This window comes from Luteimonas sp. Soil_N_1, from assembly GCF_057656255.1.
Genome location: NZ_JBDGKS010000001.1, coordinates 110,816 through 166,615 on the forward strand (window position 1 = coordinate 110,816; position 55,800 = coordinate 166,615).

At 69.0% G+C, this 55,800-nt stretch carries 55 protein-coding genes and 1 pseudogene (2 of these 56 only partly in view); 28 read left to right on the forward strand and 28 right to left on the reverse strand.

Going from position 1 to position 55,800, the window contains the following annotated elements:
• The 5 genes from AC3A4E_RS00575 to AC3A4E_RS00595 form a co-directional block, all read left to right on the forward strand.
• Positions 1-238 carry the end of a peptidoglycan-binding protein gene (locus tag AC3A4E_RS00575; protein WP_487629641.1) on the forward strand. 827 nt of this gene lie to the left of the window's left edge, so the window shows 238 of its 1,065 coding nt (coding positions 828-1,065); its start codon lies beyond the left edge, outside the window; the stop codon is at positions 236-238.
• Positions 239-441: 203 nt separating this feature from the next.
• Complete coding sequence (locus tag AC3A4E_RS00580; RefSeq protein WP_487629642.1) at positions 442-1,383, forward strand: Tle-like phospholipase domain-containing protein; 942 nt, start codon at positions 442-444, stop codon at positions 1,381-1,383.
• Between the two features lie 52 nt (positions 1,384-1,435).
• The gene (locus AC3A4E_RS00585) at positions 1,436-2,158 is read left to right on the forward strand and encodes an ankyrin repeat domain-containing protein (protein WP_487629643.1); all 723 of its coding nucleotides are present in this window, start codon (positions 1,436-1,438) and stop codon (positions 2,156-2,158) included.
• A 212-nt stretch (positions 2,159-2,370) separates the two neighbouring features.
• Entirely contained in the window at positions 2,371-3,927 is a 1,557-nt protein-coding gene (locus AC3A4E_RS00590; protein ID WP_487629644.1) for a Tle-like phospholipase domain-containing protein, read from the forward strand.
• A 114-nt stretch (positions 3,928-4,041) separates the two neighbouring features.
• On the forward strand, positions 4,042-4,704 hold the full coding sequence (locus AC3A4E_RS00595; RefSeq protein WP_487629645.1) for an ankyrin repeat domain-containing protein: 663 nt from the start codon (positions 4,042-4,044) through the stop codon (positions 4,702-4,704).
• 48 nt (positions 4,705-4,752) lie between these two features.
• On the opposite strand, the gene AC3A4E_RS00600 is transcribed toward AC3A4E_RS00595, so the two are convergent.
• From AC3A4E_RS00600 to egtB, 5 genes are all read right to left on the reverse strand, one after another.
• Positions 4,753-5,388: a tetratricopeptide repeat protein gene (locus AC3A4E_RS00600; protein ID WP_487629646.1), complete on the reverse strand. Its 636-nt coding sequence runs from the start codon at positions 5,386-5,388 to the stop codon at positions 4,753-4,755.
• Positions 5,389-5,554: 166 nt separating this feature from the next.
• Positions 5,555-6,169: a DUF938 domain-containing protein gene (locus tag AC3A4E_RS00605; protein ID WP_487629647.1), complete on the reverse strand. Its 615-nt coding sequence runs from the start codon at positions 6,167-6,169 to the stop codon at positions 5,555-5,557.
• A 36-nt stretch (positions 6,170-6,205) separates the two neighbouring features.
• Positions 6,206-6,490 carry a DUF3253 domain-containing protein gene (locus AC3A4E_RS00610; protein WP_487629648.1) on the reverse strand — a complete coding sequence of 95 codons (285 nt, stop codon included), beginning with the start codon at positions 6,488-6,490 and terminating at the stop codon, positions 6,206-6,208.
• A gap of 3 nt (positions 6,491-6,493) precedes the next feature.
• Entirely contained in the window at positions 6,494-7,477 is a 984-nt protein-coding gene (egtD, locus tag AC3A4E_RS00615) for an L-histidine N(alpha)-methyltransferase (protein ID WP_487629649.1), read from the reverse strand.
• A complete protein-coding gene (egtB, locus tag AC3A4E_RS00620) occupies positions 7,474-8,775 on the reverse strand; it encodes an ergothioneine biosynthesis protein EgtB (protein ID WP_487629650.1) in 1,302 nt (433 codons plus the stop codon). The genes egtD and egtB overlap by 4 nt, the downstream gene beginning before the upstream one ends.
• A 97-nt stretch (positions 8,776-8,872) precedes the next feature.
• On the opposite strand from egtB, the gene AC3A4E_RS00625 reads away from it, so the two are divergent.
• The gene (locus tag AC3A4E_RS00625; RefSeq protein ID WP_487629651.1) at positions 8,873-9,280 is read left to right on the forward strand and encodes a hypothetical protein; all 408 of its coding nucleotides are present in this window, start codon (positions 8,873-8,875) and stop codon (positions 9,278-9,280) included.
• 156 nt (positions 9,281-9,436) lie between these two features.
• Here AC3A4E_RS00625 and AC3A4E_RS00630 read toward each other — a convergent pair whose 3' ends face one another.
• From AC3A4E_RS00630 to AC3A4E_RS00640, 3 genes are all read right to left on the reverse strand, one after another.
• The gene (locus tag AC3A4E_RS00630; protein WP_487629652.1) at positions 9,437-10,069 is read right to left on the reverse strand and encodes an HAD-IB family hydrolase; all 633 of its coding nucleotides are present in this window, start codon (positions 10,067-10,069) and stop codon (positions 9,437-9,439) included.
• The gene (locus AC3A4E_RS00635; protein WP_487629653.1) at positions 10,066-10,461 is read right to left on the reverse strand and encodes an MAPEG family protein; all 396 of its coding nucleotides are present in this window, start codon (positions 10,459-10,461) and stop codon (positions 10,066-10,068) included. Before AC3A4E_RS00635 ends, AC3A4E_RS00630 begins: the two co-directional genes overlap by 4 nt.
• Before the next feature lie 172 nt (positions 10,462-10,633).
• Positions 10,634-12,328 (reverse strand): M28 family metallopeptidase, encoded by a 1,695-nt coding sequence (locus tag AC3A4E_RS00640; protein ID WP_487629654.1) that lies wholly within the window; start codon positions 12,326-12,328, stop codon positions 10,634-10,636.
• 150 nt (positions 12,329-12,478) lie between these two features.
• Here AC3A4E_RS00640 and AC3A4E_RS00645 point away from each other — a divergent pair, with 150 nt between their 5' ends.
• A complete protein-coding gene (locus AC3A4E_RS00645) occupies positions 12,479-13,291 on the forward strand; it encodes a metallopeptidase domain-containing protein (RefSeq protein ID WP_487629655.1) in 813 nt (270 codons plus the stop codon).
• A 2-nt stretch (positions 13,292-13,293) separates the two neighbouring features.
• A complete protein-coding gene (locus AC3A4E_RS00650; protein ID WP_487629656.1) occupies positions 13,294-13,689 on the forward strand; it encodes a hypothetical protein in 396 nt (131 codons plus the stop codon).
• A gap of 77 nt (positions 13,690-13,766) precedes the next feature.
• Here the strand turns inward: AC3A4E_RS00650 and AC3A4E_RS00655 are convergent, their stop codons facing one another.
• A complete protein-coding gene (locus AC3A4E_RS00655) occupies positions 13,767-14,510 on the reverse strand; it encodes a DUF4097 family beta strand repeat-containing protein (protein ID WP_487629657.1) in 744 nt (247 codons plus the stop codon).
• Between the two features lie 105 nt (positions 14,511-14,615).
• Between AC3A4E_RS00655 and gpmI the strand changes: the two genes are divergently transcribed.
• Together gpmI and AC3A4E_RS00665 are read left to right on the forward strand one after the other, a co-directional pair.
• Positions 14,616-16,166, forward strand: coding sequence for a 2,3-bisphosphoglycerate-independent phosphoglycerate mutase (gpmI, locus tag AC3A4E_RS00660; RefSeq protein ID WP_487629658.1), 1,551 nt, complete (start codon positions 14,616-14,618; stop codon positions 16,164-16,166).
• A 2-nt stretch (positions 16,167-16,168) separates the two neighbouring features.
• Entirely contained in the window at positions 16,169-17,416 is a 1,248-nt protein-coding gene (locus AC3A4E_RS00665; protein ID WP_487629659.1) for a murein hydrolase activator EnvC family protein, read from the forward strand.
• Between the two features lie 28 nt (positions 17,417-17,444).
• Here the strand turns inward: AC3A4E_RS00665 and AC3A4E_RS00670 are convergent, their stop codons facing one another.
• From AC3A4E_RS00670 to coaBC, 4 genes and pseudogenes are all read right to left on the reverse strand, one after another.
• Positions 17,445-18,323, reverse strand: coding sequence for a DNA ligase (locus AC3A4E_RS00670; protein WP_487629660.1), 879 nt, complete (start codon positions 18,321-18,323; stop codon positions 17,445-17,447).
• Between the two features lie 287 nt (positions 18,324-18,610).
• Positions 18,611-20,935, reverse strand: a complete 2,325-nt coding sequence (locus AC3A4E_RS00675) for a phosphomannomutase/phosphoglucomutase (RefSeq protein ID WP_487629661.1) — start codon at positions 20,933-20,935, stop codon at positions 18,611-18,613.
• Between the two features lie 13 nt (positions 20,936-20,948).
• Complete coding sequence (dut, locus tag AC3A4E_RS00680; RefSeq protein ID WP_487629662.1) at positions 20,949-21,407, reverse strand: dUTP diphosphatase; 459 nt, start codon at positions 21,405-21,407, stop codon at positions 20,949-20,951.
• Positions 21,407-22,620 (reverse strand): annotated as a pseudogene (coaBC, locus tag AC3A4E_RS00685) (bifunctional phosphopantothenoylcysteine decarboxylase/phosphopantothenate--cysteine ligase CoaBC). The gene dut and the pseudogene coaBC overlap by 1 nt, the downstream one beginning before the upstream one ends.
• Positions 22,621-22,792: 172 nt before the next feature.
• Between coaBC and radC the strand changes: the two are divergent.
• From radC to AC3A4E_RS00710, 5 genes are all read left to right on the forward strand, one after another.
• Positions 22,793-23,467: a RadC family protein gene (gene radC, locus AC3A4E_RS00690; protein ID WP_487629663.1), complete on the forward strand. Its 675-nt coding sequence runs from the start codon at positions 22,793-22,795 to the stop codon at positions 23,465-23,467.
• Between the two features lie 113 nt (positions 23,468-23,580).
• Positions 23,581-23,979, forward strand: coding sequence for a YchJ family protein (locus AC3A4E_RS00695; protein WP_487629664.1), 399 nt, complete (start codon positions 23,581-23,583; stop codon positions 23,977-23,979).
• A gap of 88 nt (positions 23,980-24,067) precedes the next feature.
• Entirely contained in the window at positions 24,068-25,333 is a 1,266-nt protein-coding gene (locus AC3A4E_RS00700) for a lytic murein transglycosylase (protein WP_487629665.1), read from the forward strand.
• A 255-nt stretch (positions 25,334-25,588) separates the two neighbouring features.
• A complete protein-coding gene (locus AC3A4E_RS00705; protein ID WP_487629666.1) occupies positions 25,589-26,395 on the forward strand; it encodes a hypothetical protein in 807 nt (268 codons plus the stop codon).
• A 64-nt stretch (positions 26,396-26,459) separates the two neighbouring features.
• Positions 26,460-26,687, forward strand: a complete 228-nt coding sequence (locus AC3A4E_RS00710; protein ID WP_487629667.1) for a hypothetical protein — start codon at positions 26,460-26,462, stop codon at positions 26,685-26,687.
• An 85-nt stretch (positions 26,688-26,772) separates the two neighbouring features.
• Here the strand turns inward: AC3A4E_RS00710 and AC3A4E_RS00715 are convergent, their stop codons facing one another.
• The gene (locus tag AC3A4E_RS00715; RefSeq protein WP_487629668.1) at positions 26,773-27,213 is read right to left on the reverse strand and encodes an I78 family peptidase inhibitor; all 441 of its coding nucleotides are present in this window, start codon (positions 27,211-27,213) and stop codon (positions 26,773-26,775) included.
• Between the two features lie 99 nt (positions 27,214-27,312).
• On the opposite strand from AC3A4E_RS00715, the gene AC3A4E_RS00720 reads away from it, so the two are divergent.
• On the forward strand, positions 27,313-29,031 hold the full coding sequence (locus tag AC3A4E_RS00720; protein ID WP_487629669.1) for a M28 family metallopeptidase: 1,719 nt from the start codon (positions 27,313-27,315) through the stop codon (positions 29,029-29,031).
• A gap of 18 nt (positions 29,032-29,049) precedes the next feature.
• Here the strand turns inward: AC3A4E_RS00720 and AC3A4E_RS00725 are convergent, their stop codons facing one another.
• Both AC3A4E_RS00725 and AC3A4E_RS00730 read right to left on the reverse strand, forming a co-directional pair.
• Positions 29,050-29,538 carry a tRNA (cytidine(34)-2'-O)-methyltransferase gene (locus AC3A4E_RS00725; RefSeq protein WP_487629670.1) on the reverse strand — a complete coding sequence of 163 codons (489 nt, stop codon included), beginning with the start codon at positions 29,536-29,538 and terminating at the stop codon, positions 29,050-29,052.
• A 34-nt stretch (positions 29,539-29,572) separates the two neighbouring features.
• Positions 29,573-30,277, reverse strand: a complete 705-nt coding sequence (locus AC3A4E_RS00730) for an SDR family oxidoreductase (protein ID WP_487629671.1) — start codon at positions 30,275-30,277, stop codon at positions 29,573-29,575.
• Positions 30,278-30,423: 146 nt separating this feature from the next.
• On the opposite strand from AC3A4E_RS00730, the gene AC3A4E_RS00735 reads away from it, so the two are divergent.
• From AC3A4E_RS00735 to AC3A4E_RS00765, 7 genes are all read left to right on the forward strand, one after another.
• The gene (locus AC3A4E_RS00735; protein WP_487629672.1) at positions 30,424-33,300 is read left to right on the forward strand and encodes a M16 family metallopeptidase; all 2,877 of its coding nucleotides are present in this window, start codon (positions 30,424-30,426) and stop codon (positions 33,298-33,300) included.
• Positions 33,301-33,443: 143 nt separating this feature from the next.
• A complete protein-coding gene (locus AC3A4E_RS00740; protein ID WP_310236724.1) occupies positions 33,444-33,755 on the forward strand; it encodes a DUF4156 domain-containing protein in 312 nt (103 codons plus the stop codon).
• 121 nt (positions 33,756-33,876) lie between these two features.
• Positions 33,877-35,190, forward strand: a complete 1,314-nt coding sequence (locus tag AC3A4E_RS00745) for a M20 family metallopeptidase (protein WP_487629673.1) — start codon at positions 33,877-33,879, stop codon at positions 35,188-35,190.
• 156 nt (positions 35,191-35,346) lie between these two features.
• Positions 35,347-36,180 carry an NADPH-dependent 7-cyano-7-deazaguanine reductase QueF gene (queF, locus tag AC3A4E_RS00750; protein ID WP_487629674.1) on the forward strand — a complete coding sequence of 278 codons (834 nt, stop codon included), beginning with the start codon at positions 35,347-35,349 and terminating at the stop codon, positions 36,178-36,180.
• Positions 36,181-36,263: 83 nt separating this feature from the next.
• The gene (locus AC3A4E_RS00755) at positions 36,264-36,461 is read left to right on the forward strand and encodes a LysM peptidoglycan-binding domain-containing protein (protein ID WP_487629675.1); all 198 of its coding nucleotides are present in this window, start codon (positions 36,264-36,266) and stop codon (positions 36,459-36,461) included.
• 25 nt (positions 36,462-36,486) lie between these two features.
• On the forward strand, positions 36,487-36,951 hold the full coding sequence (locus tag AC3A4E_RS00760) for a hypothetical protein (protein ID WP_487629676.1): 465 nt from the start codon (positions 36,487-36,489) through the stop codon (positions 36,949-36,951).
• 275 nt (positions 36,952-37,226) lie between these two features.
• The gene (locus tag AC3A4E_RS00765) at positions 37,227-39,458 is read left to right on the forward strand and encodes an NADP-dependent isocitrate dehydrogenase (protein WP_487629677.1); all 2,232 of its coding nucleotides are present in this window, start codon (positions 37,227-37,229) and stop codon (positions 39,456-39,458) included.
• A gap of 589 nt (positions 39,459-40,047) precedes the next feature.
• Here the strand turns inward: AC3A4E_RS00765 and AC3A4E_RS00770 are convergent.
• The 6 genes from AC3A4E_RS00770 to AC3A4E_RS00795 form a co-directional block, all read right to left on the reverse strand.
• Positions 40,048-40,803: an N-acetylmuramoyl-L-alanine amidase gene (locus AC3A4E_RS00770; protein WP_487629678.1), complete on the reverse strand. Its 756-nt coding sequence runs from the start codon at positions 40,801-40,803 to the stop codon at positions 40,048-40,050.
• 138 nt (positions 40,804-40,941) lie between these two features.
• Complete coding sequence (locus AC3A4E_RS00775; RefSeq protein ID WP_487629679.1) at positions 40,942-42,318, reverse strand: ammonium transporter; 1,377 nt, start codon at positions 42,316-42,318, stop codon at positions 40,942-40,944.
• 19 nt (positions 42,319-42,337) lie between these two features.
• Positions 42,338-42,676, reverse strand: a complete 339-nt coding sequence (locus tag AC3A4E_RS00780) for a P-II family nitrogen regulator (RefSeq protein ID WP_159681228.1) — start codon at positions 42,674-42,676, stop codon at positions 42,338-42,340.
• Positions 42,677-42,704: 28 nt separating this feature from the next.
• Entirely contained in the window at positions 42,705-43,409 is a 705-nt protein-coding gene (locus AC3A4E_RS00785; protein WP_487629680.1) for a TorF family putative porin, read from the reverse strand.
• A 279-nt stretch (positions 43,410-43,688) separates the two neighbouring features.
• Positions 43,689-45,098: a type I glutamate--ammonia ligase gene (gene glnA, locus AC3A4E_RS00790; RefSeq protein ID WP_487627284.1), complete on the reverse strand. Its 1,410-nt coding sequence runs from the start codon at positions 45,096-45,098 to the stop codon at positions 43,689-43,691.
• A gap of 165 nt (positions 45,099-45,263) precedes the next feature.
• Complete coding sequence (locus tag AC3A4E_RS00795) at positions 45,264-45,737, reverse strand: Lrp/AsnC family transcriptional regulator (RefSeq protein WP_487629681.1); 474 nt, start codon at positions 45,735-45,737, stop codon at positions 45,264-45,266.
• A gap of 130 nt (positions 45,738-45,867) precedes the next feature.
• On the opposite strand from AC3A4E_RS00795, the gene phhA reads away from it, so the two are divergent.
• On the forward strand, positions 45,868-46,770 hold the full coding sequence (gene phhA / locus AC3A4E_RS00800) for a phenylalanine 4-monooxygenase (protein ID WP_487629682.1): 903 nt from the start codon (positions 45,868-45,870) through the stop codon (positions 46,768-46,770).
• Between the two features lie 70 nt (positions 46,771-46,840).
• Here the strand turns inward: phhA and AC3A4E_RS00805 are convergent, their stop codons facing one another.
• From AC3A4E_RS00805 to AC3A4E_RS00820, 4 genes are all read right to left on the reverse strand, one after another.
• Positions 46,841-48,973 (reverse strand): TonB-dependent receptor family protein, encoded by a 2,133-nt coding sequence (locus AC3A4E_RS00805; protein ID WP_487629683.1) that lies wholly within the window; start codon positions 48,971-48,973, stop codon positions 46,841-46,843.
• The gene (gene azu / locus AC3A4E_RS00810; protein WP_487629684.1) at positions 48,973-49,428 is read right to left on the reverse strand and encodes an azurin; all 456 of its coding nucleotides are present in this window, start codon (positions 49,426-49,428) and stop codon (positions 48,973-48,975) included. The genes AC3A4E_RS00805 and azu overlap by 1 nt, the downstream gene beginning before the upstream one ends.
• Before the next feature lie 157 nt (positions 49,429-49,585).
• The gene (locus tag AC3A4E_RS00815) at positions 49,586-50,224 is read right to left on the reverse strand and encodes a response regulator (RefSeq protein WP_487629685.1); all 639 of its coding nucleotides are present in this window, start codon (positions 50,222-50,224) and stop codon (positions 49,586-49,588) included.
• A complete protein-coding gene (locus AC3A4E_RS00820; RefSeq protein ID WP_487631981.1) occupies positions 50,221-51,423 on the reverse strand; it encodes a sensor histidine kinase in 1,203 nt (400 codons plus the stop codon). Before AC3A4E_RS00820 ends, AC3A4E_RS00815 begins: the two co-directional genes overlap by 4 nt.
• A 49-nt stretch (positions 51,424-51,472) precedes the next feature.
• On the opposite strand from AC3A4E_RS00820, the gene AC3A4E_RS00825 reads away from it, so the two are divergent.
• The 4 genes from AC3A4E_RS00825 to AC3A4E_RS00840 are packed head-to-tail and all read left to right on the forward strand — an operon-like array spanning position 51,473 to position 54,426.
• Complete coding sequence (locus AC3A4E_RS00825) at positions 51,473-51,907, forward strand: DUF2141 domain-containing protein (protein ID WP_487629686.1); 435 nt, start codon at positions 51,473-51,475, stop codon at positions 51,905-51,907.
• A gap of 25 nt (positions 51,908-51,932) precedes the next feature.
• Positions 51,933-53,450, forward strand: coding sequence for a carotenoid oxygenase family protein (locus AC3A4E_RS00830; protein ID WP_487629687.1), 1,518 nt, complete (start codon positions 51,933-51,935; stop codon positions 53,448-53,450).
• Complete coding sequence (locus tag AC3A4E_RS00835; protein ID WP_487629688.1) at positions 53,447-53,680, forward strand: hypothetical protein; 234 nt, start codon at positions 53,447-53,449, stop codon at positions 53,678-53,680. The genes AC3A4E_RS00830 and AC3A4E_RS00835 overlap by 4 nt, the downstream gene beginning before the upstream one ends.
• Before the next feature lie 11 nt (positions 53,681-53,691).
• The gene (locus AC3A4E_RS00840) at positions 53,692-54,426 is read left to right on the forward strand and encodes a CPBP family glutamic-type intramembrane protease (RefSeq protein ID WP_487629689.1); all 735 of its coding nucleotides are present in this window, start codon (positions 53,692-53,694) and stop codon (positions 54,424-54,426) included.
• Between the two features lie 69 nt (positions 54,427-54,495).
• On the opposite strand, the gene AC3A4E_RS00845 is transcribed toward AC3A4E_RS00840, so the two are convergent.
• A complete protein-coding gene (locus tag AC3A4E_RS00845; RefSeq protein ID WP_487629690.1) occupies positions 54,496-55,512 on the reverse strand; it encodes a hypothetical protein in 1,017 nt (338 codons plus the stop codon).
• Between the two features lie 62 nt (positions 55,513-55,574).
• Positions 55,575-55,800, reverse strand: the final stretch of a protein-coding gene (locus tag AC3A4E_RS00850) for an amino acid aminotransferase (RefSeq protein ID WP_487629691.1). It continues 977 nt past the right edge of the window; 226 of the gene's 1,203 nt are visible here — the last part of the coding sequence; the start codon falls outside the window, past its right edge; the stop codon is at positions 55,575-55,577.

Genomic DNA, 55,800 nt, shown 5'->3' on the forward strand with positions numbered 1-55,800 from the left:
GCAGGCGTCTGCACGACCAACGTTCGAGAATGTGCAGCCCGCTGCAACGCCTCTCGACGCGCTGCTGGCGGTCGCGCGTCGGGACGATCCGGAAGCGCTTCAGGCAGCGTTGGAGGCATTCTCCCGAACGTCGGTCGGCAGGGACTTTCAGGCGGTGAGCGCACCAGCTGCGCAGACCACCTCCGGACAACCCGCTGTCGAGATTTCGACGCAGGACGCTTGCGGACCCGAGCGATGACCGCTCCGTTCGGGGGCGGCATCCGCAGGGATGCATTCGACTGCACCGCCCGGGGAGCGAATCAGGATGTATCGGCCGGCTCCGGGACAGCAACGCAGCCGGGTCTGAATGAATGCGCGGATGCGCCGAACTCGGGTCCACCCCAGCTGTCGGCGCGTGCCACGTGTGCCTAGGGTCGAGGTATCGGTCCTGTGGAGATGGTCATGAGCGTCAGCGTCCAGTCGTCGAGCGTCACGCCTTCGAGCCTGCAGGCATTTCCGCCGCCGGACGCGTTGCGTGCGCAGTCGCAGGGCGCGCCGCCGCTGCCGACCGGCCACTACCAGCTCGAGCCCGGCTATCACCCGCAGCTGGGTGCGCTGTTCGCGGCAGGTGGCAATGCTGCGAATGCGGCGTCGTTCGATACCCAGGTCCGGGGCCAGGACGCCAAGGCGATCGACATGGACCTGATGCAGATCTCGGCTGCGGTCTACGACCCGGCCGTGCAGCAGGTCGGCGACTGGAACCGTGTCAGCGATGCCGACCTGATGGCGGCCGGTATCGATCCTTCGCTGCTGGAGAATCCGCAGAGCGGGTTCCGCGCCGGCATCTACACCGACGGTGATGGCAACCATGTGCTGGCGTTCGCAGGCTCCAACGAACTGAAGGACTGGACGGGCGCGAACTTCCGTCAGGGCCTGGGCTGGGATTCGGAGCAGTACGACGAAGCCGTACAGCTCGCGCAGCTGGCCTCCGCCGCCTACGGCGACGACCTGGCGATCACCGGACATTCGTTGGGAGGTGGTCTCGCCGCGACCGCAGCCATGGCCGTCGACGGCGCTGCAGTGACGTTCAATGCGTCGGGTGTCCACGACCGCACGATCGAAAGTCTGGGCCTCGATCCCGCAACCGCCAGGGCCGATGCCGGCGACGGTCAGATCCGCCGCTACAACGTCGATGGCGAAGCATTGACCAAAGCCCAGCAGGACATCTGGCTGGTCAACAACCTTCCCGATGCGCCCGGCCACGAGATCGTGCTGGATGATCCCGCACCGCTGACCGGCTTCGACCGGTTCAACCCGATCGCCATCGTGTCCCACAGCATCGCCAAGCACATGCAGGACGCGGTGCTCGAGGCACTGGGCCAGCAGCAGCCCTGGGCGCGGTGACGGCTGATGCCGGTCGACGGGACGCCCGCGACCGCTGTGTGAGAATGCCGGCATGCGCGTCGCAGTCCTGAGCCTGTTGCTGATGCTGTCCGGCGCCGCCTGCAGTGGAGACGCGATGGACGCTCGAGCCGCTTTCCCCGATGCCAGCGCAGGTGCGCTGGCCGATGCCGTGGCGGCCGACGATGCCGCCGCAGTCCGCGCGCAGGTGCAGGCGGGCGCAGATCCCAACGCCCGCGGCGACCAGGGGGTGAACCTGCTGCAGATCGCCATGCTGTCGCAATCGAAAGATGCGCTGAAGACCCTGCTCGATGTCGGTGCCGATCCCAACGCGCCCGGCCTGGGCGGTGCGACAGCCGTGCATGGAGCCGCGATTGCCGACGATCCGGACTATCTGCGGATCGTGCTGGACCGGCGCGGCGATCCCGATGCACGCCATGGCGAGACCCGCGCGACGCCGCTGGCAGGCGCCACGGGTCCGCGTACCGACGCGCAGTTCCGCATGCTGCTCGAGGCGGGTGCCGACCCCGGCGCCGCCGACCGTACCGGCAATACGCCGTTGCACAAGGCGGCGATGATCAATGCCGGCGCGCACGTGCTGGCCCTGCTCGAAGCCGGCGCCGATCCCCAGGCGAAGAACGCCCAGCACGCCACGTTCCAGCGCTATTTCTTCAAGACACCCGAGGCGCGGCTCAACGAGGCGGCTCGGGCCGCGCGCCAGGTCGTGGTCGCGTGGCTGCAGGCGCACCAGATTCCTCTCGAGGCAGGCGCCGACTGAGCGCCCCGACACTGGCGGCCGCGCTGCCGTGTGTCCGGGATTCCATGCGCTGACCGGTGCAGCGTCGGCGCGTGGTGTGCCCGGCTGACGCCACGGGCACGCGCTGACCGGCGCTACATCTCTGCATCACCCCTGGGAGCCGCCCTAGATGGCAACGCAGGGCGACCCGGCTAGCGTGGACGTCCGATAGAAGCATTCTGCGGAGCACGGCCATGTCCCTGACCATCGGCGACGGCACTGGACGCATCGAGTCACCGGTCCGTCCAGCGCAGGACGATCCTGCCCTGTGCGTCGCGCCGCCGCCGTTGCTGCCGGGCGGCGCCTACCGTCCGGAGACGGGTTTTCATCCACAGATCCACGCGGCAGCCCAGGCGCCGTCGCAGGGCGCGGGTGGCACCAGCCCGTATGCGATACCCGAAGGCAGCACCCTCGACGAGGTCGCCAGCGGCACGCAGGCGCAGCCGTTCGATGTGACGCTTTCGCAGCTCGCGACCGCCGTCTACGAAACCCGCGGCGCACCGCCCCCGGGTTGGGACGCAGTCAGCGACCAGCAGTTGATGGACCAGGGTGTGGCCGATCCACAGGCCTGGCGCCTGCAGTACCTCGGCGCCAATGACGCGGTACCGACCAACGCCCAGGAGTTCCGCGCCGAGGTCTACACCGACGGTGCCGGCAACTATGTGCTGTCCTATCGCGGCACCGCCGAGGGCGGTCCGGACTGGGAGAACAATTTCCGCCAGGGTCTCGGCTACGAGACCAATGACGGCGACAAGTTCAGCGTCACCGCGGTGAACACCGCGCGCGAGTTCGCGAACGTGTTCGGCGACAACGGTGCCAATTCTTCGAATCTCGCGATCACCGGGCATTCGCAGGGCGGCGGTCTCGCCAGCGTCGGCGCACTGGCCAGCGGCATCCCGGCGGTCACGTTCGACGCATCGGGTCTCCACCCCAACACGCTCGACCGCATGGGCATCGATCCGCAGGCCGCGCGCGACAGCGCCGAGGGTGGGCAGATCCGGGCCTATTCGCTGTCCAGCGATGCGCTGACAAATCTGCAGGACAGCTGGGTCACCGGCATCGTCGCGCCCGATGCGCTGGGCACGCAGATCGTCGTCGATCCGGCAGCGGCCGACGCGGACAGCATGTTCTCCAATTACGGGCCCATCGAAGGCTTCTCGCAGTCGCAGAGCGATGCCATCAACACCGGCGTGGAGATCGCACGGCATCCGCTGACCGGCGCGGTCCTGCCGCTGGCGGGTCTGATCGGTGATATCGCCTACGCCGGCATCAGCCACAGCCCCAACGCGTTGACCGCCGGCATGATCGAGGCGCAGCCGTGGCAGGCGGGCTACGAGAATCCGTCCTCGCCCGGACGCGATCTGCAGAACCTGCTGCCCGACGCGACCAAGGACGATTACGCGCGCAACGTGCACGACTTCGCCACCGACATCGACACCGTGGTGGCCAACGAATTCGCCAACGGCCAGTACCTGCAGGGTGGCCTCAGCCTGGCCGGCGACTTCGCCGAAGGCGCGTTCAACTCGGTCGGCGACACCGTCGACGGCTATGCCGACCAGTTGGCCGGGGCGGTCGATCGTCACATCGGTGGCTGGGGCGGGAGCGCCCTGTCGAGCGCGATCGACGGCGCGGGCGACGTCTTCGAGGTCGCCACCGACGTGGCCGGCCAGGTGACCGAGACCTTGGCCGACGGCGTGGGCTGGGTGGCGCAGGGCGCAACCAGCTTCGTCGGTGGCCTGTTCGGCCGCTGAGGTGCCTGGGCGGCACATGTGCCGTGCGTATGATCGGATGCTGACATGACCGGTTTCCGCGCCCTGTCGTCGATCGTCCTTCTCCTCTGCGCCGCAGGGTGTGCACAACCGTCCATGAGCAACGACGCATTCAACACGCCGGCAACGGCGCAGCTGGCCGATGCCGTGCGTCGTGGCGACGCCGACGAGATCCGCCGCCAGCTGGCGCATGTCGCAGCCGATACACCGGGCAGCGACGGCGACACCCTGCTGATGGAGGCGATCCGGCAGCGCCGGGCGACGAGCGTCGATGCACTGCTCGAAGGCGGCGCGGATCCCGACCGGGTCAACGCACGGGGCGACACGCCGGTGCATGCGGCTGCGTTCTCCGGTGATCCGGCCATCCTGCGCGCGGTGATCGCCAGGGGCGGCGATGTCGACGTGGCCAATCCGCATACCGGCGCGACGCCGCTTGTGCAGGCGCTGCTGTCACCGACCGCGGGTCAGGCCGAGGTGCTGCTCGATGCCGGCGCCGATCCCGATCTCGCGGACCGCAATGGCGACACGCCGCTGCACGTCGCCGGCCGCACCAATGGTGGCGCGGCGATCCTCGCGCTGCTGCGCAAGGGCGCGCGGCCGCAGGCGGAGAACTCGCGCGGCGTGACGTTCCAGCACGAATACTTCGGCTTTCCCGAACATCTGCTCAACGACCGCGCACGTGGCGAACGACGCGAAATCATCGCGTGGCTCAAGCAGCATGGCGTACCGCTGGAAGCCAATGTGCAGGCGACCGACTGAGCGTCCTGAGGCTGCGCTCTCCGACTTGAGACGTGGACCGCTGCCCGCTCAGGGCCACGCGGGCGGCGCCGCCTGCCAGGCAGTGAAGACCTCCGCCAACGTCGCGCGCTCGGCTGCGGTCCAGCCGGTCAGCAGCGAGGGATAACGGGCAGGGTCGTCCCACAGCGTCGGCTCGGTCCGCACCGCGGCGGCGTACCACCGCAGCGCTTCGTCACGACGCCCGGCCGACCACAACCCGAGCGCCAGCGTCGGCGGTGCCCACGACGGTTTCAGCAGACGTCCATCCAGAGCAAGCCGCCACTGTTCGAGGGCTTCCTCATGCCGGCCCAGCCGGTACAGATCCCAGGCGAAATTCCAGTGCACGGCACTGCGCAACGGCGCGCGCGGCGCCAGCGACGCGAGCGTCTGCGCATACATCGTGCGGCCGGCGTCTTCTCGGCCGCTGCGCATCAGCGCATGCGCAAGCTGCGCGCGGGCCTGGTCGGCATTGCGGGCCTTGCGCTCGATCAGCTGGACCAGCCGACCATGGGTCTGGTCATCGTCTCCGACGATCGCGACGACCGGCGCGGCGGTGCGTGGGTCGTCATCGAAATAGAACTCTGCCGGCGCCGGCAGCGTCTGCGCGCCCGCGGTCGACGCGAGCAGCAGCGCCAGTGCGCACAGGCCGGAACGGAGGTATCCCATGCCATGTTCCCCTTGTCTGTCTTCGATACGTCGTCGTCATGACCACGTAACCGCGCCATTGTAGCCAGCGCATGGCGGCCGCTGCCGCGGCCGCACCACGGATGCCGCGACCGCGCGGTCGGCAATCAATGCAGCACCCGGAGTGCGCGCGCTGCACCGCGCCGTCTCAGCGCCGCTGCCAGACGACCGAGAGGTTGTGGGCGGGCATCTCGATCATCGCGGCCCGCTCCAGTCCGATCGCGCGCGCGAGCGCGTCCACCGCGTCGAGATCCCGGACGCCGGCGCGCGGATCACGTGCCTTGAGCCAGCCGTCGAATTCGCGGTTGCTGTCGCTCGTAGGGACGCCGTCGATATTGAACGGGCCATAGACCACCAGGGTCGCATCCTCCGCAAGCGCGCCATCGAGTCCAGCGAACAGGGCCTCGACTTCGGACCAGCCCATGATGTGCAGGGTGTTCGCGGTGAATGCGGCATCGAAGCGCGTGCGCGGCCACGGTCCCGCGGCGACGTCGAGTTCGATTGGCGAAGGCGTGTTGGGTAAACCGGCGGCATCGAGCCACTGCGCGATGCCTGGAAGATGCTGCGCGCGCTCCGAACACTGCCAGCGCAGCCACGGCATGGCCGCAGCGAAGTGCACCGCGTGCTGACCGGTGCCGCTGCCGATCTCCAGCACCTGGCGCCGGTCCTCGAACCACGTGCGCAGGACGTCGAGAATCGGTGCACGGTTGCGCTCGCAGGAGGGTGCGAACGGCTTTTCGCTGGCGTTTTGCGGCAGGGTCATGCACGACACGATACGGCACGCCATTGCACCGGCCCGTCAGTCCTCCGCCACATCGTTGCACCAGCGCGGGCCGCGCCGGAGCCGGATCGGGCCCTGCATCGGCGCATGGGGGTCGAGCACGACGTCCGACCTGGTGATCACGATCACCCCGTCAGCCGCAAGCGCGCATGCGACGCGGCGCACATCGGGCATCGCATCGCGCCAGACGTCGGCTGGATACAACCGGCGCGCGACCTCGGACGGGCAGATCGACGCCACGACGGACCGCGCGGTCAGCAGCGCACGGATCTCCGCTGCGATGCGCGCATCGTCCAGCGCCATCGTTCAGACCGGCTGCAGAAGCCGCAGACCGAAGCGGTCGCTGTCGTCGTTCCAGCCGTGGGTGACACGCAGACCGGCCTGCGCGGCCAGGGCCGAGAACGATGCGTCCGTGTATTTGCGGCTGATCTCCACCTGCATCGCTTCGCCCTGCGCGAAGTCGAACCGGTGATCGCCGATGTGGACGGTCTGAACGCGCTCGCTGACGAGCGCCGTTTCGATCCGCATGCGCTCACGCGCGTAGACCGCACGGTGACGGAAACCGTCGGACGCGAAATCGCTGCCGATCTCGCGATTGAGCCGGGCCAGCAGGTTGAGCGTGAACGCAGCAGTGACGCCGGCCTGATCGTTGTAGGCCGCTTCGATGATCGCGGGGTCCTTGTCCAGATCGATCCCGATCAGCGCGCAACCGCCGTCCCCCATCGTGCCGCGCATCGAGGTGAGCAGACGCACGGCCTCGCCGTCGTCGAAATTGCCGAGGGTCGAGCCGGGGAAGAACACCAGCGTGCGGCGGACACGGCGCGCCGCGTGCGGCAACGGGACCGGACGGGTGAAGTCCGCGCACACCGGCAGCATCTGCACATCGGGAAACTGCTGGCCGAGGCGGGTCACGCTGTCCATCAGCGCGGTCCGCGAAATCTCTATCGGGGTATAGGCGACAGGCGCGTCGAGGCCTTCGAGCAACAGTTCGGTCTTGCGGCCGCTGCCGCTGCCGAACTCGACCACGTGCACGCCATCGCCGATCGCCTGCGCGATCGACGGTATCCGCGCTTCCATCAAGGCCAGTTCGACGCGGGTGAGGTAGTACTCGGGCTGACGCGTGATGGCCTCGAACAGGCGCGAGCCTTCGGCGTCGTAGAAGTATTTGGACGGCAACCGCTTCGGCGTGCGCGACAGGCCGGCGATCGCATCTGCGGCGATGTCGTCGGGCTGCGGATGCAGATCGGTCAGTGCGGCCTGCGCACGTGCGCGGGCGGTCGCGGCATTCATGCGGAATCCTTGGCCAGACGCAGACCGGCGAACTGCCATCTCGCGTCCGAGGGAAAGAAGTTGCGGTAGCTGGCGCGCATGTGGTCGCCCGATGTCGCGCAACTTCCGCCGCGGAGCACCCACTGCGCATCCATGAACTTGCCGTTGTACTCACCCAACGTGCCGGGCAACGGCCGGTAGCCGGGATAGGCGGTATAGGCGCTGGAGGTCCACTCCCAGACATCGCCGAACATCTGCTGCAGGCCGGCCGAGGCAGTCGCCGCTGCACCGGGATGCAGGCACCCGCTGTCGACGAAGTTGCCGTCCACCGGCAGCGCGGCTGCCGCCTGCTCCCACTCGAATTCGGTGGGCAGGCGAGCACCCGCCCAGCGCGCGAACGCGTCGGCTTCGTAGTAGCTCAGATGGCACACGGGCGCGCCGGATTCGAGCGCGCGCCAGCCTCCCAGCGTGAACTCGGCGTCGCAGGTCTCATTCCAGTACAGCGGCCGCTTCCAGCCCCGCGCGCGGATCGCATCCCATCCGGCGCTGAGCCACAGGCCCGCCGTGCGGTAACCACCGTCTTCGACGAAGGCGAAGAATTCGGCGTTGCTGACGGGCCGACTCGCCAGCGCGTGCGCAGGCACGAGCACGCGATGACGCGGCGACTCGTTGTCGTAGGCGAAACCGGACGCCCCGGGCCACACGGCATGCCCGGCTTCGAAGATCGCTTCCTGGCGCGGGATCCAGTGCAGCGCGCCGCCGCTGCCGCCTGTCCGGGGCAGATCCTCGCGATAGCAGGGATGGAGCGGATTGCTGAAGAACGCGTGCTTGATGTCGGTCAGCAGCAGTTCCTGGTGCTGCTGCTCGTGCTGCAGGCCGAGTTCCACGATGTCGAGCAGCCGCGCATCCAGATCGCCGCGACGCAGCCGCTCGCGCATGCGCGTTTCGATCGCTTCGCGATAGGCGGACACCTGGGCAAGCGTGGGCCGCGACAGCACACCACGCATGGGTCGTGCGTGCATCGGGCCTACGCTCTGGTAGTAGCTGTTGAACAGGTAGTCCCACGCAGAATCGAACGACGTGTAACGGCCACCGTCCGCGAGCACGAAGCGCTCGAAGAACCAGGTCGTATGGGCCAGGTGCCATTTCGTCGGACTGGCATCGTCCATGCTCTGCACCATCGCGTCCTCGGCGCCGATGGGTGCGGCAAGCACGGCACTGCGACTGCGAACGGCGTCGAACCGCTGCGCAAGCAGACGGCATCGCGCGTCGACGTCGCCAACTGCGGAAGGGCGTGTTTCCGGGGCATGCAGCGACATCCGCGAATTTTTATGGGCCTCGCGTGATGGCGCCGTCGTCGCAGTCCGCCACCTGGACTTCGGATTCACGCGCGCGCCACGTCCTTGAACGACAGCAGTGTCGACTTCGCAGATAACGGAAATTCCACGCTTTGAACGACATCAGGCATACACCGGCGGGCCGACACTGCGACTCAACATTCACCCGAGGAGTTATCCGATGCGACGTATTGCGCTTCCGCTGGCGGCCGCGATGGCTTTCGCGTTCACCGCCTGCAGCAACGATCCGCCGCCGACGGACATTCCGCCGACGGATCCGGCACCGATGAACGACCCCGCGACGCCGCCGGTCGACCCGTCGACGGATCCGATGAATCCGCCGCCGACCGATCCGGCCTCGCCGACCCCGACGGACCCGACCATGCCGCCGCCCACGGATCCGATGACGCAGCCGCCGACCGATCCGACCACCACACCGCCGGCAACGCCGCCGGTCGAAGGTGATGGCACCACACGCGGTACCTGATCGATACGAATCACGCTGTGCCCGTGTGACCGGTTCGACGTCGATGACGTCGACGCCTCGCGCACTCTCTCTCCAGAGCCGGTCCCAGTTGCCGTCCGCCCCTCTCCAGGGCGGGCGGCTTTTCTTTGTCCGTCGCCAGCAAGGTGACTCGATTCGCTACCCGGGCACCGGCCATGCCGTGCCGCGGTAGGTCGCCACCTGCGCGAGCGCGAGCAGGGCATGGTCTTCGTGCGTATCGCCGTGTGCATGCACTTCGCGATAGGCCGCCAGGTCGTAGCGTTCGCGCACGCGCCTGACTTTCTCGTCCGCCACGCATTGCGGGCCGGCGTAACGACCGGTCAGGTGTCCGGCGCGTGTCTCCAGCTGCGAGCACAGCAGGTCGACACCCTGCGCTTCGCACCAGGGCGCGAGATATACGTCGAAACCACCCGAGACGACCACGACCGTATCCCCGTGCGCGCGATGGGCGTCGATCCTCGCCTGCATGTCAGGCCGCACCAGCGCCGGCAGGACCGTGGCGGCAAAGCGTCGGCCCGCCTCTTCCACGGCCGCACGCGGCAGGCCACCGAAGGCGAAGCGGACGAGCAGCCTGCGCAGGACATGCACCGGCAGCAGCTTCAGCCTGTAGGCCAGCACCGGCAGCGCGAACAGCGGCGTGCCCAGGCGCAGCCGTTGCGGCGGCGTCGCGAACCGGAGGAAATCGGGCAGCGTCTCGCGCGTGGTGAGGGTGCCGTCGAAGTCGAACAGCGCCAGCACCGGACGCGTCTGTGCCGGCGCGGCCGCGCTCATGCGACCGACATCGCGGCCTGTGCCAGCAACGCGACGACGCAGCCGATCGCGCCGAACCACGCCGCGCTGCGCAACCACGCGAGGTCGGCGACATAGGCGACGCCGTGCAGCAGGCGCAGTCCGACGAAGGCGATCGCCAGTGCCGCGATGCGTGCGTGCGCGACGTCTGCCAACTGGGCCAGCACGACGCCGGCCGCAAACGGTGCGAACGCCTCCAGCGCATTGAGATGGGCGTTGTAGGCACGCTTGAGACGCGGACGGTCCTGTCGCGCGACCCAGCCGCGCGGATCCCGGTTGTCGTACCGCGGCGCGGATGCCTTGGCGACGGCCACCCACAGGTAGGGCAGGAGCGCGACGATGAGGACACACCAGTAGGCGGTGGACAGCGACATGCAGGCAGCTCCGGTTTCCGGTCCATCGGATGGCTGCGCATCGTAGCCGAGCCCGCCGTTTCCGTGCGCCGACGGCACGCTGGCGCCGGCGTCGATCCAGCCGCCGTGTTCCAACAAAAAGGCGGCGGTCCGAAGACCGCCGCCCCTGCATCACGCGTGCAGCATGACCGCCTTACGGCGCGCCGCCCGCCTCGCTGCGCATGTCGTCACGCGCGGCCTTGAACGGATTGCCCTCGTACCAGTTCGGCCACTGGTCGCCATCGGCGAGCGTGCGGCCAACGCCGTACAGCGCCTCGAGATCCTGCACGACGCCTTCGAGGTTCCAGTCCGGGTTGTACTCGTCGCTGGGCTGGTGATAGCGCGTCGCGTAGTCGTCGGTCGCAGCCTTGCCCGCCGCAGTGCCGCCGTCGACGAGATCGTTGCCGCCCTTCGCATACAGCGCCGGCACGCCGGCCTTGGCGAAGTTGAAGTGATCGGAGCGGAAGTAGAAACCGCCGGCCGTGTTGCCTTCTTCCACCAGCGTGCGGTTCTGCTGGTCGGCATGGGTCTTGAGGATGTCCTCGAGTTCCGAGTTGCCCTTGCCGGTGACGACGAAGTCACGCGAGGGACCGGCGACGCTCATCGCGTCGAGGTTGATCACGCCCACCGTCTGCGCCAGACCGATACTCGGCTGCGCCACGTAGTACTTGCTGCCCAGCAGGCCCGATTCCTCGAGCGTGACCGCCAGGAACACCAGCGAACGCTTCGGCTTGGGTTCGGTGGTGGCGAACTTCTCGGCGATCTCGATGATGCCGGCCACGCCGGTCGCGTTGTCGATCGCACCGTTGTAGATCGTGTCGCCCTCACCCTCGTGCTTGCCCAGGTGATCCCAGTGCGCGAGATAGAGGATCGCCTCTTCCGGCGTCCCGGTGCCGGGCAGGATGCCGATCACGTTGCGCGAGCTCTTCTCTTCGATCGTGCTCTTGAGATCGAAGCCGATCGTCGCGTCGAGCGGTACCGGCTTGAAGCCGCGCACGTTGGCGGCCTGGATCTGCTCGTCGAGATCGAGGCCGGCTTCGGCGAACAGCTGCTTGGCCACTTCGCCGGAGATCCAGCCCTGTGCCGGCAGGCGCGGTTCGGGATCGTCCTCGGTACGCAGATCGAACTGCGCACCCGACCAGGAATTCTTGACCACATCCCAGCCGTACGAGGCACCGGGTGTGTCGTGGATGATCAGCGCGGCCACCGCACCCTTGCGCGCGGCTTCTTCGAACTTGTACGTCCAGCGACCGTAGTAGGTCATCTTTTCGCCGTCGAACAGCGTCGCATCGTTGGCGTGGAAGCCCGGGTCGTTGACCAGCATCACGACGGTCTTGCCCTTGAGGTCGAGGCCGGCGTAATCGTTCCAGTTCTGCTCCGGCGCATCGACGCCGTAACCGACGAACACCAGTTCGCTGTCGGCGACATTGATCTCGGTCTGGCCGGTACGCGTACCGATCACCATCTCGTCGCCGAACTTCAGCTCACGCTCGCCGGCACTGTTGCGCAGGCGCAGCACGGTCGACGGATCGGCGGTGGTCTCGACCATCGGCACCGTCTGGTACCAGTCGTTGTTGTCGCCGCCCGGCTGCAGGCCGATGCGCTCGAACTGGGCCTTGATGTACTCGACCGTCCTGTCTTCGCCGGCGGTACCGGGCGCACGTCCTTCGAACTCGTCGGACGCCAGCACGCGCACCATTTCGCCGAAATCGCCGGCGGTGATGTCGGGCGAGAACGTGTGTGCAGCCTGGGCGTCGGGCGTTGCCGCATCCGGCGCGGCGGTCTTGTCGCCGCACGCGGCGAGCACCAGCGCAGCCGGCAGCGCCAGCAGCAGAAGGGGTTTGCGCATCCTGGAATCTCCGGAAAATCGTGGAGGCCGCACTATACGTGCGTTCAGCCAGAGGCGCCCGGCACCCTCGGGTGCGCCCCAGCTTGGCTGCGGTGCGGATCGGGCGCAGCGTCCGGATACACACACGCATCTACGCGATCGAGGCCTGCCATGCTGGACGCCATCTCATCCCGCACCCCGGAACTGCACGCCTGGTCGGCAGCGTCGCTGTCGCAGACCGGACCATCCCCGGCGCTGCCTTCCGCCAGTGACCGGACATCGGTGTCGGAAGGCGTCGGCCGCATGCTCGGCGCGATTGCGGGCGCCGCAGCGACCGCCTCCGGCGAACGCGAACTGGTGGCCTCGGAAGACAGTGTCACCGCCGGCGGCGTGCGCGATGCTTACGACGTGCAGCTGTACCGCGAGCCGGACGGCAGCTTCACCCTCGAACTCGACATGAAGATCGAATTCGACTTCACCGAAGGCCCGGACGGGCAGCAATGGACCGCGGCGGAGAAGCAGCAGTTCATCGACGACTACACGGCGGCGGTCGAGGCCGCCTGGGACGGCCATACGTTCACCGACGACAACGGCGAGCAGATCACACTGGACATCAACCTCGACGTGGTCGAACGCCCGGGGGGCTTCTTCGGCGGCGTACGCGACGTGCTCGACACCAGCGAGAACTGGAGCATCGAGGTCGTCAGAATCGACGCAGGCGGCTTCAACCAGAGTTACGTCGTGCCCGGCCAGAACACCGGGCGCTTCGACAGCGAGGACGTCAATCCGGTGAACAAGGGCGCCAGCGATCCGCAGGTCGGTGCGGCCCACGAGTTCGGCCACATGATCGGCCTGCCCGACGAATACAATGGCAACGGTGGTCCCGAGGCGCAGAACGACACCGACAGCATCATGCACACCGGCATGGACGTGCGTGACCGGCACATGGATCTCGTGGAAGCGTGGGTCAACCGGAACAACTGATCATGCCGGCCGATCTCCAGCGCAGCACCATCCGGATCGCACTCGCGGGGTGCCTGCTGACGGCCGGCCTGCTGTCGAGCGCCTGTGGCAGCGGACGTAGCGGAGACGAGATGAAGCACGATGCAGCAGCCGACACCGCATGGACCCGGGTCACCGCGGCGACCTCGGCTGCGGAACAGCGACAGCAGATCGACGCGTTCCTCGCCAGTCAGCAGCAGGGCGGAGCGCCCCCGCTGATGGTCAATGTGGCGAAACGGGACGGGGGTGCACCCGCCCCGATCGACGATGCCCTGTGGCAGAACCCGCAGGACTACGAGGTCACCCTGCGGTACGGCGAACGGCGGTACCGGTTCGTGCCGCTGTCGCGCTCCAGTCTGGAGCCGCTGTTCCGCGAGTAGCGGTCCGCGTGCGGCGACCGGCGCACGCACCGGTTGCGGAGAGGGCTTCCGCCTGTCCGGTCATCCGCCGACGTGTCCTACTCCTGCGGCGCCCGCGCGCTGTCGTAGGGCACTGCGGTCGCACCGGTGATCGTGCCGGTCCGCGCGCTGGTGTGGACGTACAGGGTGACTTCGCGCTTGAACTCCAGCGCACCGTCGACGACCGCATCCGGCCCGATGATCACGCGCGGGTTGCGGCGGCTGATCGTCACCGGGAACCAGTTCGACGAGGGCTTGTCGATCACCAGCCTGCCGCGCACGTGCGAGCCGGTGCCGATGGTGACGTCGCCATTGACCGTTTTCACGTCGCCGGTGATTTCGGTGCCGACCAGGCCGATCGCGCCATTGACTGTCGAGACGTTGCCGTCGATGCGGCCACCGCGGTCGATGAAGAGACCGCCACTGACGCTCTCGACGTTGCCGCCGATCTTCGCCTCGGTGCCGACGCGGATGCCGCCGTTGACGGTGGTCAGCGACTTGGCCTGTGCCCGCGTGCCGAGGGTGATGCCGCCATTGACGGTTTCCACGTCCTCCAGCGAGACGCCGTCACCACCGCGGATACCGCCGTTCACGGTTTCCACGTCGCGTGCCGTGGCGCCATCGCCGATGCGGATGCCGCCATTGACCGTGCTCAGGTCGCGGTAGGTCTGGCCGGCCTCGGCCTGGACACCGCCGTTGACCTTGGAGATGTCCTCCTGCGCGAATGCACCACCGGTCGCCAGCGCGAGTGAGACTGCAAGCAGCAGGGGAGCGGAAGCGAAGCGCGCGTGGGCGGTGGACATGGCCGTGACCTCTTGATGGGGATGGGCGGCCCGGAGGCCGTCGACGGGAAGCTTGCCTCCGCTTCGCTACAATCGCATCTGTCTTTGGTCACTGGGTCGATCGTCGTGCCGCACGCCGCCAGCTCTCCCCGTCCGCGCCCCGTCGTCCTGCTGATCCTCGATGGCTGGGGGCACCGCGACGATCCGCGCGACAACGCGCTGGCACTCGCCGACATCCCCAACTGGCGCCGCCTGCTGGCCGAGCACCCGTCCACACTGATTCATACCGAGGGCCGCCACGTCGGCCTGCCGGACGGACAGATGGGCAATTCCGAAGTCGGCCACATGAACATCGGTGCCGGCCGCATCGTCTACCAGGACCTGACCCGCATCGACGCGGCGATCGAGGACGGCAGCTTCTTCGACAACGCCGAGCTGCTGGCCGCCTGCGATGCGGTGCGCGGCAACGGCGGCACGCTGCACGTCATGGGCCTGCTGTCGCCCGGCGGCGTGCACAGCCACGAAGCGCATCTGGCGGCGATGCTCGACCTCGCCGCCAAGCGCGGCGTCGCCCGCGTCGCCGTGCATGCCTTCACCGATGGCCGCGACATGCCGCCGCGTTCGGCCGGACCCAGCCTGCGCGCGCTGCAGGATCACTGCGCCGCCCTCGGCAATGCGCACGTCGCCAGCGTGTCCGGCCGTTACTACGCGATGGACCGCGACAATCGCTGGGAGCGTGTGCGCCTGGCCTGGGATGCGATCGTCGATGCGACATCGCCGCACCACGCGCCCGATGCGGTTGCCGCACTGCAGGCCGCCTATGCGCGCGACGAGAACGACGAGTTCGTGCTGCCGACCGTGATCGACGGCGCCGCGCCGATGGCCGATGGCGACGCGGTCGTCTTCATGAATTTCCGCGCCGACCGCGCACGCCAGCTGACGGCCGCGTTCGTCGATCCCGCATTCGCCGGATTCGAGGCGCGTCGTCCGCAGCTCGCGCGTTTCGTCTGCCTGACCGAATACGACGCGCGTCTGCCGGCGCCGCTCGCATTCGCGCCCGACAACCTGCCGAACACGCTGGGCGAAGTGCTCGGCGCGAACGGTCTGACCCAGCTGCGCATCGCTGAGACCGAGAAGTACGCGCACGTGACGTTCTTCATGAGCGGCGGCCGCGAGGATCCTTATCCGGGCGAAGACCGCATCCTGGTGCCGAGCCCCAAGGTCGCGACCTACGACCTGCAGCCGGAAATGAGCGCGCCCGAAGTCTGCGACAAGCTCGTGCAGGCCGTGCGCGACCAGCGCTTCGATGTGGTGATCTGCAACTTCGCCAATCCGGACATGGTCGGCCACACCGGCGTGCTGGCCGCGGCGATCAAGGCCGTGGAAACGGTCGACAGGGCAGTCGGCGAGATCGTCGCGGCCGTGCGCGAGCAGGGCGGCGAACTGCTGGTGACCGCCGACCACGGCAACGTCGAAATGATGCGCGACCCGGAAACCGGCGAGCCGCACACCTCGCACACCGTCGGCCCGGTGGATCTGATCTACGTCGGCAGTCGCGATGTGCCGTTGCGGAGCGGCGGTGCACTGCGCGATCTCGCGCCGACGATCCTCGATCTGATCGGCGTCGAACAGCCGGCCGAGATGACCGGCCGCAGCCTGCTGCAGGCCGCCGGCTGAACATGTCCCGCGGCCGCGCGCTGCTGCTGGTCGCGCTGCTCGTCGCGGCGCTGCCCGTGCTCGACGCCGCGGCGCAGAACAGCCGCGAGACCGAGCGCCGCCTCGAGCGCGTGCGCAAGGAACTGCGCGATGTCGCCAGCGAGCGCCGTCGACTCGAAGGCCAGCGCGGCGCTGCTGCACGCGATCTGCGCACGGCCGACGAGCAGGTCGCAGCGTCGACGCGCGCGCTGCGCGAAACCCGGGTCAAGCTGGCCGAGGAACAGATCGCGCTCGAACGGCTGCAGGCGCGCCGGGTCGAACTGGAGTCGACCGTCGAGACACGCCGCCAGGAGCTGGCTGCCCTGGTGCGCGCCGCCTACACGGTCGGCGACGAAGCGGCGCTCAAGCTGATGCTCGCGCAGGACCGGGTCGCCGATGCCGGGCGTCTGCTGACCTACCACCGGTACCTGCAGGACCAGCGCAGCACCCGCATCGCCGAACTGCGTGCGGAGGTGCAGGAACTGGACGGCATCGAAGCCGCCATCCAGGACCGCCGTGCCGCGCTGGAGGCCACGCAGGTCGAACAGCGCACACAGCTGGCGAAGGTCGAAACCGATCGCGGCCAGCGTGCCGAGGCGGTCAAGGGCATCGAATCCCGCTTCAACGACCGCAGCGCGCGCGAGCAGGCTCTGGGGCGTGACGCGCGGTCCCTGGAACGTGTGCTCACCCAGCTCCGCGAAGCGGCACGTCGCGCCGAGGCCGAACGTCGTGCAGCGGCGGCTGCAGCCCGCGAACGCGAGGCGCGGGAAGCACGCGAGGCCACGGCCGCGGGGCGCCCGCGTCCACCGCCGCGTCCACCCACCCAGGTCGCGCGCAATGCCGCCCCGCAGGTCGGTGGCCTTGGCTGGCCGGTCAGCGGCAGCCTGCTGACCGCCTACGGCGGCAAGCTGCCCGACGGGCGCAGCAGTACCGGCATCCTGATCGGCGCGCCCGCCGGGACGCCGGTGAAGGCCGTGGCCGACGGCACCGTGGTGTTCGCCGAGTGGATGACCGGCTACGGCATGCTGCTCATCGTCGATCACGGCAACGGCTACATGAGCCTGTATGCGCACAACGACGGCCTGCTCAAGAGCGTCGGCAACAGCGTGCGCCGCGGCGATACCGTCTCCAGTGTCGGCAGCTCCGGCGGCCAGGGCCGCAGCGGCCTGTATTTCGAACTGCGCCAGAACGGCACGCCGGTCAATCCCAGCACCTGGCTGCAGCGACGCTGAGACCGGGCGCGAGGCCTGCGTCACCGGCTTACGGCGGCGGCATGTCGTCGCGGACACGCAGGAAACGGGCGAAACGCGGCAGCCCGGTCGATGTCAGTCCGTTGTGGCGATAGGTGACCCAGCTGCCCGGCGCAGGCGGGTCCGCGCGCTGCGCATCGCTGAAGCCCGTGCCGATGCGGAAGCGGCGACCGTCGTGGTGCTCGACCACCAGTGCGCCCAGCATGCCGGCGTACTTGCCCTGTCCCGGCGCATGCGCGACGACGCGGGCCTCGGCGTCGTCATGCGGTTTGAGCTTGAGCAGCGCGCTGCTGCGGCCGCCGGTATAGCGGGCCTGCGCGTGGTGCAGCATCAGGCCTTCGCCGCCGTCGGCCACCACCTGCGCCAGCCGGGCATCGAGCGCGGCGCGTGACGCGAGCCGTGTCTGTTCGACCATCCGCAATTGCGGATGCGCCGCGGCGGCGACCATGGCGCGCATCGCGTCGACACGCTCGGAGAACGTGCCCGGGTGCGCCGGCAGGTCGAACAGCATGAAGCGCATGCGCGCCCACGCCGCCGGGTCGGCGCCGTGACTGCGGACGATGCCGCTGGCGATGTCGAACTGTTCGCGCGCGATCCACAGCTCGCCATCCATCGGCGTGTCCGGCCAGCCTGCGACGAACCCGGACGGCACGGCGATGCGGTGGCCGCCGCGGGTCCACAGCGCGCGGCCGTCCCAGCGGGCGCGGACGCCGTCGAGTTTTTCGCTGACGTAGTACGCCGGCACGTCGATCTGCGATGCGCCCAGGTCGCGTGCCAGCATCAGTGCAGGCGGCGCTGGCGTCGAGGCCGGGAGCGGAACCGCGACGAAGCACAGCAGCAGGATCAGCAGTGCAGCGATCGGATGGCAGAGGGGACGATGGACCCGCATCGGCGGACTCCGGCGCGGAGAGATGGCCAGAGTGCGGTGCGCACGCGCGCAGCTCGATCGCCGGACGGCACGATGCATCGTCGGCAGGGCGCCTGCTGCGCTGTCGGAAGGCCGGCTGCGATCACGTCCGCGGGACTGCTGCCGAGTGCCTCCGGTCACGTTGGAAGGCGCCGGCAGCGGACGTCGACCGGATCACCGCGGGACCCGGCCGACGTCTGTCGATGGTGATCCCGCCCACTGGAAAGGGCGGGACCACGCTGTCTTCGACTGATCGTCGAAGACAGCGCCTAGAACGGCAGCGCCAGGCCCGGATCGATCGCCAGCAGCTGTTCGCGGAAGGTCTGCTGGATGCGCACCAGTGCATCGCGACTGTCGGCATCGAAGCGCAGCACGAGCACCGGCGTGGTGTTCGATGCGCGGACCAGACCCCAGCCGTCCGGCCAGTCGGCACGCACGCCGTCGATGGTCGACAGGCGCGCGCCGTCGAACGCGGACTCGGCCTGCACGCGGGCGACGAACGCGTGCGGGTCGCCGTTCGGTGCCGGCACCTTGATCTCGGGCGTCGACACGCCGTTGGGCAGCGCCTTGAGCACCGCCGAGGGATCGTCGTCCAGCGCCAGGATCTCGAGCAGGCGGGCAGCGGCATAGATGCCGTCATCGAAGCCGTACCAGCGCTCGGCGAAGAAGAAATGGCCACTCATCTCGCCGGCCAGTTCCGCACCGGTCTCGCGCATCTTGGCCTTGATCAGCGAATGCCCGGTCTTCCACATCAGCGGGCTGCCGCCGTGGCGCAGCACGTGGCCCGGCAGGCGGCCGGTGCACTTCACGTCGAACACGATCATCGCGCCCGGGTTGCGCTCCAGCACGTCGGCCGCGAACAGCATCAGCAGGCGGTCGGCGTAGATGTTCTCGCCGTCCCGCGTGACCACGCCGAGACGGTCGCCATCGCCATCGAAGGCAATGCCCAGGTCCGCATCGAAGCGCTGCACGGTGCTGATGAGGTCTTCGAGGTTCTGCGGCTCGCTCGGGTCGGGATGGTGATTGGGGAACGCACCATCGATGTCGCAGTACAGCGGCACCACTTCGGCGCCGATGGCCTCGAGCACGCGCGGACCGAGTTCACCGGCAACGCCGTTGCCGGCATCGACGACGACCTTCAGCGGCCGGGCGATCTGGATGTCCTCGGCGATGCGGCGGACGTAGTCCTCGCCGATGTCGCGTTCGGACACGCTACCCGGCTGGGCGGCCTGGTGCAGGCGGTCATCGGCGATACGCGCGTGCAGGTCGGTGATCGCATCGCCCGACAGCGTCTCGCCACCGACCACGATCTTGAACCCGTTGTAATCGGCCGGGTTGTGGCTGCCGGTCACCGAGATGCAGCAGCCGGTGCGCAGGTGATAGGCGCCGAAGTACACCACCGGCGTCGGCGCCATGCCGATGTCGATGACGTTGCGGCCGGTCTTGCGCAGGCCGGCCACGAGGCCGGCGACCAGATCCGGGCCCGACAGGCGACCGTCACGGCCGACGACGATGTCGGCCAGGTCCTGCTCCTGCATCAGCGAACCGACGGCCTGGCCGATCAGTTCGGCCACGCCGGTGTCGAGCGTCTGCCCGACCACGCCGCGGATGTCGTAGGCACGGAAGATCGACGGGTCGAGCACCACCGAGGCAGGGGCCGCTTTCTTCTTCGGCGTGTCGGTGCGCACCGGCACGGGCGGCGCGTCGGCGACGGCGCCCTCGGGTGTCGCGCTGCGCAGCGAATCGGCGAACGTCGGCGTGGTGTCTTCCGCCGCGGTGGCGCGGCCCGGACCGCGCGGCAGGCGCCAGGCCAGCACCGCGAGCAGCAGGAACAGGCCGGCACCGGCCAGCAGCGGAATCGCACCCAGGCCCATCGGCGCATCACCGACCCGTGGGACGGCCGCCGCCACGCGGAGCGGCGTCCCGGGCACGGGCTTGCCCATGCGCTCGGCCACCTTCTCCAGACCCGTGTCGCCGCGCGCGACCAGGGTGTGGCCGCCCTGGCGCAGGGCGAGATACACGGCGCCATCCACGGCGGCCGCGTCGATGCCTGCGGTTGCATGCGAGACCGGCAACTGGGCGAGGGCGATGCCGACCAGGCGGTCGTCCACGCGCGCTGGCGCCGCCACCAGCAAGCGGGGCGCCGCCTCCACCTGGGCGACGGTCAGCACCGCGCTGTCCTTGATGTAGGCATCCTCGAGCGCGCCGACGCGGCCGAAGCCGCGGCTCTCGAGCGCGGCATAGGCCTGCTGCAGGTCCGGCGCATAGATGTCCACGCGTTCGACCTGTGGCCAGTCGGCCGCCAGCGCAGTGCCGGCCGCCGCCAGATCATCCGCCGCCAGCGCGCTCTGGACCGCCGGGTCCGCCAGTCGCGTCTCCATGCGGACGAGTTCGGCCTGCAGCGCACGCTGCGTCGCCGCGACCGCGGTATCGCGTTCGCGTTCGGTGGCACCGGTGCGGCGTTCGCCGTGGAACTGCTGCCAGCCGCTCCAGGCGAACCAGACCGCCAGCAGCGCCAGCATGAGCGCCAGCAATGGTGCCGCCCGCTGCAGCTGCGCCCACAACGCCGTCTGTCGCGATTCCTTGTCGCTCATCTGCAACTCCCCCTCAACGCACCCCCGAGTGACCGAACCCCCCGGCCCCGCGTGCGGTTTCGACGAAAGTATCCACCACATTCAGCGTCGCCCGCACGACCGGCAGCAGGACAAGCTGCGCGATCCGGTCGCCGGGCTCGATGGTGAAGGCGTCCTTGCCACGATGCCAGACGCTGATCATCAGCGGCCCCTGGTAATCGGCATCGATCAGACCCGTGCCATTGCCGAGCACGATGCCGTGCTTGTGACCCAGGCCCGAGCGCGGCAGCACCATGGCGCACAGGCCCGGATCGCCGATGTGGATCGCCAGGCCCGACGGCACCAGCGACACGTCGCCGGGCAGCAGGGTCAGCGGTTCGTCCAGCGCGGCGCGCAGGTCGAGACCGGCGCTGCCCGCGGTGGCATAGGCCGGCAGCGGCCACTGCTGGCCGAAGCGTGCGTCGAGCACGCGGATATCGAGAATGTGCGACATCAGGGGTCCTGTCGGAGGCGGGCCGCGACCAGCGCGACCAGGCGGTCCGCGATCTCGGCCTTGGAGGCGGGCCCGAGCTGTACCTGGCCCGCGGCGTCGTGCACCAGCAGCGTGTTGTCGTCGCCTTCGAAGCCGCTGCCGGCGATGCCGACACGGTTGGCGGCGATCAGGTCGACGCGCTTGGCGACGAGCTTGCCGCGCGCGTTGGCATCGACGTCGTCGGTCTCGGCGGCGAAGCCGACGACGAGCTGCGGACGCGGATCCGCACTGGCGACGTCGGCGAGGATGTCGCGGGTGCGCACCAGGTGCAGATCCAGACCGTCTTCGCCCGGCCGCTTCTTGATCTTCGACGGGGCGACCTGCGCCGGGGTGAAGTCCGCGACCGCGGCGGCGCCGATGTAGAGGTCGGCCGGCAGCGCGTCGAACACGGCGGCATGCATCTGCGCGGCCGAGCGCACATCGATGCGATGCACGCCGTCGGGCGTCGGCAGATGCACCGGCCCGGCGACCAGCACCACGTCGGCGCCTGCGCGCTGCGCGGCCGCGGCGATCGCGAAGCCCATCTTGCCGCTGCTGCGGTTGCCGAGGAACCGGACCGGATCGAGATCCTCGTAGGTCGGACCGGCGGTGACCAGCACGCGGCGTCCGGTGAGGGCGGTGCTCATACGGGCAACGCGGCCACGATCGCCTGCGGCTCGGCGAGGCGGCCGGGGCCGGATTCGCCTTCCGCGAGCGGACCGTCCTCGGGGCCGATCACCTGCGCACCGCGCTCGCGCAACAGCGCGATGTTCGCCTGCGTTGCAGGGTGCAGCCACATGCGGTGGTTCATCGCCGGGCACACGGTCAGCGGCGCCGTTGTCGCCAGGCACAGGGTGGTCACGAGGTTGTCGGCGAAGCCATTCGCGAGCTTGGCGAGCGTGTTCGCCGTCGCCGGCGCCACGACCACTCGGGTCGCCCAGCGCGCGAGCTCGATGTGGCCCATCGCGGCTTCCGCACCCGGGTCCCACAACGTCGTGCGCACGGCGTTGTGCGAGACGGCCTGGAAGGTCGTCGCGGACACGAAGTGCTGCGCACTCTCGGTCATCGCCACGCGGACTTCGGCGCCGGCATCGCGCAGACGGCGGACGAGGTCCGCAGCCTTGTAGGCGGCGATGCCACCGCATACGCACAGCAGGATGCGCTGCCCGTGCAGCGGGGTCGATACGGCGCCCATCGTCGGCGGAGTCCTACCGGAAAACCGGCCGACAGCTTACCCGAAGCGATGCCGGTGACCGGCTGCCCGACCGGGCCTGCCCGGGTTGGAATGCAGGTCTCGCCGGTGCGGGCGACGGCGCAGTCCTTCCCCTGGGACGTGCGCCCGCACCGGCGTCCTTCCGGGACATCCCATGCACATCCGCGAATGGCCGGCCGGCGAACGCCCCCGCGAAAAACTGCTGGGTCAGGGCGCGGGTGCGCTGTCGGATGCCGAACTGCTGGCGATCTTTCTCGGCTCGGGCCTGCGCGGACAGGACGCGGTGACGACCGCACGCCAGCTGCTCGCGGCACACGGCCCCCTGCGCACGCTGATCGAACGCGGCGCCGCCGGGCTCGCCGCGCTGCCGGGCCTCGGCCCCGCGCGGGCCTGCGCGCTGACGGCGGCGCTGGAACTCGGCAACCGCGTGCTCGCCGCCGACCTCGCACGCGGCGAGGCGATGACCGACCCCTCCGCCGCAGGCCGGTACTTCTCGCAGCGCCTGCGTGGCTTCGCGCACGAGGTGTTCGCGGTGCTGTTCCTCGACAGCAGGCACCGCGCGCTGGCGTTCGAGGAACTGTTCCGCGGCACGATCGACGGCGCCGAGGTCCATCCGCGCGAAGTGGTGCGTCGCGCGCTGGCGCACAACGCGGCGGCGGTGATCGTCGGTCACAACCATCCCAGCGGCAGCCGTGAGCCGAGTGCCGCCGATCGCGCGGTCACCGCGCAGCTCAAGCAGGCACTGTCACTGGTCGACGTACGGCTGCTCGACCATTTCGTCGTCGGCGACGGCGCGGCGGTATCGCTGGCGGCACGCGGCTGGGTCTGAGGCGACAGCGCGCGCATCGAGGGCGCCGCCGGATCGAAATGCGGATCGCACCGCGCGGATGTTCAAAGCACGCGGCGATTGGCGACTCGCGTGCGCAACCGCACACTGGCGCGATGCCGACAACCTCCATCGATCCCGCTGCACCGTGTCCCTGCGGCCGTGCACGCCCTTATGCCGACTGCTGCGAACCGCTGCATGACGGCGCCGCCGCGCCGGATGCCGAAGCACTGATGCGTTCGCGCTACGTCGCCTACGTGCAGCGCGACGCGGACTATCTGCGCGCGAGCTGGCACGCCTCGACGCGTCCGGACGATCTCGGCTTCGAGGCTCCGCAACCGGCCTGGCTGGGTCTGGAGGTCAAGGCGCACGACATCCTCGATGCCGACCACGCCGAAGTCGCCTTTGTCGCCAAGTACCGCATCGGCGGCGGCAGTGTGGTGCGTATGCGCGAGCGCAGCCGCTTCGTGCGCGAGGACGGGCGCTGGTTCTACGTGGATGGCGACATCGGCTGAGCGCACGGTGAAACCGGCGCCGGCGCAGGGATGCGCCGGCCACGCCGGCTCGTGCACAGTGGTCGCCTCGCTCGCGCAGGCTGTCCGCATGTCCCGTTTCCCGACGCATCGTCTCTCCAATCCCGCACGCCTCTCGCTGTCCGGCCTGCTGCTGTGCGCAGGCGGCGCCGCCGCGCAGGTGCCCGCGACGCCGGCGCCCGCCGCGGCCCCGACCCATGACGCCGCCGCGTTCGCGCGCTGCATCACCGGTATGCGCGGCGATGCAGCCAAGGCCGGCATTCCGCAGGCGGCGTTCGACCAGCTCGCCGACGTGACACCGGACATGACGGTGCTGCCGCTGCTCGATTCGCAGCCCGAATTCACCACGCCGCTGTGGGATTACCTCGCCGGTCTCGTCGATGACGAACGCGTGGCCGATGGACGCGCGCGTCTGGTCGAGCATCGCGCGCTGCTCGATCGCGTGGCCGCGCAGTACGGCGTCGACGCCGAAACCGTGGTCGCGATCTGGGGCGTGGAGAGCGACTACGGCCGCATCTCCGGCAAGCGGCCGCTGCGTGTGTCGCTGGCGACGCTGGCCTGCAACGGCCGCCGCCAGCCGTTCTTCCGCAGCGAGTTCGTTGCCCTGCTCAAGCTGATGCACGACGGCGATCTGCAGAACCGCGACACCACCGGCTCCTGGGCCGGCGCGTTCGGGCATACCCAGTTCATGCCGAGCACCTACGCGCGCATCGCGGTCGACTTCGACGGCGACGGCCGCCGTGATCTGGTCGACAGCATTCCGGACGCGCTGGCGTCGACCGCGAACTACCTCAAGCGTTCGCGTGCCGGGTGGAAGACGGGGCAGCCCTGGGGCTACGAGATCAAGCTGCCGGCCGGTTTCGACACCGCGCAGGCCGGCCGCACCAGCCGCCGGACCGTAGCCGACTGGACCGCACGCGGCATCACCCGCGTCGACGGCGGTGCGTTGCCGGCCGGCAATACACAGGCCGCCATCCTCGTGCCGACCGGCGCCCGAGGCCCCGCCTTCATCGTTTTCAGCAACTACGACGCGATTTTCTCCTACAACGCGGCGGAGAGTTATGCGCTGGCGATCGCCACGCTGGCCGACCGCCTGCGCGGTGGCAGCGGCCTGCAGACGCCGTGGCCGACCGACGACCCGGGCCTGTCGCGCGCGCAGCGCCGCGAACTGCAGACCCTGCTGCTCGCACGTGGGCACGCGATCGGCGAGGTCGACGGCATGATAGGCACCGCGAGCCGGCGGGCGATCCAGGCCGAACAGCAACGGATCGGCCTGAAGCCGGACGATGGTCGTGCAGGCGTCCGCATCCTGGACGCCCTGAAAGCCGGTCGCTGAGCCACCGCCGGCGCGCGCCCGCTGCTGCGTTTTCCGTTAGCGGCCCCGCAGCGGCGTCTCCGGCACGCACAGGAACCGCAGCGCATCAGGATGCCCGGCAGCGCCGGCACGCCGGTGAGGCCGCGCCTCGGGACCGTATCCACCAGACAACGGTGACGCCGCGCACGTTTCCGGCCGACCTCGGGTCTGCACCAGCTGGTGCCGCGCCGGCAGCGCGTCCAGGGTCAGCGCAGGATCCTCTCCCTGGAGCAGCCCATGAGCAATGGAAGCGACGGCGCAGGCGGCGTCGGCGGTGGTGGCAACAACGGCGCATCGGATGCCGCCTCGTCGGCCAGCGACGCCCTCGGCGCGGCCAGCGATGCACTGGGCAGCGCGGTGGATGCGGCGGTGGACACGCTCGGCGCGGCGATCAGCAATGCACTGGGCACCGCGACCGATGCACTCGGACTCGACAACGCACTCGAGGGCCTCGCCAATGCGCTGGGCATCGATGCCAGGGACCTGCAGGGCATCGTGGGCGCCGCTGTCGTCGGCATGCTCACCGGCGGCCTGCCGGGCGCGGTGATGGGGGTGGTCAACGGTCTCGTCGGGGGCAGCCTGGGCGAAGCCGCCCGCGGCGCGGTAGCCGACAACCTGCCCGCGGCGATGCAGCCGCTGGCGAACATCGCGATCGACCAGCTGACCGGGCGCATCCCGGGTGCCAACGTGTCGGTGCAGGAGGCGCTGTCCGGACTGGCCAGCGGTGCGCTGACCAATGGCCGGACCCCGGACATCGGTGACATCGGTGCGATCGCACGGTCGCTGAGCGACGTGCAGGCGGCCGCGCGCGGCGTGATGGACGGCGTTACCCGCGGCGACTTCGCCAGCGCGGCCCAGGCGGCGACCGCCATCGACGGTGCACTGGGCGGCCAGCTCGGCCAGGCCCGCGACGTCGCCAGCGGCATCGCGGGCACGCTGTCCAGCGGGCAGGGTGCCTATGCCGGCGGCGGCCACGGCCGGTTCGGCGACGCCGTCGAACAGCTCGCGGTCGACGTCACCCGGCTGGTCGCCAGCCGCCGCTGAGGCGCGTTTGCGACGCCTGGCGTGATCTGCGATCGTCGGATTTCCATCGCAACGGAGACGACGCATGCGCATTCCGGTCATCGCCGGCGCGGCCCTGCTGCTCGCGGGCTGCGGTTCCTACGAATATCGCGACAACCACGCCGCGGTCGACGCCAACCCGCTGTGCATGAGTCGACCCAGTCAGCCGGGCGAGCCGGTGTCGCGCGATTGCGAGCGCGATGCCAGCGGCCGTTGGAGCAGCCACCAGGACGGCCAGCCGGTCGACTTCAAGCGCACGCGCGACGATCGCTGATCGACGGCCTGGGCGCCCGTGGCCCGCAACGCAGAACGCCCGGCACAATGCCGGGCGTTCTGGTGTCTGCAGCTGACGGACCGGATCAGCCGCAGCGGAAGCCGGTGATCTTGCCGCTCTCGTCGAGATCGATGTTCAGGCGGTCAGGCCGGAAATCCATCGTCGCCATGTCGGTGGGACCCAGCGCGCGATGCGCCTGGGCACCCGCGTCCTGCGCCGCCTTGGCGTAGACGGTTTCGCTGCCCTGGGTGCCGATCAGGCCCTGCACCGCCTCGGTGTCGCAAGGCGTCGCGCCCGGCTCGCCGGCCGGTGCGGCGGCTTCGGGTACGTTCTCGCCGATCTCCGCCCGGGCGGTCTCGGTTTCGATGGCGGAGCCGGCACCGGTGTCGGCATCGGCCGGCGTCGCTGCAGGCTGTTCTTCCTCGAAACCTTCTTCGGGCGCAGGCGAGCAGGCCGACAGGGCCAGCAGGGGAACGAGGGCGGCTGCCAGCAGACACGGCGGCGCAACGCGGAAACGACGGGACATCGAGTGCTCCTGGATGGGGGAACCGGCCGTCACTGTAGCCAATCGACGGGGGCTGCGACCACTTGCGGCATCATGGTCCGCCCATTGCCGGACCCGCCGATGCGCCGATCGTCCCGACTGTCCGCCCTGTCCTGCACGCTGCTGCTTGCGGCCTGCCAGCTGTCGACGCCGGCCGCGCCCGAGGCCAGCGGCGCGCCCGCCGCAGCCACGACGGCACCGGAGATTCCCGGCGGTGGCATCCGGTCCGACAACCTCGCCCGGCATCTGTCGGTGCTGGCGTCCGATCAATTCGAAGGCCGTGCGCCGACCACCGAAGGCGAGCGCCTGACGGCCGATTACATCAGCACGCAGTTCGCGGAAGCAGGCCTCGAACCCGGCGGCGACGCGGGCGGCTGGACCCAGGCGGTCACGCTGGAACGCAGCGTCATCGACGGTCCGGTGACGGCGCAGCTGCACGTCGGCGGCGCCACGCGCGCGCTGGCCAATGGCGACGACATCGCGGTCGAAACCCTGCGTCCGGGCACGGGCGTCGATCTGTCGGCCACGCCGCTGGTATTCGCCGGCTATGGCATCACCGCGCCGGAACTCGACTGGGACGATTACGCCGGGCTCGATGTCGCCGGCAAGGTCGTCGTCGTGCTGATCAACGATCCGGATTTCGAGGCCGCCGAGCCCGGCCGCTTCGGTGGTCGCGCGCTGACCTGGTACGGCCGCTGGACCTACAAGTACGAAGAGGCCGCGAAGCGCGGCGCAGCCGGCGTGCTGATCGTGCACGAGACCGAGCCGGCCTCGTATCCGTGGGCGACGGTGCGCAACGGCCGCGCCGGCCCGCAGTACGACATCGTTCGCGCCGACGCGGAATCCCATCACCTGCCGATGCGCGGCTGGATCCAGCGCGGCGTGGCCGAGCAGCTGTTCGCCGACGCCGGGCTCGACTTCGATGCCGAGAAGCGTCGCGCGCAGCAGCACGGCTTCCAGGGCGGCGCGCTGGGCGATGCCACGCTCGATCTCGCATTCGCGGTCAAGCGCGACCGCGTGATCAGCCACAACGTCGTCGGCGTGCTGCCGGGCGCGTCGCGTCCCGACGAGACGGTGATCCTGTCCGGTCACTGGGACAGCTTCGGCGTGGGCGAACCCGACGACAGCGGCGACGCCATCATCAACGGCGCGGTCGACAACGCCACCGCGATCGCCTCGATGATCGAACTCGCCCGCGTCTTCGCCGCCGGCCCGCGTCCGGCGCGCACGCTGCAGTTCATCGCGCTGACGGCAGAAGAGAACGGCCTGCTCGGCGCGACCTACTACGCGGCCAATCCGTTGCGTCCGCTGGAGACCACGGCGGCGGTGCTCAACATGGAAATGTGGAGCCCGGACGGGGAGACGCACGACATCTCGTCCTGGGGCAAGGGCCGCGTGTCGCTGGAACGCGATCTCGCAACGGCGGCCGCGGTCGATGGCCGCGGCTGGTCACCGGATCCGAACCTCGAAGCCGGCCTGTTCTACCGCGCCGACCATTTCGCGTTCGCGCAGGCCGGGGTGCCGGCGATCACGATCGGCCCCGGCATGGACCAGCTCGACGGCGGCGTCGAAGGCGGCAAGGCCGCGCGCGCCGATTATTTCGCCCACCGCTACCACCAGCCCGGGGATGCATTCGACGACAGCTGGGACATGGCCGGCCCGACCGCCGACACCCGCACCGTCTACCGCCTTGCCGACGCCCTCGCCAACGGCGACGGCTGGCCGGCGTGGGATGCGGACAGCGAGTTCAATGCGCGGCGGGTGGCGAGCGATGCGGCGCGGGTGACACCCGCACGCTGAGCCGCATGCCGGACGGCGTCAGGCCGGCGGTCCCGGAGACAGGTCCGCCGCACCCGCGAACGCGTGCTGCCGCCACGCTTCGAAGACCACCACCGCGACCGCGTTCGACAGGTTGAGGCTGCGGTTGCCGGGCCGCATCGGCAGACGCAGGCGCTGGCCGTCTGGTACGCGGGCGAGGACCTCGTCCGGCAGGCCGCGGGTCTCGCTGCCGAACAGGAAGGCATCGCCCGGCGCGAACACAGGCGCATCGAAGCGGACGCTGTTGCGCGTGCTCAATGCGAACAGGCGCGCCGGCTGGATCGCCGCGAGTGCGGCATCGAGATCGTCATGGACCTGCAGCGTCGCGTACTCGTGGTAGTCGAGGCCGGCGCGGCGCAGGTTGCGGTCGTCGAGGTCGAAACCCAGCGGCCGCACCAGATGCAGCCGCGCGCCGGTGTTGGCGCACAGGCGGATCACGTTGCCGGTGTTGGGCGGAATCTCGGGCGTGTGCAGGATGACGTCGAACATGGGCCGGACCGGGCTGCGGGCCGGCCATTGTCGGTCACCAGGGCAGCGTCGCGCCGGTCCAGTCGAGGAAGCGGCCACTGTCGTCCGGCCCGAGACCGTCGATGACCTTGCGCAGGCCGGCGACCGAATCCCCGGGCACTTCGCTGGCCTGGGCGCCGCCCATGTCGGTCTGCACCCAGCCCGGATGCAGGGCGACGACGACGATGCCGCGCTCGCGCAGCGCATGCGCCAGCTGCACGGTCGCCATGTTCTGTGCGGCCTTGCTGATCGCGTAGCTCGGCGTGCCGAAGCGCCCGGTGTTGGCGATCGACCCGAGTTGCGAGGACAGGTTGGCGACACGCGCGCCGTCGACGAGCAGCGGCGCCAGCGTCTGGGTCAGCAACAGCGGGCCGGTAACGTTGGTGCGCAGGCTGTCGTCGAGCGTGTCGGCGCTCAGCGTGCCGAAGCGCTCGCCGCTGTGCAGCACGCCCGCGTTGTTGATCAGCACCGCGATGCGCGCATCGTCACCGGCGGCCAGCGGCCACTCCCGGACCAGCTCGTCGCGCGAGCGGGCGTCGCCGACATCGAGCGGCAGCACCTTCAGGTGGCCGGGGTGCTCGGCAGCGAGATTGTTGAGTGCGGTCGCCTTGCCGGGCTGGCGGCAGGTCGCCACCACCCGGGCGCCGTCGGCCAGCAGCTGACGGACGAATTCGAGGCCGAGGCCGCGGTTGGCACCGGTCACCAGGGTCCAGTCGGTCATCAGGGGTCTCCTCGAAGGCGGGCCGTCGAATCTAGCGCCCACGCCGTGACGGGTCCGGAGACCATGACCTGCGGCCCGTGCGGCGCGCCCGCGGGGCTGGCTACGATGGCGGTCTTCTTTTCCGTCCAGACCCTCGAAGGATCCACATGTCCGCAGGTCACGTCCGTTCCGCTTCCTCCGCGCGCCGCCCGCGCGCGGCCCTGCTTGCGCTGGCCACCGGCCTCGCCCTGTCCGGCATCGCTGCAGCCCCGATGGCACTGGCCGCACCGCCGGCGCAGGCCGCCGGCGTCGACATTCCGTACGAGACCTTCACCCTGCCCAACGGCCTGCGCGTGGTGGTGCATACCGACCGCAAGGCGCCGATCGTCGCGGTCAACATCTGGTACCACGTGGGCAGCAAGGACGAACCCGCCGGCCGCAGCGGCTTCGCGCACCTGTTCGAGCATCTGATGTTCCAGGCCAGCGAGAACCACGACGGCGAGTTCTTCGACCCCTTCAAGCAGGTTGGCGTGACCGACCAGAACGGCACCACCAATACCGACCGCACGAACTACTTCCAGAACGTGCCGACCACCGCGCTCGACATGGCGCTGTGGATGGAATCCGACCGCATGGGCCATCTGCTTGGCGCGGTCGACCAGGCGGCGCTCGACGAGCAGCGCGGCGTGGTGCAGAACGAGAAGCGCCAGGGCGAGAACCAGCCCTACGGCCAGGTCTGGGACAAGCTGACCCGCGCGCTGTACCCGAAGGGCCACCCGTACCACCACGGCGTCATCGGCTCGATGAACGACCTCAACGCGGCCGCGCTCGACGACGTCAAGCAGTGGTTCCGCACCTGGTACGGCCCGAACAACGCGGTGCTGGTGCTGGCCGGCGACATCGACGTGGCCACCGCGCGGGCCAAGGTCGCGCAGTACTTCGGCGACATTCCGGCCGGCCCGACGATGGCGCAGCCCGCCGTCGACGTGGCCAAGCGCAGCGCCGACACCCGCGAGACGATGGAAGACCAGGTGCCGCAGGTGCGCATCTACCGCGCGTGGAATGTGGCCGAACTGGGCACCACCGAGATCGACCATCTGCAGGTGCTCGGCAGCGTGCTCGGCGGCGCCAAGGCCTCGCGTCTCGACCGCCGCCTGCTGCACGACGACCGCCTGGTCGACAACATCAGCGCCGGCGCCTACGGCTCGCAGCTGGGTTCGAATTTCGTCGTGATGGCGACCGTGAAGCAGGGTGTGGATCCGGCGACCGTCGAAGCGGCGATCGATGAGGAACTCGAGCGCCTGATCACCGAAGGCCCGAGCGCCGAGGAACTCGAGCGCGCCAAGACCTCGTTCCGGGCCGGCTTCGTACGCGGCATCGAGCGCATCGGCGGCTTCGGCGGCAAGGCCGACGCACTGGCCGAATGCACCGTCTACGAAGGCGATCCGGGCTGCTTCCGCGACTCGCTGGCGAACGTCGCCGCGACCACCGCCGAGGACGTCAAGGCGGCCGGCGCGAAGTGGCTCGATGTCGGCAGCCACACCATCACCGTCGTGCCGGGCGCACGCACGCCGCTGGTCGAGGAGCCCGCGGTCACGCCGGCACCGTTCACCCCGCCCGCGCCGGATGCCAGGTACACGACCACGCACAGCACCGTCGACCGCAGCACCGGCGTGCCGAAGACCGCGTCGTTCCCGGAACTCAAGTTCCCGGCGCAGGAGCGCGCGACGCTGTCCAACGGCACGCAGGTGATCCTCGCGCGCCGTCCGGAGATTCCGGTCGTGCAGCTGAGCTACGAGTTCAAGGGCGGCTACACCGCCGATCTGGGCCGCACGCCGGGCACCGCGAGCTTCACGATGAACGTGCTCGACGAAGGCGCCGGCGGTCTGGGCGCGCTCGACTTCGCCGACCGCGTCGAAGCGCTGGGCGCGAGCCTCGGCGCGGGCGCGTCGCTCGACGGCAGCAACGCCTACGTCTCGGCGCTGAAGGAAAACCTCGATCCGTCGCTGGCGCTGTTCGCCGACATGCTGCGTCGCCCGAACTTCGACCAGAAGGAAATCGACCGCATCAAGGCGACGTGGATCGCCGGCATCGCGCAGGAGAAGGCGCGCCCGTCGAGCGTGGCGATGCGCGTGCTGCCGCCGCTGGTCTACGGTGCCGGTCATCCGTACGCGATTCCGTTTACCGGCAGCGGCACCGAGGACGCGATCGCCAAGCTCACGCGCGACGAGCTGGTCGCGTTCCACCGCGACTGGGTGCGTCCGGAAGGCGCGACGCTGATCGTCGTCGGCGACACCACGCTGGACGAGATCGTGCCGATGCTGGAAACGCATTTCGGCGACTGGCGTGGCACCGGCGCGGCGCCGGCGGCCATCGAAGTGGCCGAGGTCGCACGTCCGACCGCCCCGCGCGTGTTCCTGATCGACCAGCCCGGCGCGGTGCAGGCGAACATCTTCGCCGCGCAGGTGATCCCGCCGACCAACGATGCGTCGTCGACCCGTTTCGACATGGCCAACACCGTGATCGGCGGCGATTTCACCGCGCGTCTGAACATGAACCTGCGCGAGGACAAGCACTGGTCCTACGGCGCGCGCAGCTCGGCCAGCGGCACGCTGGGCCAGCGCCCGTGGATGGCGTCGGCGCCGGTGCAGATCGACAAGACTGCAGAGGCCATGGCCGAGATCCAGCGTGAGCTGACCGACTTCGCCGATGGCGACCGGCCGGCGACCGCCGCCGAACTCGCCCGCGCCCAGGCGATCCAGACCCTGAGCCTGCCCGGTGCCTACGAGACCGCGTGGTCGGTGATGTCGACGATCGGCGGCAACGTGCGCTTCGGCCGTCCGGACGACTACATGTTCCAGCGCAAGGCCGAGATCGAATCGATGACGGTGGCCGATCTGGGCGGCGTGGCGACGACGATCGATCCCAAGGCGCTTACGTGGATCGTCGTCGGCGATCTCAAGCAGATCGAGGCGCCGATCCGCGCGCTCGAGCTGGGCGAGGTGCAGGTGCTCGATGCGGACGGCCAGCCGGTCGCACGCTGACACCTGTCCAATGTCCTGCTGCGCTTGCCGGCTGGTGCGCGCAGCAGACTTGAACGGGTTCCAGGGGCGGTGATCGCCCGCTCAGCCGATGCCCGCCACAATGGCGGGCATCGCTTCTTACACCCAATCCCGGAGCATTCCGAATGCGCAAGTCCCTGGCTGTGATGCTGCTGTCCCTGTCCGCCGTCGGCTGCACCTGGGTGCACATGGCACCGGGCGCGAGCGCGGTGCGCGTGACGAGTGCGGCGCCTGCCGATTGCCAGAAACGCGGCGAGGTCGAAGTCTCCGTCAAGCACAGCATCGCGTTCGTCGAACGCAACCAGCTGCGCGTGCGCGAGGAACTCGAAACCCTCGCGCGCAACGAGGCCCCCGGCCTCAACGCCGACACGATCAGCCCGCTCGGCGAGCCGGCCGGCGGCAGCCAGCGTTTCGGCGCCTGGCAGTGCGGACGCTGACCGCGCACGTCGCGATCGATTGAGTCCTGATCTGGAAGCGCGCGCAGGCGCGCTTTCTGCATTGCGCCAGCAGGCCCGCTGATCCACTAGCATCGACCGGTCACCCGTCGAGGATCCGCCGATGCATCGTCTCGCCACCGCGCTGCTCTGCGCCTGCGCCGCTCTGCCCGTCCTGTCGCATGCGCAGGAGTCGCAACGTCCCGAAGTCGCCAGCGCCGCGACCGCGCTGCAGGCCAAACTCGTCGACTGGCGTCGCGACATCCACCAGCATCCCGAACTCGGCAACCGCGAGACGCGTACCGCGGCCAAGGTCGCCGAGCATCTGCGCAGCCTCGGCCTCGAACCGAAGACCGGCATCGCGCATACCGGCGTGACCGCCGTGCTCAAGGGCGGCCGCCCCGGCCCGAGGATCGCACTGCGCGCCGACATGGACGCGTTGCCGGTCACCGAACAGACCGGCCTTCCTTTCACGTCCACCGCGACCACCACCTACCGCGGCGAACCCACCGGCGTCATGCACGCCTGCGGCCACGATGCGCACGTCGCGATCCTGATGGGCGTGGCCGAAGCCCTGGTCGGCATGCGCGAGCAGCTGGCCGGCGAGGTGCTGTTCGTGTTCCAGCCCGCCGAGGAAGGCCCGCCCGATGATGAGGACGGCGGCGCGTCGATGATGCTGGCCGAAGGGATCTTCCGCGACTTCAAGCCCGACGCGATCTTCGGCCTGCATGTGTTCTCGACGCTGCAGGCCGGCCAGCTCGGCGTGCGCGGCGGCCCGCTGATGGCCGCGTCGGACCGTTTCAACCTCAAGGTCATCGGCCGGCAGACGCACGGCTCGCGACCTTGGGGCGGTGTCGACCCGATCGTCGCCGCGGCCGACCTGATCGGCACCGCGCAGACCATCGTGAGCCGCCGCACCAACATCTCCACGTTGCCTGCGGTCGTGAGCTTCGGCGCGATCAAGGGCGGCATCCGCTACAACATCATTCCCGATCATGTCGAGCTGGTCGGCACGATCCGCACCTTCGACGAAGCCGTGCGCAGCGACATCTTCGCCGACCTCAAGAACGTCGCCGAACACGTCGCCGCCGCGCATGGCGCCACCGTCGAGGCGCACGTGCCCGACTCCACCGGCAACCCCGTCACCGTCAACGACCCTGCCCTGACCACGCGCCTGCTGCCGAGCCTGCAGGCCGTTGCCGGCGCGGAAAACGTCGTCGAAACCCCGCTCAACATGGGCGCCGAGGATTTCGCGTACTACGCCAAGGAGGTCCCGGCGATGTTCTTCTTCGTTGGCGCGACGGCGGCAGGCAAGGACCCGGCCACTGCGCCGAGCAACCATTCGCCGCAGTTCGACCTCGACGAGTCCGCGCTGGATCTGGGACTGCGGGCGATGCTGCAGGTGAGCCTGGACTATCTGGATGCGGGCGAGGGTTGAGGGCCGCGTGCACAGCGCTGCAGGACCTTTCGCCCCCGGCATGTGCCGGGGCGGCGAACAGAAGCAGGGCACTGACGGGCTGACAGGCTGACTGCGACCCGCACGGCGCAGCACGTCCGCCGACGCCCGTCGCTCCCCCGGCGCTAAAATTCCCCCATGTCCCCCCGAACCCCCATCGCGGCCGCGCCGCCCATTCCGCTCGGCCGCGAGGTCGCCTATCCGCGTCATTACGATCCGGGTCTGCTGTTCCCGATCGCGCGCACGCTCGGGCGTGCGGAGATCGGCATCGGTGCGGCGCTGCCCTTCATCGGTCACGACCGCTGGCATGCCTACGAGCTGAGCTGGCTGGATACGCGCGGCAAGCCGGTCGTGGCGACGGCAACGATCACCGTGCCGGGCGGTTCGCCGCATCTGGTCGAGTCCAAATCGCTGAAGCTCTACCTCAACTCGCTCAACCACACGCGCTTCGACGGGGCCGATGCTGTCCGCACGCGTGTCATCGAGGACCTGTCGCGGTCCGCCGGTGCGCGGGTCGATGTCGTGTTCGGGCTGCCTGCGATGGCCGACGACGCGCACGACGGCACGTCGATCGACAGCCTCGACGTCGAGATCGGGAGTTACGGCCCGCCCGATGCTTCGCTGCTCGCGTCCGATGCCGGCGAGATCGTCGAGGAACGTCTGACCTCGGCGCTGCTGAAGTCGAACTGCCCGGTCACCGGTCAGCCCGACTGGGCCAGCCTGCACATCGCCTATCGCGGGCCGCGCATCGATCGCGCGGCGCTGCTGCGGTATCTGGTGTCGTTCCGCGACCATGCCGAGTTCCACGAGCAGTGCGTCGAACGCGTGTTCGTCGATCTGCTGGCGCGTTGCCGGCCGGAGACGCTGTCGGTCGAAGCGCGTTACACGCGCCGCGGCGGGCTGGACATCAATCCGTGGCGCGCGACGCCCGGCCATGCGGTCCCGGACCGCCTGCGCGACCCGCGACAGTGAGCCGGGACGCGTCCCGCGCGATGGATTCTTAACGCGGGGCGTGGGAGCCTGCGCCGTCGCATTCCCCCGGCCGAGGTGTGGTCATGTCGTCCTCCCGCGTACCCGATGCGCACCCGATGCGCACCTATGTCGTGCGCAAGGGCGACTCGCTGTCCGGGATCGCCGAAGCCCAGCTCGGCGCCCAGGATCGCTGGCGCGAGCTGTTCGACGCCAACCGTGACGTGCTCGACGACCCCGACTGCCTCCATGCCGGCCAGGTGCTGCAGCTGCCTGCCGCGTGACCGATTCCCGACTCCAGGAGTTTCCATGACCCGACCCGTCGTCCTGACCCTGGCCGCCGCACTTGGCGGCGTGCTGCTGCTCGCAGGCTGCAACCGTGACGCCCCCACCACGCCACCGCCGCCGGCACCGGTCGCGCCCGAGCCGCCCCCCGCACCCGAGCCACCCGCGCCTGCCACGGTGACGAGCGTCGAGCTCGGCAATGCCGTCGACGACCAGAACCGTGTCGCGACCCCGGCATCGGAGTTCGCGCCTGCCGACATCATCTATGCGTCGGTCGGCACCGACGGCGAAAGCGCTGCGAAGCTCGGCGCGCGCTGGAGCTTCGGCGAAGGGCAACTGGTCAACAGCAGCGAAGCCGACGTCGTCGCCGGTCCGCAGGTCATCGCCTTCGACATCCGCAACCCGGGTGGCTGGCCGGCCGGGACCTACAGGCTCGAGATCTCGCTCGACGGCACCACGGTGGAGACGCGCGAGTTCTCGGTGAAGTAAGTCGCAGCGCGCGTCACCGTTTCGATCACCAAACGCGGCTTCGGCCGCGTTTTTTCGTACTGCGCAGTCGCGCGCACCATGCTGTCCCGTATGTCTCCACGCAGGCACGCGCCTTCCGCGACCTGCGCAAACGCGCGACAATCGAGGGGCTGTGTCGTCCGCACGCACCGGCCCTCGCCGGCTGATCCGCGGACGCGCCGGTACGCGCGGCCACTGGATGCCGCAACGCGCGCCGGCCACGCATTTCCCCCCGCTTCCAGACGAGACACGCCCGCATGTCCGATACGCCGAAGATCCTCTACACGCTCACCGACGAAGCCCCGTACCTGGCGACGCAGTCGCTGCTGCCGATCGTCGAGGCATTCACCAAACCGGCGGGCATCGCGGTCGAAACGCGCGACATCTCGCTGGCCGGCCGCATCCTGGCCCAGTTCCCGGACGTACTGACCGACGCGCAGCAGATCGGCGACCACCTCGCCGAACTTGGCCAGCTGGCGACCACGCCCGAAGCCAACATCATCAAGCTGCCGAACATCAGTGCCTCGGTGCCGCAGCTGAAAGCTGCGATCAAGGAGCTGCAGGGCCAGGGCTTCGCGCTGCCGGATTACCCGGACGTGCCGAAGACCGACGCGGAGACCGACATCAAGGCGCGCTTCGACCGCACCAAGGGCAGCGCGGTGAACCCGGTATTGCGCGAAGGCAACTCGGACCGCCGCGCACCGAAGTCGGTGAAGGCGTTCGCGCGCAAGCATCCGCATCGCATGGGCAAGTGGTCGGGCGATTCGAAGTCGCACGTCGCGCACATGGAAGACGGTGATTTCTACGGCAGCGAACGTTCGGCGACGCTTGAAACGGCCGGCGCGCTGAAGATCGAACTCGTCGGCAGCGACGGCGCGACGACCGTGCTCAAGGACGCGGTGAAGGTGCAGGCCGGCGAGATCGTCGATGCCGCGGTGATGTCGCGCAAGGCGCTGTCGAGCTTCATCGAAGCGCAGATCGAAGACGCGAAGGCGCAGGGCGTGCTGTTCTCGCTGCACCTCAAGGCGACGATGATGAAGGTCTCCGACCCGATCATGTTCGGCATCGTCGTGCAGGCGTTCTACCGTGACGTGCTGACGAAGTACGCCGACGCGCTGGCGCAGGTCGGCTTCGATGCCAACAACGGCATCGGCGATCTGTACGCGCGCATCCAGACCCTCCCGCAGGACCAGCAGGACGCGATCCGCGCCGACATCGACGCGCTCTACGCCACGCGCCCGAAGCTTGCGATGGTCAATTCCGACAAGGGCATCACCAACCTGCACGTGCCGAGCGACGTCATCGTCGACGCTTCGATGCCGGCGATGATCCGCGACTCGGGCGGCATGTGGAACGCCGACGGCAAGCTGCAGGACGCCAAGGCCGTGATCCCGGACCGCTGCTACGCCGACGTGTTCCAGGCGGTCATCGACGACTGCAAGACCCACGGCGCACTCGATCCGACGACGATGGGCTCGGTGCCCAACGTCGGCCTGATGGCGCAGAAGGCCGAGGAATACGGCAGCCACGACAAGACCTTCCAGATCCCCGGCGACGGCACCGTGCGCGTCACCGACGGCGACGGCAATGTGGTGTTCGAGCAGGCGGTCAAGAGCGGCGACATCTGGCGCATGTGCCAGACCAAGGACGCCCCGATCCAGGACTGGGTGAAGCTCGCCGTGAACCGCGCGCGCCTGTCCGAGACGCCGGCCGTGTTCTGGCTCGACAAGAGCCGCGCGCACGACGCGCAGGTGATCGCCAAGGTCGAGACCTACCTCAAGGATCACGACACCGCCGGTCTCGACCTGCGCGTGCTGCCGCCGGTCGAAGCGACGACGTTCTCGCTCGAGCGCATCCGCAAGGGCGAAGACACGATCTCGGTCACCGGCAACGTGCTGCGCGACTACCTGACCGATCTGTTCCCGATCATGGAGCTGGGCACCAGCGCCAAGATGCTGTCGATCGTGCCGCTGATGGCCGGTGGCGGCCTGTTCGAAACCGGCGCAGGCGGCTCGGCGCCGAAGCATGTGCAGCAGTTCGTTGAAGAGAACTACCTGCGCTGGGATTCGCTGGGCGAGTTCCTTGCGCTGGCCGCATCGCTCGAACATCTCGGCAACGCCTACGACAACCCGAAGGCCAAGGTGCTGGCCGCCGCGCTCGACGTCGCCAACGGCCGCATCCTCGACGAGAACCGCTCGCCGGCGCGCAAGGTCGGCGAACTCGACAACCGCGGCAGCCACTTCTACCTCGCCCAGTACTGGGCGCAGGCCTTGGCCGACCAGATCGACGACGCCGACCTGAAGGCGACGTTCGCACCGGTGGCGAAGGCCCTGACGGACGGCGAGTCGGCGATCCTGTCCGAACTCAATGGCGCGCAAGGCAAGCCGGTGGAGATCGGTGGTTACTACCATCCGGATCTGGCAAAGGTGATCGAGGCGATGCGCCCGAGCGCCACGCTCAATGCGGCGATCGATTCGCTCAAGCAGTAAGCGTTCGCTTCAACGTGTGATCGACAGGCCCGCTTCGGCGGGCCTGTCGGGTTGTGGGTTTCGCGTTGCCGTTGCCGTTGCCGCGAGTTTCCCCCTGACGGCTCTAAGAGCCCGCTTACCCGGAGGGCGCCGCCCATGGATGGGCGGCGTTTTCCGACCGAGGCAGGATGCCGAGTCGGAAAATCCCTGTGCACTCCAAGTCGCTGGCTTCGGACGTGTCGGGGAGACGTTTTTCTTTGGTTCTGTTTCTTTTGGCGTCTACCAAAAGAAATGAACTCGGCCGCGTCAGCGGACGAAAGCATTTGATCTTCCTGCGGTGCACGCGAAAGTGCAGTGCTTTCGCTCGCCTGTCGGCGAGCGACTCACTTTTCTTTGCTGGCCCAAAGAAAAGTAAGCAAAAGAAAGGGCCTCCCCGACGGAGCACATCCGGCGCGTCATTCGTTCCGGGATTTTTCGACTCGCCATCCATGGCTCGGTCGAAAAACGCCGCACATCCCTGTGCGGCGCCCTACGGGTCTGCAATCACGTGTGCGGCGTTGAGACTCGGCAGGAGCGGAGCAACTGCACTGCACTGCACTGCACTGCAAAGCTACGGCTGCGCGGCTGGATTCGCCGGAATCGTCCACCCCTGCACCAGCGCATAGAGGATCCGCTGATCCTCCACATCCAGCGCCCCCTCCGCCAACCCCCGGAACCGCAAGCGGAACGCCCGCGACGTCGCATCGAGGTCATCAACCGGATACCCCACGACCCGCAAGGCCTGCACCACATCGAAGCCCGGCGGCGCAGGCGGCGTGCCATCGCGCGGCCATAGGCCGTAGCCGTGCTGCGCCAGACGCTTCCACGGGAAATGCACGCCGGGGTCGACCTTGCGGCCGGGCGCGAGGTCCGAGTGGCCGATGAAGTTTTCCGCCGGAATACGCCAGCGCGTCTTCAGATCGCCCAGCAACACCAGCAGGCTCTCGACCAGCGGCTCGGTGAACGGCACGCGGCCGTTGTTGTCGAGTTCGATGCCGATCGAGGCGGAGTTCACATCCGACACCGCGCCCCAGCTGCCGGCCCCGGCATGCCACGCGCGGTCGAGATCGGACACGAGTTGGTAGCGCTCGCCATCCTGGCCGATCAGGTAATGCGAACTCACGCGACCGCCGCTGTTGGCGGTGCGCAGCGTGTCGAGACTGCGCTGCACCGAGTCCTGCTCGGTGTAGTGCAGCACAACCAGCACCGGTCGACGCGCATCGTGGTTGGTCGACGGCACCCAGGTGGCGAGCGGATTGCGGGGCGCGTTGTGGGCGCAGGCGGAGAGCAGCAGGGCGACGAGCGCGGCAAGCAGAATTTTCGACATGGCCGCATTGCACCGTGCCACGCCGGGCAACGCAACCCGCACGCACAGAAAAAGCGGGCGCCGGCCTTCCCCGCCGTCGCCCGCTGGCCCCGCTTGCTTTGCCGGCGTCCGCGCGGCTGCGCGGACGCCAAGTGTCGCTTACTTCTCGTAGGCCGATTCGCCGTGCGAGACGATGTCCAGACCTTCGCGCTCTTCGTCTTCGGTCACGCGCAGACCGACGACGAGCTTGACGATCAGCATCACCACCGCGGTGACCACGGCGCACCACAGCACGGTGAACGCGACGCTGATGAACTGCACCCAGACCTGCGCGCCGATCGCGAGATCGACTTCGGTGCCGCCCAGCGACTGCGCGCTGAAGACGCCGGTCAGCAGGGCGCCGACGATGCCGCCGATGCCGTGTACGCCGAACACGTCGAGGCTGTCGTCGGCGCGCAGCAAGCGCTTGAGACCGGTGACGCCCCACACGCACAGCGCGCCTGCCGCCAGACCGATCACCAAGGCGCCCATCGGCCCCACGGTGCCCGCGGCCGGGGTGATGCCGACCAGACCCGCGATCGCACCCGAAGCCGCGCCGAGCGCCGACGGACGGCCCTTGGTGAAGGCTTCGACGATGCTCCACGCCACCACACCGGCCGAGGTGGCGACCATGGTGTTGAGCATGGCCAGCGACGCGCTGGCATCGGCGGCGAGCGCCGAGCCCGCGTTGAAGCCGAACCAGCCCACCCACAGCAGCGATGCACCGATGAAGGTGAAGGGCACGCTGTGCGGCTTGATCGCTTCCTTGCCGTAACCCAGACGCTTGCCGAGGAAGTACGCGCCCACCAGACCGGCGACACCGGCATTGATGTGCACCACCGTGCCGCCCGCGAAATCGATCACGCCCTTGTGCGCGAGGAAGCCCGCTTCACCGCTCCACACCATGTGCACCATCGGCAGGTAGGCGAACGTCACCCACAGGATGGAGAACAGCAGCACCGCCGAGAACTTGATGCGCTCGGCGAAGGAACCGACGACCAGCGCCGTGGTGATGCCGGCAAACGTCGACTGGAACACGATGAACAGGAATTCCGGCAGACCGCCTGCATCCGTCTCGGCGGTGATGCCGCGCAGGAATGCTTTTTCGGTGAACGAACCGAAGAACGCGTTGCCTTCGGTGAACGCCGCGCTGTAGCCGTAGGCCACCCACATGATGATCACCACCGAGAACACCACCAGCACCTGCATGATCACCGACAGCACGTTCTTCGAACGCACCATGCCGCCGTAGAACAGCGCCAGGCCCGGCACCACCATCAGCAGCACCAGCAGCGTGGAGGTGAGCATCCACGCCACGTTGCCGCTGTCGAACGTCACGGCTTCAGCCGTTTCCACCACCGCCACGGCGGTCTCGGCCGCCGGCAGGTCCTGCGCGAATGCGCTGCCTGCCACACCGAACAGCGCGCACGCACACAACAGCATCAGGCACAGCGCCTGCATCCGGGTCTTCCACCCGCGGGACTCGATCTTTTTCATGTCAGACATCTCCGTGGGGTCAGAGCGCGTCGGCGCCGATTTCGCCGGTGCGGATACGCAGGGCCTGTTCCAGGGCGAGGACGAACACCTTGCCGTCGCCGACCTTGCCGGTGCCCGCCGCCTTGGTGATCGCCTCGATCGCCGCCTCGAACACGTCGTCGCTGACCGCGCATTCGATCTTCAGCTTGGGCAGGAAATCGACGACGTACTCGGCGCCGCGATAGAGCTCGGTATGGCCCTTCTGTCGGCCGAAGCCCTTGACCTCGGTGACGGTCAGGCCGGTGACACCGGCTTCGCCGAGTGCCTCGCGGACCTCGTCGAGCTTGAACGGGCGGATGATCGCGATGATCAGTTTCATGTGGCTCTCCAGATGCGCGCGCGCCGCGTCAGAACGACTTGGTGACGGCGAGGGTGATGGTGTCGTCGGGACCGATCAGGTCGTTGTCGTTGAAGTTCAGTGCGATGTCGAAGCCGTTGTCGAACGACTTGCCCACACCCGCCGACCAGAACGCGTACGTCGCAGTGCCCGCGCTGCCGGCGACCCACTGCTTGCCCACGGCGCCGTTGAGCGTCCAGCTGGGGGCGAACTCCCAGCCGACGGCGACGTCGAGATTGCTGCTGCCGTCGGAGTCGGGAATGCCGAACAGATCGGTGACGGCGTACGAGTACTTGGCGCTGAGAATGTTCCAGCTCACACCGGCGTAGAGCTCGGTGGTGTCGGCCTTGTTGAAGCCGGCGGGATAGCTGCCCGGATACCAGTAGTGCACGGCGCCGACGTCGTAGCCGAAGCCGCTGTCGCCGAAATCGCCGCGGAAGCCGACATAGCCGTCGAGCTCGAGCTGGCTGGAGACGTCGGGATCGGAATCGGACAGCCAGCTGATGCTGCTGCCCCAGGTACCGACGTAGAAACCGCTTTCGTGCGCCCATTCGACACCGCCCTGCAGGGCAGGTTTTTCGTCGGTCTGGGTGACGCCGCGGAACAGGTAATCGCTGGTCAGCGTGATCGAGCCGGAGACTTCCGCGTGCGCGGCACCGGCGGACAGCAGACCTGCGCACAGCAGTGTGGCGAGTGCGTTCTTGCGTGACGACATGACAGGCTCCTCAAATGAATGGAAAGCCCTCCCCGGTCAGTGCGTACTGCGTCTGTTGTTGTTCTTTTCGCAGGCGGAACGTTCGACGTCGGCGCCCCCTGGCTGCCGTCGCCACGACCGACGCTCTATGGCGTCTGTGCGGCCGCTGTCCAATCCATCGGTTGAATCCCGGACTCCGTGCGCCTGTCGGCGGTGCCGCCCACCGTGGGGGAGGGAGGCGCCGCCGTCGGGCGGTGAAACGCAACGGGGCCGGCCAGTGGCCGACCCCGTGGAAGTGCGTCAGATCGCGTAGTACATCTGGTATTCGAGCGGGTGCGTCGCGCCGCGGAACGCGGTGACTTCCTTCATCTTCAGCGCGATGTACGCATCGATGAAGTCGTCGGAGAACACACCACCGGCCTTGAGGAAGTCGCGGTCCTTGTCGAGCGCGTCGAGTGCCTGGTCCAGCGAGTGGCACACGGTCGGGAAGTTCTTCTCTTCCTCGGGCGGCAGGTCGTAGAGATCCTTGTCGCTCGGGCCGCCCGGGTCGATCTGGTTCTTGATGCCGTCCAGACCCGCCATCATCAGCGCGGCGAAGGTCAGGTAGCCGGACTGCATCGGATCGGGGAAGCGCATTTCGATACGGCGCGCCTTCGGGTTGGCGACGTACGGAATGCGGCACGAGGCCGAGCGGTTCGACGCCGAGTAGGCCAGCATCACCGGCGCTTCGAAGCCCGGCACCAGACGCTTGTAGGAGTTGGTCGACGCATTCGAGAACGCGTTGATCGCACGGGCGTGCTTGAAGATGCCGCCGATGTACCACAGCGCGGTCTGGCTCAGACCGCCGTAGCCGTCACCGGTGAACAGGTTGGTGCCGCCCTTGGCGAGGCTCTGGTGCACGTGCATGCCGCTGCCGTTGTCGCCGACGATCGGCTTGGGCATGAAGGTCGCGGTCTTGCCGTTGCGGAAGGCGACGTTCTTGACGATGTACTTCATCGTCTGCAGTTCGTCGGCCTTGGCGACCAGCGAGTTGAAGCGCGTGCCGATCTCGCACTGGCCTGCGTTCGCGACTTCGTGGTGGTGCACTTCGACTTCGATGCCGACCTGTTCCAGCGTCTTGCACATCTCGGCGCGGATGTCGTGCAGCGAGTCGAGCGGGGCCACCGGGAAGTAGCCGCCCTTGATACCGGGACGGTAGCCGCTGTTGCCGCCTTCGTATTCCTTGGCCGAGTTCCAGTGCGCTTCTTCCGATTCGATGTGGAAGAAGGTGTGGCCCATCTCGTTCGAATAACGCACCGAATCGAAGATGAAGAACTCGGGCTCGGGGCCGAAGAACGCCTGGTCGGCGATGCCGCTGGACTTCAGGAACGCCTCGGCCTGCTTGGCGATGCCGCGCGGGTCGCGCTCATACGACTGCATCGTGGTCGGGTCGAGGATGTCGCAGGTCAGCACCAGCGTCGGATCGGCGGTGAAGGGATCGACGAACGCGGTGGACGCGTCGGGCAGCAGCACCATGTCGGAATTCTGGATGCCCTTCCAGCCGCTGATCGACGAGCCGTCGAACATCTTGCCGTCCTCGAACAGGCCGGGTTCGATGATCGACTTCGGGAACGTGACGTGATGCTGCACGCCGCGCATATCGGTGAACCGCAGATCGATGAACTCGATCTTGTGGTCCTTGATCAGCTTTTCGAGATTTTCGGTGGACATCGGAACGACCGCCTTGCGTGTTGATTGTGTCCTGGATAACGCAATGGCCGTGCCAACTCCTCAGGCTCAATCGAATCAATCATTTACACATTCCGCACTGCCCGGCGGAACCAATTCACCTACGTGATTGGTGCGTTATCCCTACAGATGCACCTTGTTGGTGCGTCAACTCGGCAGCGGCAGGCCGCGGTCGGCCTTGACGGTGCGCAGTACGAAGCTCGAGTTCACGTCGTCGACCGCGGGCTGGTTGAGCAGGCGGTCGAGCAGGAAGCGCGAGAAGTGTTCGAGGTCGCGCACGACGACCTGCAGCAGGTAATCCATGTCGCCGGTCAGCGCGTGGCAGGCCACCACTTCTTCCCAGCCGTTGACCAGCGCGGCAAAGCCGGCGACCGCGGCGCTGTCGTGGTGCTTGAGCTGCACGCGCACGAACGCCTGCAGGCCGAGGCCCAGGCGCTCGGCGCTGACGTCGGCGCGATAGCCGGCGATCACCCCGTCACGTTCCAGCCGCTGCACCCGCCGCAGGCAGGCCGAGGGCGACAGATGGATGCGTTCGGCAAGGTCGGCATTGGTCAGGCGACCGTTGCGCTGCAACTCGGCCAGCAGCAGCAGGTCGGTGCGATCGAGATCGGCGGCAGCCATGATCATTGTCCTGAATTGCGTATCGACGCAGGATTATTGCGCGTATGCGGCGTGGACGCGCAATGACGCAAGCCTGTTGCGGCGAAACGGCGCTATCGTCGTGGATCTGATGAATTCCACCGGAGTCGCCATGTCCGCCCAGCCGTCGAACGCCCCGCGCCGCGTCGAGAACCTGCACACCGACAAGGGCAAGGTGCCGGTCTATGCCACCGGCATCGTCGAGCAGCCGTGGGACACCTACAGCGCCGACGACCACGCGACCTGGGCCACGCTCTATGCCCGCCAGCGCGAACTGCTGGTCGGCCGCGCCTGCGACGAATTCCTGCAGGCGCAGGACGCGATGGGCATGACGCCAGACGCGATTCCGAAATTCACCGAGCTCAATGCGGTGCTGGAAGCCGCGACCGGCTGGACGCTGCTCGGCGTCGAAGGCCTGCTGCCGGAACTCGATTTCTTCGACCACCTCGCCAATCGTCGTTTCCCGGTGACGTGGTGGATCCGTCGCCCGGACCAGATCGACTACATCGAGGAACCCGACCTCTTCCACGATCTGTTCGGCCACGTGCCGCTGCTGATGAATCCGGTGTTCGCCGATTACATGGAGGCTTACGGCAAGGGCGGCGTCAAAGCGCATGGCATTGGCCCGGACGCGCTGCAGAACCTGACGCGGCTGTACTGGTACACGGTCGAGTTCGGCCTGATCCAGCAGGCCGATGGCCTGCGCATCTTCGGCGCCGGCATCGTGTCGTCGAAGGGCGAATCGATCTACTCGCTGGAGTCCGACGCGCCCAACCGCATCGGCTTCGACCTCGAACGCATCATGCGCACGCGCTACCGCATCGACACCTACCAGAAGACCTATTTCGTCATCGACAGCTTCGAACAGCTGATGGACGCGACCGGCCCGGACTTCACTCCGATCTATGCGCGCCTGGCGCAGCAGGACACGGTAGGCGCAGGCACGGTGCGCGACGAGGATCGCGTGTTCCATCGCGGCACGGGCGAGGGATGGACGGCGGGTGGCGATGTCTGAAGGTGCGGGTCGGCGTTCGCGCTGACCCGTTTCCTTGCGTCGCGTGGCGTGCGCACGCGACGCCGACTCCTCACCGGTTCCACGTCCACTGCGCGCCGAACATCAGCCCACGTCCCGGGCCCGGCTCGTAGAACCGGCCATTGCCCTCGTTGACGATCACCGAGCCGATGTAGGCCTGATCGAGCACGTTGTCGATGCGCACGAAGGTCCGCAACTCGCCGGCATCGAAACGCCAGCGGCGTGCGCCTTCCAAGTGCACGAGGGCGTAGCCGGCCGCGCGCCCGGTCGCGAGATCGTCGACGACGACATCACCCACGCCGACACCTTCGATCGCCGCACTCCACGGCCCGCCGGTCCAGTCGAGACGTGCGAACAGCTGCCGCGCCGGCACACCCGGAATGCGCGCGCCTGCGGCGACCGGTGTTGACGGCACGGTGCAGCCGGCCCCGGTGCAGACAAGGTAATCGTCGCGGAAGGTCGCATCGAGCCAGGTCGCCGCCACGCTCAGATCGAGCGATTCGCCCAGCGGCTGGCGCAGCGACAGCTCCGCGCCCTGGCGACGTGCGCGGCCGATGTTCTGGAAGCTGCTGCGGCCGCCGACATTGCGCGCGACCGCAAGCTCGTCGTCGGTCTCGGCGCGGAACAGCGCCGCGTTGAGCGTGGTGCCCGACCGCGCGCGCCACTTGGTGCCCAGCTCGAGGTTGTCGCTGATCGCCGGCGCCAGATCGAACGCGAAGCCCGCGCCGCCGTCGGCGCGGTAGCCGAGTTCGTTGAAGGTAGGCGTCTCGAAGCCACGACCGGCCGACAGGTACACGCGCAGGTCGTCATGCGGCGCGAACGTGATGCCGGCGACCGGCGAGGTCTGACGGAACGCGACGCGGCCGCTGTCGTCGGGATTGGTCGCGGTGATGTAGGCATCGCGCGAGGTGAACTCGACTTCGCTGTGGCGCACGCCGGCCAGCAGCGACCAGCGCGGTGCGAAGGCCCAGTAGGCCTGCGCGAACTGGTCGCGGTTCTCGACGGTATTGCGCTCGTCGCGGCGCAGCCGGCCGCGTACGCCGAGCGTGTCGCCAACGAAGTTCTCGAAACCCTGCCGGTCCTGCCGCTGGCGATCGGCATTCGCACCCACGGTGAGTTCCAGCGGACGTCCGGCGAGTGCGCCTTCCCAACTCCAGCGCAGATCGAGCCCGCCATAGCGGTTGTCGAGATCGATGACGCCGCCCGAGTTCAGCGGATTGGCCTGCGCCGCGGCCGGAATCGGCAGGTACTGCACCACGGCGCGTTCGCCGCCGTAGGCCATCGCGCGCAGCGTCTGCGCGTCGCCGATGCCGTGTTCGTACACCGCGCCGGCCTGGGTCTGGCGCACGGTCTTGCGCGTGTCGAACTGGTTCGCGACCGCGGCGACCTGGCGGGGGTTTTCGCGCACCTGCGCCGCGGTCAGGCCGAGCGGATCCTGCGCGTCGATGTCGACATGGTTGACGACGAGATCGAGCCGGCGCCGGTCGCCGAAATCGAAGCGCAGCTTGGCGTTCGCCGAATCGCGGCTCGCGGCGCTGTGATCGCGCCAGCCGTCGGTATCGAACCGCGACAGCGCGAAGTTGTAGCCGACCGCATCGGTACCGCCGCGCAGCTGCGTCGACAGGCTCGTCGTGTTGTCGCGCCCCTGGCTGGCCTTGAAGCGCCAGGGATCGCCGGACTGTCCATCGCCGCTCCACAGCTGCACGACGCCGCCGGAAGAATTGCCGTACAGCGCCGAGAACGGGCCGCGCATGATTTCGATGCGGTCGCCGCCGACGAGGCTGAAATGCGACAGCTGGCCCTGGCCGTCGGGCATCGACGCCGGAATGCCGTCGGCGAACAGGCGCACACCGCGCACGCCGAACGTGGAACGCGCGCCGAAGCCGCGGATCGACAGCTGCGTGTCCTGCGCGTGGTTCTGCCGATCGCGCGCGAGCAGGCCCGGGACGCCCGACAGCGGTTCGGAGGCGACGGTGCCGGCGCGGTTGCTGTGCGCATCGTCGAGGCGGATCGCATCGACGGAGGCCGGCGTATCGAAATCGCTGACGCCGCGCAGGCGCGTCGCATCGACGCGCACGCGTTCGAGCGTGGTGGGGGCATCGTCCGTCGCCTGCGCCTGCGCGAAGCCGGGCGAAAGCACGATCAGCGACAGCGCGGACGCGAGCACGGTGGGGGCCGCGCGCATCAACCGAACACCAGCTTGCCGCGCATCACGTTCCAGTGGCCGGGGAACGAGCAGAAGAAGGTGTAGTCGCCGCCGCGCGTGAGGCCCGCGGTCGGGAAGGTGATCGTGGTCGTCTCGCCGCCGCCGATGACTTTGGTGTGCGCGATTACGCGCTTGTCGCCGGGCGGGAGATAGCTGTGCGCGAGGCTGCCGCGGCCACCGGCGATCGCGACCGGGCGGTAATCGGCAGTGCGGGTCAGCACCCAGTTGTGGCCCATTGCCGCGGCCATCTGGCGGCCGGTGTGGCGCAGGGTGAGGCGCACCTGCGTGCAGTCGGCGGCGACACGCAGCTCGCTTCTGTCGAAACGCATCGCATCACTGCTGCCGATCGTCAGGTCGCAGGTCCGCGCAAGTGCGCCTGTGGCGGGAATCAAGAGCAGCAGCGCGAGCGCGCCGCGCAAAGCGCGGTTCGACATGACATCTCCGGGGAAAAAACGGGTCTGCGATGCGACGCATCGCGTTGCGCATTGTCGCAAAGGCAGGCGTGAACGGCCCGGGACGGAATGTCGCAGTGCATGCGCGCGGCGTCGACCTGATGTCATGCACCTGCGAGCCGCAGCGCGTGCAGGCGCGTCAGATCACCTGCAACGTGATCGCCTTCAGCACCGCACGCGTGCGGTCGCGGGTGCCGAGCTTTTCGAGGATCGCCGACACGTAGTTCTTCACCGTGCCTTCGGCGAGGAACAGGCTGCGCGCGATCTCCTTGTTGGAGTAGCCGCCTGCGAGCAGTCGCAGGATCGCGACCTCGCGCTCGGTGAAGGTCTCGCGCGGGGCGTTGTCGTCGTGGAAGCGGTAACGCGCGCGGACCGGTTCAGTGCTGACCGGTTGCAGCAGGGTTTCGCCCGCCGCCACGCGCGCGATCGCGTCGCGCAGATCTTCGGGCGCCGCGTCCTTGAGCAGGAAGCCCTGCGCGCCGGCATCTGTGGCGCGCAGCAGCAGGTCGCTGTCGTCGAAGGTGGTCAGCAGCAGCACCGGTGTCGTGTCGCCACGGGCGCGCAGCGCGGTCAGGGCTTCGATGCCGTCTAGGCCGGGCATGCGGATGTCGCTGAGAATCACGTCGACCGGATGCGATGCGAGCTGCTCGAGCAGCGTCGTGCCCGAGTCGGCCTCGAACACGATCACGATGCCGTGGCGTTCGAGCAGCGCGCGCAGGCCGGCGCGGACCAGCGCCTGATCGTCTGCGAGCGCCGCGCGCACCGGCGTCGCGCTCATGCCGGCAGCTCCGCATCGATGCGCATCGCGCCACTCGGATTGCGCGCAAGACGCACGCGGCCCTGCAATGCGGCGAGGCGTTCGCGCATGCCGGCAATGCCATTGCCTTCGCGCCAGCCGTCGTGCATGCGACCGTCGTCTTCGATGGTCACGTGCAACAGCGCGCCCTCACGATGCAGGGCCACATCAAGCGTGTCCGCATCGGCGTGTTTCGCGGCATTGGTCAACGCTTCCTGCACCAGCCGCAACACGGCTTCGGCGATCGCGGGATCGGACACGCGCACATCGTCGGCGATGCTGAGCCGCAATCGAGGGCGCGGCAACGGCGCGGCGAGTGCACGCAAAGCCGTTGCCAGATCAAGACCGCCGCTGTCGCGCAGCGCCTGCACCACGTTGCGGATGTCGCCGAGCAGTTCGCCCGACAGCTGTTCGGCGATGCGCAGTTGCGGGTTGTCGGCGAACGCCGGTTCGTCGGCCAGCGCGCGCAGGTTGAGGCGCATCGCGGTGAGCTTGTGGCCGGCGACATCGTGCAGTTCGCGCGCGACGCGCAGGCGTTCCGCGTCGCGTGCGCTGTCGGCGAGCAGCGCGCGCGTGGCCAGCAGATCGGCGTTGACGCGCGAGAGTGCATCGCGTGCCCGCTCCGCACTGCGGGCGTAGTGCATGCACAGCGCCGCGAACACCTGGAAGCTGGCGAAGATCACCACCGACAACAGCGGCGCGCCGAAACCGCCGATGTACTTGAGGATCAGGTAGTAGACGATGTCGGCCGCGAGCGCCGCGAGGATCGCCACGCGCGGCGACCAGTCGGAGAACGCGACCGCGATCCAGATCACCAGCAGCACCGGCGCGGTGCCGGGCCTGGGATCGAGCGCGATCAGCAGCAGCGCGATCACCGGCAGCGTTGCGATCACCACATGCTCGATGCGCCGCAGCCGCGGCGGCCACAGCGACAGCGACAGGAAGCCCACCGCGAACAGACCGAGCAGCAGCCACGCCGTCGCCTGTCGCGCGGGATCGTAGTAACGCAGCGAGAACGCGACCGCGCCGAGCGTCAGCAACGCGGCAAGATTGAGCGGCTCGAACAGGCGGCGGGTCGTGTGCATGGCGCCATGCTGCAAGCCGTTGCCGGTGGCGGCAATGGGCGCGCTGCAGAAAGTGACTTCCGGCACTGCGGATCGATGACCACCGGCAGCTGGCAGCGCCCGGCCGCGCGCCGAGACTGAGGCCACGCCCACCGAGGACATCGTCATGCGCCGCATTCCCGCTTCCTTCGCCGCCCCCTTCGCTGTGCTCGCCGTTGCGGCCGCACTCGCCGCGCCGGTGCAGGCGGCCGATCTCGACGTGGCCATCCGCGAGGCACGCAGCCAAGGCGGACAGTTCCAGGTCGCGCTGGTCGATGCTGCGGGCTATGCCGGCAGTGCCGCACCGATCGCCGCGCGTCTGCTGGCACCGGCGGGCGACGTCACCCACGTGCGCTTCGACGGCGTGCCGGCCGGCCGCTACGCGCTGATGGTGATCCACGACGAGAACGGCAACGGCACGCTCGACACCAACCTGGTCGGCATGCCGGTCGAGGGCTACGGCTTCAGCAACAACCCGCGGGTGATGCGCAAGCCGACGTTCGATGAAGCGGCATTCGATGTCAGCGCCGATGCGCTGGCGCTCGACATCGCGATCCGTTGATCCGCGTTCGCCACCGGAGACCGTGATGGACCGTCGCCGCTTCCTGCGCACCCTGTTGTCGGGCGCCACCGTCGCCGCGCTCGGCCCCGCGCTGCTGCACGGTGCCGATGCGCTGGCCGGCGACCCCGCGGAGTTCTCCGCCGGTCTCGCCGATCGTCCGTATCTCGCCGGCTGGCGTCAGGTGTCGGCCGGCGCCTTCGGCCCGACCACGGTGCAACTCGAAGGCCGTCTGCCCGCCGACTTCGCCGGCACGCTGTACCGCAACGGGCCGGCCTGGTTCGAGCGCGACGGCTTCCGCTACGAACACTGGTTCGACGGGGACGGCATGGTCCACGGCTGGCGCTTCGGCGACGGCGCGGTCACCCATCGCGGGCGCATGGTGCAGACGCCGAAGTTCCAGCGCGAACAACGCGCCGGTCGCTTCAACACGATGGCCGCCGGCACCACGGTTCCCGGACAGGTCGCAATCCGCAACAACGACGATGCGAACACCGCCAACACATCGGTGGTGACGATCGGCGGGCGCCTGTTCGCGATGAGCGAGGCCGGTTCGGCGTTCGAACTCGAGCCCGATGCGCTCGACACGATCGGCCCGGTGATCTGGCGCCCGGACCTGCAGGCGCTGCCGTTCTCCGCGCATCCGCTGCGCGATCGCGACGGCAGCTGGTGGAACTTCGGCGCGCTGTCGATGCTGGGCGGCAGCGGCCTGCTGCTGTGGCACATCGGCGCGGATGCGAGCTTGATCGGCGCACACGTGCTGGAGATGGACGCGCCCGGTTACCTGCACGCCTTCGTGCAGACCGACCGGCATCTGGTGTTCCTGTTGATGCCCTACGACTTCACGCCGTCCGGTTCGTTCTTCGAGAGCATGCGGTTCGCGCCGCAGCGCGCGTGCACCGTGCTGGTGGTCGACAAGGCCGCGCCGGATCGCGTCGCGCGCCGCTTCGAGGTCGACTTCGCGATGGCCTATCACTTCGGCGATGCGTTCGAGCGCGGCGGCGAGATCGTCGTGCGCACGGTCCACCATCGCGACGTCGAACACGCGCGCTCGCCGCATCGCGCGGCGATGTCCGGTCACGACGGCCCCGCCCCCGCGGCGCAGCTGGCCGAGCTGCGGCTCGACATGCACAGCGGCCGCGCACGCTGGGATCTGCTCGGCGTCACCGGCATCGAGTTCCCGCTGTTCGACGCGCGCACGCCAGGCGATCGCAGCGCGCGCCTGTACATGCCGACAACGGAAGGCGAAACAGGCGCGCCGTACTTCAACGCGGTGCAGATGCTCGACCCGGCCAGCGGTCGACGCGACGTGCATCGCTATGGCCGCGACGTCCTCGCCGAGGAACACGTGTTCGTCCCGCGCCCCGGCAGCACGCGCCCGGATGAGGGCTGGCTGGTCGGCACCGTGCTCGATCCCACCCGCAACCGCAGCGGCATCTCGGTGCTGGATGCGCAGCACATCGCCAACGGTCCGCTCGCGACAGCGTGGCTGCCTTATGCGTTTCCGCTGGGTTTCCATGGCCATTTCGCGCAGGCGGCGTCATGAGTCACGCGCGCATCTGGCGCGTCGCCGCGCTGCTGGCCGCACTGGCGCTGTGCCTGTGGATCGGATGGCACGACGTCGACCTGCGGGTGCCGCGGGAGGTGGTGCAGGCGGAGATCCGGCTGACGATCCGTCGCACGCTGCAGGTCGGGCTGCAGTGGGTGGCCCCGGCCGTGCTGCTGGCGCTGCTGATGCGCGAGATCCGGCATCGGCCCACGCAGGGTCGCCGCTGATGCAGGTCGGCGTGTCGCGAAGACCGGCATCGCCGGACTGGGCCGCTGCGCCGACGCTGATCGCCGCCGTGCTGCTGGCGACCGCGGTGTCGGCGCCGTTCCGGATGGGCTGGATCGATCCGGCACCCGGCCTGGTACTGGCCGGGGTTCCGGTACTGCGTGCATTGCTGGAAGGCCTCGGCCCGCTGCTGATGGCACTGCTGCTGGCCTGGCGCGATCCCCGGGCACGCAGGCCGATGTCGCTTGCCGGGCGGCGTCCCTGGCAGGCGCTCGGGATGGCGGCGGTGGTGCCGTCCGCGTTCGCCATCGCCGGCGCCTTCAACGGCCAGGCGGCAGTGGCCGCCCTTGTCGGTGCGACGACGCTGGTCTACTGCCTGATGGAGGAGTCGGCCTGGCGCGGCGTCCTGTTCAACCGGCTGGCGGGCTGGCGGTCGACGCCACGCGCGCTCGCCATCGGCGCTGGCTGGTACCTCTGGCACCTGTCGTTCCTGGCGCCCGACACCACCTGGACGCGCGAACTCGCCGTGCTGGGTGCGCTGCTCGGCGGCAGTCTGCTGCTGGACCGTCTGGCCGGGCGCACCGGCGCGGTGATGACCGTCGCCTGCGCCCATCTGCTGGTCAACGTGCTGGCGTTCAACACGCTGGCCGCGATCCTGTCACCCGGTCAGCGGCTGGGCGTCGCGCTGCTGTGCGTCGTGGCGTGGGGGTGGCTGTTGCGCCGGCGGACTCGACCGGCTGCCGCCTGATCCGATCACGGCCCTGCAGACCCCGGCGCCTGACATGACGGCACGCCGTAACGCGTGCCGGTCCACACCTCAGTCTGCGACCGGGCGCCGGAACGTGCGGGGCCGGGACGGATGCCTGGCCGGGACTTCCTGCAGCCCCGCCGACTGCAGCCACCGCACCACCATCGCCGGCAGGGCCGGCAACTCGGCAGACATCGACGCGGGCACGCGCGCCACGCCGGCGAGCAGACTCACCGCCTCGACGTCCGCTGCCGCCAGTTCGAGTCGCGCATGGTCGGATGTGGTCTGCCAGCGCAGCAGCGTGAGCGTCTGCAGATCGACTGCTAGGGGCGGGTGGCCCTGCCGCGTCAGCGCCAGTCGGGTGGCCTCGATGCGCAGGTCGAACGTGGCGGTACGGCGCCGCAGCAGCGCCTTGAGCGCCAGGTAGCCCGGCAGGCCGATGCCGAGTGCGAACGCGAAGATCGCGCCGTAGGCACCGATGCGCAGCACCACGTCGTAGAAGACGATCATGCCGATCGCCGCGAGCGCGCCGGCCACCAGCGTCACCGCAACGATCAGGGCGGTGAGCGAGCGCATCCGCAATGGAACCGCCGCGAAGCGCAGCCGCCAGGCCTTGCCGTCACGCGTCCAGTCCACCCGTCTCTTCTGCGCTGCGCGTGTCCTGGCGTCGCGATCGAAACGCGAGGACACACGCCCGAACAGCCCCATCCAGATCCAGCCGATCATCGGCCCGGCACCGAGCTGGAACCAGAGCACCAGCCGCTGCCACGACCCGGGCAGGGCGCGGGTGGACGGCAGATGTCCGGTGATCGCGGCCCACAGCAGCACGGCACCGGCGAGCGCGCCTGCCACGTGCACCACCACGCCCAGCCACGGCGGCGACATCCGCAGGGTGGCCATCACGAAGGACGTCCCGCACAGCACGCCGGCGACCAGCGCGAGCAGGAACGGCATGAACTCCATGCCGGCACGTCCGGTGACGACGGTGATGCCTGCACAGACGGCTGCCCAGAAGAGCGGCGACCAGCGCGCCCGCCGCCACAGGGCTGCCGTCACGTCACCGGTCATCGCGACACCCTGCGCCACGCGCCGGGTGTCGCGACACCGTCACCCGGACAACCGGAGGTCCGTCCGGGCATCCGGTCGGGTCAGCGCGAGACCGTCGCGACCGCCTGGACCACGTAGTCGAGCGTCTTCAGGCTCAGCGCGGCCACGCAGATGCGGCCGGTGCCGACGGCGTAGATGCCGAACTCGTCGCGCAGGCGATCGACCTGCGGCCGGCTCAGACCCGAGTACGAGAACATGCCGGCCTGGTCAGCGATGAAGGCGAACTCCGGCGCACCGGCATCGGCCAGCTTCTGCACCAGGCCCGCG

Coding starts and splice junctions, on each gene's coding strand:
- AC3A4E_RS00580 (WP_487629642.1), top strand. CDS start 442: ATGAGCGTCAGCGTCCAGTCGTCGAGCGTCACGCCTTCGAGCCTGCAG.
- AC3A4E_RS00585 (WP_487629643.1), top strand. CDS start 1,436: ATGCGCGTCGCAGTCCTGAGCCTGTTGCTGATGCTGTCCGGCGCCGCC.
- AC3A4E_RS00590 (WP_487629644.1), top strand. CDS start 2,371: ATGTCCCTGACCATCGGCGACGGCACTGGACGCATCGAGTCACCGGTC.
- AC3A4E_RS00595 (WP_487629645.1), top strand. CDS start 4,042: ATGAGCAACGACGCATTCAACACGCCGGCAACGGCGCAGCTGGCCGAT.
- AC3A4E_RS00600 (WP_487629646.1), bottom strand. CDS start 5,388: ATGGGATACCTCCGTTCCGGCCTGTGCGCACTGGCGCTGCTGCTCGCG.
- AC3A4E_RS00605 (WP_487629647.1), bottom strand. CDS start 6,169: ATGACCCTGCCGCAAAACGCCAGCGAAAAGCCGTTCGCACCCTCCTGC.
- AC3A4E_RS00610 (WP_487629648.1), bottom strand. CDS start 6,490: ATGGCGCTGGACGATGCGCGCATCGCAGCGGAGATCCGTGCGCTGCTG.
- egtD (WP_487629649.1), bottom strand. CDS start 7,477: ATGAATGCCGCGACCGCCCGCGCACGTGCGCAGGCCGCACTGACCGAT.
- egtB (WP_487629650.1), bottom strand. CDS start 8,775: ATGTCGCTGCATGCCCCGGAAACACGCCCTTCCGCAGTTGGCGACGTC.
- AC3A4E_RS00630 (WP_487629652.1), bottom strand. CDS start 10,069: ATGAGCGCGGCCGCGCCGGCACAGACGCGTCCGGTGCTGGCGCTGTTC.
- AC3A4E_RS00635 (WP_487629653.1), bottom strand. CDS start 10,461: ATGTCGCTGTCCACCGCCTACTGGTGTGTCCTCATCGTCGCGCTCCTG.
- AC3A4E_RS00640 (WP_487629654.1), bottom strand. CDS start 12,328: ATGCGCAAACCCCTTCTGCTGCTGGCGCTGCCGGCTGCGCTGGTGCTC.
- AC3A4E_RS00645 (WP_487629655.1), top strand. CDS start 12,479: ATGCTGGACGCCATCTCATCCCGCACCCCGGAACTGCACGCCTGGTCG.
- AC3A4E_RS00650 (WP_487629656.1), top strand. CDS start 13,294: ATGCCGGCCGATCTCCAGCGCAGCACCATCCGGATCGCACTCGCGGGG.
- AC3A4E_RS00655 (WP_487629657.1), bottom strand. CDS start 14,510: ATGTCCACCGCCCACGCGCGCTTCGCTTCCGCTCCCCTGCTGCTTGCA.
- AC3A4E_RS00665 (WP_487629659.1), top strand. CDS start 16,169: ATGTCCCGCGGCCGCGCGCTGCTGCTGGTCGCGCTGCTCGTCGCGGCG.
- AC3A4E_RS00670 (WP_487629660.1), bottom strand. CDS start 18,323: ATGCGGGTCCATCGTCCCCTCTGCCATCCGATCGCTGCACTGCTGATC.
- AC3A4E_RS00675 (WP_487629661.1), bottom strand. CDS start 20,935: ATGAGCGACAAGGAATCGCGACAGACGGCGTTGTGGGCGCAGCTGCAG.
- dut (WP_487629662.1), bottom strand. CDS start 21,407: ATGTCGCACATTCTCGATATCCGCGTGCTCGACGCACGCTTCGGCCAG.
- radC (WP_487629663.1), top strand. CDS start 22,793: ATGCACATCCGCGAATGGCCGGCCGGCGAACGCCCCCGCGAAAAACTG.
- AC3A4E_RS00695 (WP_487629664.1), top strand. CDS start 23,581: ATGCCGACAACCTCCATCGATCCCGCTGCACCGTGTCCCTGCGGCCGT.
- AC3A4E_RS00700 (WP_487629665.1), top strand. CDS start 24,068: ATGTCCCGTTTCCCGACGCATCGTCTCTCCAATCCCGCACGCCTCTCG.
- AC3A4E_RS00705 (WP_487629666.1), top strand. CDS start 25,589: ATGAGCAATGGAAGCGACGGCGCAGGCGGCGTCGGCGGTGGTGGCAAC.
- AC3A4E_RS00710 (WP_487629667.1), top strand. CDS start 26,460: ATGCGCATTCCGGTCATCGCCGGCGCGGCCCTGCTGCTCGCGGGCTGC.
- AC3A4E_RS00715 (WP_487629668.1), bottom strand. CDS start 27,213: ATGTCCCGTCGTTTCCGCGTTGCGCCGCCGTGTCTGCTGGCAGCCGCC.
- AC3A4E_RS00720 (WP_487629669.1), top strand. CDS start 27,313: ATGCGCCGATCGTCCCGACTGTCCGCCCTGTCCTGCACGCTGCTGCTT.
- AC3A4E_RS00725 (WP_487629670.1), bottom strand. CDS start 29,538: ATGTTCGACGTCATCCTGCACACGCCCGAGATTCCGCCCAACACCGGC.
- AC3A4E_RS00730 (WP_487629671.1), bottom strand. CDS start 30,277: ATGACCGACTGGACCCTGGTGACCGGTGCCAACCGCGGCCTCGGCCTC.
- AC3A4E_RS00735 (WP_487629672.1), top strand. CDS start 30,424: ATGTCCGCAGGTCACGTCCGTTCCGCTTCCTCCGCGCGCCGCCCGCGC.
- AC3A4E_RS00740 (WP_310236724.1), top strand. CDS start 33,444: ATGCGCAAGTCCCTGGCTGTGATGCTGCTGTCCCTGTCCGCCGTCGGC.
- AC3A4E_RS00745 (WP_487629673.1), top strand. CDS start 33,877: ATGCATCGTCTCGCCACCGCGCTGCTCTGCGCCTGCGCCGCTCTGCCC.
- queF (WP_487629674.1), top strand. CDS start 35,347: ATGTCCCCCCGAACCCCCATCGCGGCCGCGCCGCCCATTCCGCTCGGC.
- AC3A4E_RS00755 (WP_487629675.1), top strand. CDS start 36,264: ATGTCGTCCTCCCGCGTACCCGATGCGCACCCGATGCGCACCTATGTC.
- AC3A4E_RS00760 (WP_487629676.1), top strand. CDS start 36,487: ATGACCCGACCCGTCGTCCTGACCCTGGCCGCCGCACTTGGCGGCGTG.
- AC3A4E_RS00765 (WP_487629677.1), top strand. CDS start 37,227: ATGTCCGATACGCCGAAGATCCTCTACACGCTCACCGACGAAGCCCCG.
- AC3A4E_RS00770 (WP_487629678.1), bottom strand. CDS start 40,803: ATGTCGAAAATTCTGCTTGCCGCGCTCGTCGCCCTGCTGCTCTCCGCC.
- AC3A4E_RS00775 (WP_487629679.1), bottom strand. CDS start 42,318: ATGAAAAAGATCGAGTCCCGCGGGTGGAAGACCCGGATGCAGGCGCTG.
- AC3A4E_RS00780 (WP_159681228.1), bottom strand. CDS start 42,676: ATGAAACTGATCATCGCGATCATCCGCCCGTTCAAGCTCGACGAGGTC.
- AC3A4E_RS00785 (WP_487629680.1), bottom strand. CDS start 43,409: ATGTCGTCACGCAAGAACGCACTCGCCACACTGCTGTGCGCAGGTCTG.
- glnA (WP_487627284.1), bottom strand. CDS start 45,098: ATGTCCACCGAAAATCTCGAAAAGCTGATCAAGGACCACAAGATCGAG.
- AC3A4E_RS00795 (WP_487629681.1), bottom strand. CDS start 45,737: ATGGCTGCCGCCGATCTCGATCGCACCGACCTGCTGCTGCTGGCCGAG.
- phhA (WP_487629682.1), top strand. CDS start 45,868: ATGTCCGCCCAGCCGTCGAACGCCCCGCGCCGCGTCGAGAACCTGCAC.
- AC3A4E_RS00805 (WP_487629683.1), bottom strand. CDS start 48,973: ATGCGCGCGGCCCCCACCGTGCTCGCGTCCGCGCTGTCGCTGATCGTG.
- azu (WP_487629684.1), bottom strand. CDS start 49,428: ATGTCGAACCGCGCTTTGCGCGGCGCGCTCGCGCTGCTGCTCTTGATT.
- AC3A4E_RS00815 (WP_487629685.1), bottom strand. CDS start 50,224: ATGAGCGCGACGCCGGTGCGCGCGGCGCTCGCAGACGATCAGGCGCTG.
- AC3A4E_RS00825 (WP_487629686.1), top strand. CDS start 51,473: ATGCGCCGCATTCCCGCTTCCTTCGCCGCCCCCTTCGCTGTGCTCGCC.
- AC3A4E_RS00830 (WP_487629687.1), top strand. CDS start 51,933: ATGGACCGTCGCCGCTTCCTGCGCACCCTGTTGTCGGGCGCCACCGTC.
- AC3A4E_RS00835 (WP_487629688.1), top strand. CDS start 53,447: ATGAGTCACGCGCGCATCTGGCGCGTCGCCGCGCTGCTGGCCGCACTG.